Genomic DNA, 57671 nt, shown 5'->3' on the forward strand with positions numbered 1-57671 from the left:
AAAAGTTTAGGAGGCATATTATACAATTTGAATTCAATTGTTTTGATTCTGTGAAAGTTAAATTTCAGCAGCAAATCACCTCCAGATAAAATGTTGCCACTTAAATGTATGTTGTTTGGGTTAAATTTGTTACATATGGCAACCCATCACCTTATTTTACTCAAAATTTGCCACTACTTTCAGCGATAAAGAATGAAATTATTGAATTTAATCAGTTTTGGTAAGCTATCAAAAACGATCAGATAGTTAAGCTTTTAAACGATATAACTAAGTTAGTTAACTAATCGTATATATTAATAAATAAAGCCCATGTTACTAATATCATATGAGCTTATTATTTTAAGGGAACTTGTTTAAATTTTCTCGTATGGCATTCCCACATATTGGATTGCTATTACTTTTTTACCTTCTTCATAATTTAGATGAAAATCAAGGTCGGATGCCATGAATCGTTCAAGCGTTTTAGTCTCGTTTTCATTCATGTTGTCATCATCGTATTCATGCAGCATGTTTGACATCCACCATGAGAATCGCTCGGCGTGCCATACTCTTTTTAATGCTATTTCGGAGTATTTGGCTACCGCATCAGGTTCCTCACCATTGTATGTCTTATCTAGCAATTTGCTGAGGGTGGATACATCAGATGCTGCCAGATTAAGACCTTTAGCGCCTGTAGGTGGTACAATGTGAGCGGCATCGCCAACTAAAAATAAGCGTCCATCTTGCATTGGTTCACATACAAAGCTACGCAGAGGGGCAATACTTTTTTCAATGCTGGGGCCGGTAATCAGCATCTCAGCTACGTCTTCAGGTAAGCGTTTTTTAAGCTCAGTCCAAAATTCATCATCAGACCAATCTTCAATTTTATCAGTTAATGGCACCTGTAAATAATAACGTGAACGGGTTGAAGAGCGCATACTAGCTAAAGCAAAGCCTCGTTTAGTTTTACAGTAAATAAGCTCATCAGCAACGGGGGGAGTATCGCTAAGTAACCCAAGCCAGCCAAAAGGATAAATACGTTCAAATTCGTTACGTTTTTCTTTAGGGATAGATTGTCGAGAAACGCCATGAAAGCCATCGCATCCAGCAATATAATCACAGTCTAATTTATATTCAATACCATTTTGTGTAAACGTTACAAATGGGGAGTTTGAACTTTGCTCATGAATGGCAACATCACTAGACTCATAATAAGTCGTTGCCCCTATGTTTTGGCGCGCTTGCATTAAATCACGGGTAACTTCTGTTTGCCCGTAACACATAACGGTGCTGCCATTTGTAAGTGCCTTTATATCGATTCGATGACGTTGACCATAATGTGCTATTTCAAAGCCATCGTGAATGTGGCCTTCCTTTTTCATTCGCTCATCTACACCAGCTTCTGCTAGTAGACTCACTAATCCTTGTTCTAAAATACCTGCACGAATACGACCTAAAATATATTCGCCTGATGCGCGCTCTATAATTATGTTATCGATCCCCTTTTTAGCTAGAAGTTGACCGAGTAACAATCCAGAGGGCCCTGCGCCAATGATTGCTATTTTAGTTTTTAATGATTGCATTTTTATACTCGTTGAAAACATCGTGTTCTTTTATATTGCTCATTAGTTAATGTTTAAACCATTCACAATTGATGTCATCTGTTGTACTTTTGAGTCAAAGTTAATTTGAGTACACGTGCAGATGAATAAAAAAATTCCATTTTATGACCTATACGGAGAGCCGTTTATTCGCCAAGAGCCAGGTGCTGTTCATGTTGAAGATATAGCTTATCGAAGCAGTGAGCTTAAATGGGAGATATCACCACATCGTCATAATAAGTTAGTTCAAATTGTAATTGTTTTTAATAACTCTTGGGCTGCGAGGTTAGATGAAAGAGAGTATCAACTGAATGGGGATTGGGGGGTAATTATTCCGGCTGGTGTTGTACATGGCTTTCATTTTAAACCACGCACACAAGGCTTTGTAATTTCAATAGACGACAGTTTTTTAGTAAGCAATTATGGTGAGACTAGCCTGAATCAATTGTTATTAAAGCCATTAACGGTTGAGTTTGAAAATGCAGCACGTTTAGTGCATTTAAAGCACTACATAGAGCTGCTAATGTATGAAATTAATTATAATGAATTAGGTGCGCCTATTGCCGTTGAGCAATTGCTAAAATTGATATTATTAAATATTTTTAGGCAAAAAAACACTACTCTTTTGGCAAGTAACGCCCGCAGTCGAGAAACAGAAATAGTCGTTAATTTTAGAAGCTTAATTGAGCTAAATTATACCTCACATATGACTATTCCTGACTACGCTGAGAAGCTACATATATCTACTTCAAAGTTAAACCGTATTTGTAAAAGTTTATTAAATGATTCTCCCAAAGCAATTGCTCATCAACGTCTGATCACTGAGGCAAAGCGACGTTTAATCTATACTACACAAACAATCGACGAAATAGCGCTTCATTTAGGATTTAAAGATAGCGCGTATTTTTGCCGTTTTTTTAAGTTAGCCACTAATACAACCCCAACATTATTCAAGCAACAGTCGAATATTAACTAGCTCGATTAAAGCATGCGCGTATTGTTTTTAATTATTGTTAAAAAACGCGATTGCATTTGGGTAGGCTGCCAGTCTTTTCGTATCGTCAGTCCTATACTACGGTCAGTATCGGGCAGTGTCATCGGGCAGATAGCTAATATTCCTGTTTGTACTTCTATTTCAACTTGCTTGGCTGGTAACAAGGCCGCTCGAGAACTGTTTAATAAAATACCGCGCGCAGCAACTTGCGAGCTGCACTCTATTACATGGCTTGGTGGTGGTAAACCTCGGCTAACAAATATGTTACTAAAAACCTGCCACGCGGGTGTGCTTTTGTTAGGTGCTACCCAATCAAGTTGTTGGAGCTCTTTTGTTGATATTGTTTGGCGGCTTGCCAAAGGGTGTTGAGCATTTACTACAACACAAAGTTGATCTTTAAATAATGGAATTTGTTCAATATCATTATGTTGAGCAGGGATGCGTAATGCACCGACAATGATGTCAATTTCACCATGAAGTAAGTTAGCTAGCTGCTCTTGGTATGGACCATCTATAATACTTAGCTGGGCATCAGGAAATTCATTATTTAAAGCAATAATACTCAATGGCACAATAGCTGAGCGTGCCAATGGTAAGCTACCTACTTTTAGAGCACCATCCATTTGTCCATTAAACTCCCTCATTTCATAAATACCTTGGCGTAATTCAGAGAAAAACAGCTTTGCAAAACGATTTAGCAAGTTTGCCGTCCAAGTAGGTTCAATACCCACGGGTGAACGTACCGCGAGGTCCTTTTTACATAGTTGCTCTAAATCTTTGATGCTGCGGTGTAAGGTGGGTTGCGACAAATTAAGTTTATTGGCTGCAGCGGTGTAGTTTTTCATTTGTACTAAGTGTATGAGTGCTACTAATTGCTTTGAAGTGACAGAGCGATTAAAGGCATCTTGCTTATGTTTATTATTAAAAATAACCCTCGAAAATTCATCCAAATACTCAAATGCACGTTCAACCCGATTTAGAAAAAATATACCGCTTGGCGTCGGTGTCATCCCCGAGTGGGTCCGAATAAATAGGACTTGATTAAGTTCGTTTTCAAGTTTTTTAATGCCTTGGGTGAGTGCCGACTGGGTTAAGTGAACAGTATTAGCTGCCTTGCTTAACGACATTAAGTTCCTTATATACAAGGCGCTTAACAAATGTCTATTGTTAAAATTCATTTTTATTTAACTCACACATTAATATTTGATTACTACCACTATAGAAAAAACTAATGTCCTTTGACAGCTTTTTAAAGTTCTTTATATAGCTGACTTCAATATACTCATTGCATCAATAGCGTTTAATTATAAATAAGGTAAATAGTATGGCTGTGTGTATTACAGATATAGCGCGCCCTAATAAAGAGATATTAGAAAAATACCAAAATGCTGAAGTTGCAACGGTACATGAGGCACAAGGTCGCGTTGGCTTATTAGCCAGCTATATGAAGCCTATTTATCGCTCTGCTCGTATTGCTGGCAGTGCAGTAACATGTGAAGTGGCTCCTGGCGACAACTGGATGATTCATGTAGCTGTAGAGCAATGTCAGCCAGGTGATGTACTTGTTGTTACACCTACGAGCGGGTGTATTGACGGTTTTTTTGGTGACTTGTTGGCAACTTCATTACAAGCGCGAGGCGTTAAAGGTTTAATTATTGATGGTGGCGTACGCGATATCGCAACACTGACTGAAATGGGCTTCCCGGTTTGGTCTAAAGATGTTTATGCGCAAGGTACAGTTAAAGAAACCATTGCAAATGTCAATGTGCCAGTTGTGTGCGCAGGGGCTTATATAAAACCTGGAGACATCATTGTTGCTGATGATGACGGCGTTGTTGTTGTTGAACAAAGTCGTGGTGAAGAGGTTCATGAAAAAGTCCTGAAACGTGTTGCTAACGAAGAAGACAAGCGAAAGCGTTTAGCTTCGGGTGAGTTAGGTTTGGATATATATGCTATGCGCGAGCGTTTAGCAGCTAAAGGCTTAACTTATATAAAGCAAAGTGAGGATAAGTAAATGCACGCGGCTATTCCTTGCTCAATTATGCGCGGTGGTACCTCTAAAGGGCTTTATTTTTTAGCCAGTGATCTTCCGAGTGATTCCTCAAAGCGCGATGAATTACTGTTACACATAATGGGGTCGCCTGACACAAGGCAAATTGATGGTTTAGGTGGTGCGCATCCTCTCACCAGTAAAGTGGCTATTGTTGAAAAATCAATGCGAGCAAATACTGATGTGGATTACCTTTTTTTACAAGTTGTAGTTGATAAAGCGGTGGTGAGTGATACACAAAATTGTGGCAATTTACTCGCCGGTGTTGCGCCATTTGCAATTGAGCAGGGCTTAGTGAATGCAAAAGAAAAAACAACCGATGTACGAATTCATATGCTAAATACTGCAGCCTCAGCTGTGGCACGCGTTCAAACTCCTAATGGCAAAGTAAGCTATAAAGGGGAGGCCGTAATCGACGGTGTACCAGGTTCAGCAGCGCCTATCACGCTCGACTTTCTAGATATAGCGGGTGCCAATTGTGGTGCACTTTTTCCTACGGGTAATGCCATAGATGAAATTAATGGGTATTCAATAACCTGTATTGATAACGGCATGCCGGTGGTTATTTTAGATGCTAGCGAGTTTGGTTTAGTGGGTGATGAGTCGCCTAATACACTCGAAGATAATACCGATTTAAAGCAAAAGATTGAAGCTATTCGTTTAATCGCGGCTAAGATGATGAATTTAGGGGATGTAACTAATAAAACGATTCCAAAAATGTCTTTAGTAAGCCCTGCAAAAAATGGTGGGGTAATTAACACTCGAACATTTATACCCCACCGTGTTCATGAGGCTATTGGGGTGTTAGGCAGTGTGAGCGTAGCAAGTGCATGTGTTTTAAAAGGTACAGTAGCCTATAGGCATGCTAACCAAAACTTTATTGATGGGGAGTTTGATATCGTTGTTGAGCATCCAACGGGTCAGTTTACTGTTGAAATGCAGGTATCAGGTATCGCTCAACTGAGCACTTATAAAATACATCGTTCTGCGCTGTTAAGAACCGCGCGGTTATTAATGGTCGGCTCAGCAATGGCTTGATCGACTACTAAAAGATAGTTTCAATAATACTCTCAGCAGGAGACACACAATGATAATAGACTGCCACGGACATTACACAACAGCGCCAGAGTCATTACAGCTTTTTAGAGCAGCGCAAATTAAAGCATTTGAAGAGGGAAGAGCCCTTCCAGGCGTTCCCTATATTTCGGACGATGAAATTCGCGAAAGTATTGAAAAAAATCAGTTAAAATTACTTGATGAACGCGGCTTAGATATGACTATTTTTTCACCTCGTGCATCGGCTATGGCTCATCACGTAGGTAATGAGGAGGTATCAAAACAATGGACCTTAGCCTGTAACGATTTAATAGCGCGAGTTGTTGACTTATACCCTACGCGTTTTATAGGAGTGTGCCAATTACCACAATCGCCGGGAGTACCAATTGAAAATTCAGTTGCTGAGCTAGAGCGCTGTGTTAATGAATTAGGATTTGTTGGTTGTAATTTAAACCCTGACCCTTCTGGTGGTCATTGGACTTCAGCTCCGTTAACCGATCCGAGTTGGTTTCCACTTTATGAAAAAATGGTTGAGCTCGATGTTCCTGCAATGATCCATGTATCGGGCTCATGTAATCCAAATTTTCATGCGACGGGCGCGCATTATATGAATGCTGATACCACCGCATTCATGCAATTTTTACAAGGTGACTTGTTTAACGAGTTTCCTGATTTACGGTTTATTATACCCCATGGTGGTGGAGCGGTGCCTTATCATTGGGGGCGTTATCGTGGATTGGCTGATATGATGAAGCAGCCACCACTTAACGAGCATGTTATGAAAAATGTATATTTTGATACCTGCGTTTATCATCAACCAGGCATAGATTTATTAGTAGACGTTATTGATACTAAAAATATTTTATTTGGCTCTGAAATGATTGGGGCTGTGCGTGGTATTGATCCGCAAACCGGACACTATTTTGATGATACTAAACGTTACATTGACACATTAGAAATATCGGCAGCAGACAAAAAAGCTATTTTTGAAGAGAATGCGCGTCGCGTATACCCACGCTTGGACGTCAAATTAAAAGGGATGGGTTTGTGAGTAAATTTATAATGGATGCCGATTGGCTTCATTGGCATCAATCGCCATCAAAACCTGGTTTTGAGTTACCCGAAGGTGCGGTTGATGCGCATTGTCATGTATTCGGCCCCGGCAATGAGTTTGGTTTTGCGCCCGAGCGTAAATACACACCGTGCGATGCATCAAAACAGCAGCTCTGGGATTTACGCGATTACTTAGGATTTAGTCGAAATGTTATTGTGCAAGCAACCTGTCATGGAGCTGACAACAATGCGATGGTAGATGCGCTTTTAGCATCAAATGGTTTAGCACGTGGTATTGCAACTATTAAAGAAGATATTAGCGAAGCCGAGCTTGATAAATTACATGCTGCAGGTGTACGCGGTGTACGTTTTAATTTTGTAAAGCGCCTAGTTGATGCCTTGCCATTTGACTCGTTAAAACGTATAGCTGATCGTATTGTTAAACGTAATTGGCACATTGTTATCTATTTTGAAAGCCAAGATTTGCCCGAGCTTTATGATTTTTTCACTAGTTTGCCAACGACATTAGTCGTTGACCATATGGGGCGCCCAGATGTTACTAAACCTGTTGAAGGCGAAGACTTTGCGTTGTTTTTACAGTTTATGCGTGAGAATGAAAATGTGTGGTCTAAAGTAAGTTGCCCTGAACGGATCTCTGCTGATGGTCCTGATAAAGGCTACCAAGACGTTGTTCCTTTTGCGCGTAAAGTCGTGGAAAGTTTTCCTGACCGTGTTTTATGGGGCACTGATTGGCCGCACCCAAATATGAAAAGCCACATGCCCGACGATGGTAAATTAGTGGACATGATTCCACTTTTTGCACCTACTGCTGAATTACAGAAAAAGTTATTAATTGATAATCCAATGCGTTTGTATTGGTCGAAATAAGGAATACATATGGCTATTAATAAACCTTACAAAGAGGTGCCAGGTACCATTATATTTGACGCCGATATGGCGCGTTTAGGTTTTCACTTAAATCAATTTTGCATGTCGTTGATGAAAGCGCCAAATCGGAAGAAATTTAAAGCAGGTGAGAAAGTCTACCTTGATGAGTGGCCAATGAGCGAAGCACAAAAAGAAGCGGTTATAGCACGTGATTACAACAGAATGATGAGCCTAGGCGGCAATATTTATTTTCTTGCAAAAATATTTTCTAGCGACGGTATTAGTTTTCAAGCCGCAGCATCAACGATGACGGGGATGACACAAGATGAATACGCGCAAATGATGCTATCAGGGGGTCGTGCACCCGACAGCAGTAATACATTAAAGAAAGGAAGTTAATCATGGCCAAAATAAATGCAGGTGTTGCTACATCACATGTTCCGGCTATTGGGGCTGCTATTGATATTGGCATAACAGATAATGAGTATTGGAAACCATTATTTGAGGGTTATGATTACGCTAAAGAGTGGATAAAAAAGCAAAAACCAGACGTTGTATTATTAGTATATAACGATCATGCAACCGCGTTTGACTCTAATTTAGTTCCTACCTTTGCGATTGCAACGGGTGAAGAGTTTAAGCCAGCCGATGAAGGATGGGGGCCACGTCCTGTGCCAAATGTAAAAGGCTATCCTGAATTTGCTTCACATATTGCTCAATCTGTTATTCAAGACGATTTTGACTTAACTGTCGTCAATACTTTAGATGTTGATCATGGCTTAACGGTCCCGTTATCACTGATGTTTGGTCAGCCTGAAAATTGGCCGTGTAAAGTTATTCCTATTGCAGTAAATGTAGTGCTTTATCCAACCCCATCTGGGCAGCGTTGTTACAATTTAGGTAAATCGTTACGTAAAGCTGTAGAAAGTTTTGATGAAGACCTGAATGTACAAATTTGGGGGACGGGCGGCATGAGCCATCAATTACAGGGACCGCGTGCAGGTTTAATTAATAAAGAATTTGATAATGCTTTTTTAGATGACATTGTTGATGATGCTGAAAACTTAGCCCTAAAACCACATCTTGAATACATTAACCTAGCTGGCTCTGAAGGCATTGAGCTTATTATGTGGCTCGTAATGCGTGGTGCGCTCAATGATGAGGTTGAATTAAAGAAGCGTCATTATCATGTACCCGCATCTAATACTGCTGTTGGTCATCTTGTTTTAGAAAATAAATAACCTGGAGAAATTTTATGAAAGTAATTGTTGTTGGACCAGGCGCATTTGGAATTAAGCACCTTGACGGTATTAAAAATATCGACGGTGTTGAAGTGGTAGCACTTGTTGGTCGTACGCTAGAAAAAACTCAAAAAGTGGCTGATGAGTATGGCATTCCACAGGTTTTTACAAGCTTAAATGATGCGCTTAAAATTGACGCAGATGCAGTTATTTTATGTACACCTACTCAGCAACACGCTGCGCAATCTATCCAATGTATGGAAGCGGGTAAGCATGTGCAAGTTGAAATCCCATTAGCAGATAGCTGGGAGAATTCATTAAAGGTAGTTGAGGTACAAAAGCGCACGGGGCTGACTTGTATGGTTGGGCATACTCGGCGCTTTAATCCATCACATCAATGGGTTAATAATAAAATAACGGCTGATGAGTTTAGTATTCAGCAAATGGATGTACAAACGTACTTTTTCCGTCGTAAAAATATCAATGCTAAAGGCGAGGCCCGGTCGTGGACTGATCACCTTTTATGGCACCACGCTGCGCACACTGTTGATTTATTTGCTTATCAAGCAGGCGCTAAAGTGGTTAAAGCGAATGCTATTCAGGGACCAATTCACCCAGAGCTTGGTATTGCTTTAGATATGTCTATTCAATTACTAGCTGAAAATGGTGCAATTTGTACCTTATCATTATCGTTTAACAATGATGGGCCTTTAGGAACATTTTTCCGCTATATTGGTGACACAGGAACATACATAGCACGCTATGATGATTTAGTGGATGGCAAAGAAAATGCGATTGATGTCTCCGCTGTTGATGTATCAATGAATGGTATTGAGCTGCAAGATAGAGAGTTTTTTACTGCTATAAAAGAAGGTCGCGAGCCTAATTCAAGTGTGGAGCAGGTACTTGATTGTTATCGGGTGCTTCACGACTTAGAGCAGCAATTAAATAATCAATAATTAATCGCAAAGGAGGACGTATGAATAAGCGTAAAATTAATGGTCATAGCGTTAATCCAATTGGGTTGGGCTGTATGAACTTGAGCCATGCCTATGGGAGTCCTCCCTCAGATGAAGCTGCAATTAATTTATTACACGCAGCGATTGATTTAGGTGTTGAGCATTTTGATACTGCCGCTTTGTATGGATTTGGTAAAAATGAAGCCCTACTAGGTAAAGCTTTAGCTCCACACCGAGATAAAATTTTTTTGGCGAGCAAATGTGGTATGGCGGGCGTTAATGGTAAGCGTGTTATTGATGGGCGTCCACAAACGCTTCGATCAACAATAGAGGCGTCTTTAACTAGTCTAAATACAGAAGTTCTAGATTTATATTACTTACATCGTATGGATAAATCTGTGCCGATTGAGGAGAGTGTTGGCGAGCTCTCACGCTTAGTTGGTGAAGGAAAAATTAAAGCAATTGGCTTATCTGAGGTATCAGCCGACTCAATAAAGCGAGCAAATAATGTTCATTCTATTGCAGCGGTGCAATCAGAGTATTCGTTATGGACACGTAATCCTGAAATTGCAGTCCTCGAAACATGTAAGCATATAGGGGCTGCTTTTATTGCATTTTCACCATTAGCGAGAGGCTTCTTAACTGAGCAGGTTACCAGTCTAGAGGTACTAGTTGAAGGTGATATTAGACGTGGTATGCCACGCTTTAATGAACCTCATTTTAGCAAAAACAAGCAATTGTTAAGTGCATTAAAATCTATCGCACAAAGCACAAATTTAACACTGGCTCAATTGTGTTTAGCCTGGGTGCTTCATCAAGGTGAGCATGTTCATGTTATCCCTGGCACACAGAATAATACACATTTAGCCGATAATGTAAGTGCTGAAAAAATTGTACTGTCAGCAGAGCAGTTAACACAACTATCAGCTTTATTCTCACCGTTCTCAGTTAGTGGTCCGCGTTATCCTGAAGCAACTCAAGCGGAAATAGACACCGAAGAGTTTTAAATGTAGCAATTAAGGTTTTTCGTTTTGAGCTTATTACTAAATGATTTACTCACCCCGCTTTATGCGGGGATTTTAATTGCATCCGCTTTTTTTGGATCATTTATTACCGCCGCATTTGGTGCAGGAGGCGGCTTATTACTACTGCTTTCAATGGCCTCTATACTGCCTATGTCAATTGTTATTCCCGTTCATGGCCTTGTTCAGTTAGGCTCTAATGCGACTCGTGCAATAGCAACGTATAGATACATTGACCTAGATATGTTGGCTTATTTTTCAGTAGGGGGGCTGTTTGGTGCTGTGCTATCGACTACCGTATTAACACAAATAGCACTTGAGCCGATGAAAATTGTGTTGGCAATATTTATTTTTTATTTGTTGTGGGGTCCAAAGCCCAAATTTAGTGGCACATCACCAAGCGTGCGCCTTATTGCAGGGTTGAGTACTGCCTTTCTCTCTGTATTTGTTGGCGCTAGCGGCCCAATTGTAAGCAGTTATTTGTATACAAAAGAGTATGAAAAATTAAAATTTACGGCAACATTTTCAAGCTGTATGGCACTTCAGCATGTATTAAAAGCGGCGGTTTTTAGCGTTGTTGGATTTGCATTTTTTAATTGGCTGCCTTTAATTTTTTGTATGGTTATTAGTGGTGTGTTCGGAACGTTTGTAGGTTTACATGTATTAAATAAAACTCATGGAGCTAACTTTAGAAAGGTATTACGACTTATCTTGAGCTTTTTATCCCTGCATTTGATATGGCAAGGCGTCCGTTATTTTTATAATTAGTTGGGATAATATAAATAATACCCCCTCGCTGTCACTCATTTTCAGCGAAGGGGTATTAACAACCTAGTTAACCTAAAATCGGGTCAGTTATATTGCTTTAGCTAAAGCAATATGGGAGTCGCGCATAATTGCAGAGTGCTCAGCTTTGTCGCCTCCTTCTATTTCAATTTGAGCAAGTCGACCTGAGTTTTCAACAACAAGCTTACAACGCTCCCAACGGCGCTCTTTAAAAGCGGTTAGTGCGTGTTCTAACTGAGCATGCTTAGTTAGTTCATCAGCCAGTACAATAGCGTCTTCAATACCTATACATGCACCCGACGCTAAATGAGGTGTCGTTGCATGTACTGCATCGCCAATAAGTACGATTCGGTTTTTATGCCATGCTTCTTTAACTAATAGCCCTTCAAGTGGTCGGTAATCAATTTTAGAGTTTTCATTTAGGTGAGCATGTATTTCTTGTACTACCGGTGCTGGAAATTTGGCTACAAGTGCTTTTAATAAAGGTAAAAAGTCTTTTGGTTCAATATAATTATTTTCAATTTTATCCTCTGTAACAAACATATACATTTCGTTTTTCGACATAGGGTTAACCCCTACTTTAATATGTTCGCCTACCCACATTACCGTGTTATCAATGCCTTCAAGGCGAGGCAGTACGGCTCGCCATACACCTTGGCCTACAAATTTAGGCTTTTCAGCTTCAGGGAATGTGACTTGTCGTACTTTTGAGTACAAGCCATCAGCACCAATAATTAGGTCATATGTTTTTGTTGTGCCATCGGTAAAGGTTACTGTTGCCCCATTTTCGTCTTGTTCAATAGATGAAAATGTACAGCCAAGCCTAACATTGGCATTGGTTTGTTTCGTTTTATTTGCCAAAATTTGTGCAAGTGCTGGTCGCATTATAGCGCCCGCTTTTGGAATATTAGCATTAGCCATTAATGGCGTTGGTATATGGGCCAGGTGCAAACCATGTGGGGCATATATATCTAACCCTTCATGGGCACTGCCTTTTGCTAAAAACTCTTCTAAAATTCCAAGTTGTTGAAAAGCTCGAATTGTAGCTCCACCTAAACTGATCCCAGCCCCTTCTGCTCGCCAGTTAGGATCAATTTCTACCAAATCGACAGCAATATTTTTTTTCTCAAGTTCTATGGCTGCCGACATACCAGAGAAGCCACCACCAATTATTAATACATTAGAAATACACGGGTTCATTTTAGAACTCCTTTATTGTTGTTATATCCACCCAAATTTCATTGTGTTGGTGAATATCTAATTCAATGTTTGTTAAGGCCTGATTTTTACATGGCCCTTGTGTGCAAATACCAGTGCTAATTTCGAATAAAGCGCCGTGAGCAGCACAGACTATTTGATCACTTTTTGAATCTAAGTATTTATCTTTTTTCCAAGGTAATGTGGTATCACCGTAGTGAGGACAGATATCTTTATAGCCATAATACTCCCCATTTTTATGAACTATAAAGAGGCTGTCGCGCCCTTGATTAAGAGGGTCAAAGCCTTTAGCTTGACCCTCTGTAATATCGCTTTTATAGGCGATAAATACTTTACTCATGATTACTCTGGTTTACCGGGAGGTGGGCCCATTGGTGCCCACTTTTCGCGGTACTGCAGCAAGAAAGCTTGCGAATTATCAGCACCCGGCATTGCTTCTCGTGCAGTCCATTCATCATCGTGTAAATCCATATCAGCATCATATTCAATGTTGCAGCCAAACGGACTTTTGAAGTACCAAAACCAGTTTGATCCGAATATATGACGACCTGGCCCCCAAAAGCTTTGATAGCCTTTATTAACTAAGGCAGTACCTGCCTGAGAAACTTCTGTTGGTCCGCTCATATGAAAAGTGAAATGCTCAATACCTTGCATGTGTGGCGGGGTATTTATAAAAAATAATGTGTGGTGATCGTTGGTACCGGCAGGGCGCATAAAAGGACCTACATGGGTAAAACGATCCGTTGTAATAAAGCCTAAACGCTGTGCGTAAAAAGCTTCAGCTTTAACGGCATCCGGTACAAAATACACAACATGAGAAAGGCTACGAGGCTTTGCCTTGAAGTCTGTATTAATACCAATATTGTTTACAGCACGGTTGTTTTCACACCCTGGCGCGTTGACTTTTTCTGCTGGTAGATTCTCGAGCGATTGCCGTATGGTCACTTGAAAACCAATAACAAACCCTAAATCGTCAACAGATTCGATACTGCCATCGTCTAAAGTTGTTACTGTTCGGTCTTTTTCAAGCTCTGTTTTTAAAGCATCTATTGTATGCTGATCTTTTACACCGTAAATTGTTTTACGCAGCATTGAACCAGTAGCAAGAGGATTCGGTAATGAGCTGTCATCTGCTTTTTTAATTTCAATACCTGTGCCATCAAGAGCAACAAATCGTGTTTCAGTTTTTTGTGTTAAGCCATAATCTAGTGCGAACTGCTTACAACTCTCGGTGTCTTCAACACCAAAAACAAGCGTATCGGGGCCAATAATATTCATGGTGTGATCCTTATTGTTTTTTTAATTCGTTAAATGTTTCAGCTACCCAATCAGCTATGTACTGACCCGCGTTTGAACTGTTGTCGAAGCTAGAGTGCTGTACACCACCTTCTCGTTCTGTAAAGATTTTTAGCTCACGCTTAGGGCTATTGACTAGTTGCTCAAAGGTGCGCTCGGCCCATTTAAGTGGAATTTGCGAATCTTTAGCGCCGTGAGTGACTAAAAATGGCACTTTAATTTTTTCAATTTGACCATCAAGGTGGACGTTTTCAGCAATTTCCATGAAATCATCCATATTTTTTGCACCCCAAACCCATTGCACATGTGCCCAGTAATGAGGTACAGGGAAGTCACCTTCTTTTTCTAAGCGACGTTTTTGAACGTCACGCCAATCGTGGTTTGCACCCCATACACAGCCTAGGGCAAGTCTCGGTTCATTCGCTACCGCACGAGGGCAGTAATAGCCACCTAAAGAGACACCTTCCATGCCAATTAGCTTGCTATCTACTTCATCATGTTGTTCTAACCAATCAACAACAACACTTGCCCAATGCTCAGTGTCAAAACGAGCATGGAAGTCTTGTAGCTTTAACGCTTCACCTGTACCTGGTTGGTCTAAAACAAGTGATGAAACGCCACGTTCTGCTAACCATTGTGGTAAACCAACGCGATATTTCATTTCCTTTGATGAATCTAGGCCGTTTATTTGTATAAGAATAGGGGCAGGGCCTTTAACGCCTTTGGCTTTGACATAAAGAGCACTAAGGTGTTTGCCTTCATAAGGAATTTCCACGCGTTCACAGTTTTCGTGACCCAGTTCGATTGATTTTTGAAAAAGCGAAAGTGAACGTTTATACAGCTCTGTTCTTCCCGAGGCGCCATGTGCTTGAATGCGTTCACAGGTTATAAGGTAGGTTGCAGCGCGATTATATTTGTACCCTGCAGAAAGCAGTCTGCCACGTTCTAGATCTTCTTCAGCAAGACCACATAGTTTATCGGCCATTTTAGCCCACGTGTCTCTAAATGCTTGAACGCCTTCTTTATCTGGTGATTTTGCAGCCTCTTGTAAAGGGCCACACATTTCTTCGATTTCGCCAATGCGAGCGCCCATTTCGATAGCTAAATTTACTGATAAATTCCATACATAATTCGTCGGGAAATACTTAAACATAATAACCTCTTAATAAATTAATGTGTTGTGCTCAACTACTTTTCTAGAAATGCGACAGCTCTGACAAAACCTGCTGAGGCATGTTTAATTTTGTAAGGAAAACATGAAACTAAAAAACCACTACTTGGTAGTGATGCTAAGTTTGCTAGCTTTTCCATTTGCCCATAACCAATGTCGCGACCCGCTTTATGGCCTTCCCAAATGATTGATGGGTCGCCGCTTTCTTCGAAACGTTGTTTAGTGAATTTAAAAGGAGCATCCCAGCTCCAAGCGTCGGTACCCACAACTTTTATACCGCGCTCTAAAAGATACAAGGTGGCTTCGCGGCCCATACCAACACCAGCATCAAGGTAACCAGGCTTACCGTAAACAGAGCCTGCACGGGTATTGACTAAAACGATGTCTAACGGCGATAAGGTGTGATTAATTCGGGCTAGCTCTTTTTCAACGTCTAGGGCAGTAATTACATAACCATCAGGGAAATCTCTAAAATCTAATTTAACACCGCGTTGAAAACACCACTCCAAGGGCAACTCATCAATACCAAAGGCTGGTTTTCCACCATCTGTGGTAGAGGCATAGTGCCATGGTGCGTCCATGTGAGTGCCACTATGAGTGGTGATCTCTAAACGTTCAGCCGCCCACGATTCATTCCCTGGGAGTTGATCTTTTTTTAAACCAGGGAACATTGATGACATTTCTGGCCAACCTTGTTGGTGGTCGGTATACTCGATTTTTGGTAATAATGGCGGTGGATCGGTATAGGGGTTATTCTCAAGCGTTACCGATAAATCGATTAATGTGTATTGTGATGGATTAAACATGTGTATTCTCCATTATGGCTTCTTGTTTTATATCTCCAAATATTGACTTGCCCTGCGAATCTAGTACTCGCATATGAACTGTTTCGCCAGATTGTAAAAAGTCTGTTTGTGGTTTGCCTGTGGCAATCATTTCCTTAGCACGTAGCTCTGAGATACAGGCTTGTCCTTTACTAATATCTGCGTTAGAAACAGTACCTGAGCCAAACACGGTGCCCGCTTTAATAGGGCGAGTTTTAGCGACATGGGCAATTAATTCATGAAAACCAAAAAACATCTCTGTGCCATCAGGCGCACCAAACCATTTGTCGTTACGGTAAACTTCTAGTGGCAGTGAAATACGACCATTACGCCAGTTTTCACCAAGCTCATCAGGGGTAATAGCAAATGGTGCGAAGCTGGTAGGGCCTTTAGCTTGTACAAAGCCAAAACCTGTTTTCATTTCTCTTGGCCCGAGTGCGCGATAGCTGATGTCGTTAAGCATGACTATTAGACGTATTTTCTCAAGTGCAAACTCTGGACTACTCCCCATTGGAATGTCACCGACCATCACGCCAAATTCGCCCTCAAAATCAAGACCAACTTCGTTACTTGGAGCTGCAATTTTATCATTAGCGCTAAGAAAGCTATCGCCAGCACCTTGATAAACAAGTGGATAAATATCAGCATCTTCGATTGGGTCCAGATGAAATGCTTGCTGCATCAACACGCCATGATTTAAAAAAAGTGAACCGTCTAACCATTGCCAACTACGTGGTAAAGGGGCCATTAATTGAGTGTTACACACTTTATTAATGCCTGTTAGCTCAAGTGCGTTAAGTGCCTCGTAGCGAAGTAAAAGCTTATCTTGTATAGCAGGCCATAAATCTAGTGCCTCTTGGAGCGTGCCGGCTAGGTCGCTAATGTCTACGTAGTCAGTTAGATCCTTTGAGACTAATACAAGCTGACCATCTGGTTTTGAATTATTAATTGTTGCAAATTTCATTGTGTGTCCGCAGATGTTGTTAAACTTTGGTTTAAGTCATATTAATACTTCATTTGCAATTGATGAAATTGAATGTTTAGATAGGTTGTATCAATAATTTTAATACTTAAAAATAATCAAAATTTAAAAATCAGCAGTGGGCCAATGTTATGAGATTTGAGCATTTAGATTTAAATTTACTGGTTGCATTAGATGTTTTACTAGAAGAAAAAAACATAACCAAAAGCGCTAAGAGACTGCATTTATCGCAGTCTGCTATGAGCAGTATTTTGGGTAGAGCACGTGCCTTTTTCGAGGATGACTTGTTGGTGCAAGTTGGTAAAACTATGCAACCGACCCCTTTTGCGCTTGAAGTTCAAGTACCAATTACTGAAGTACTGACAACCATTAGAGGCGGGATTATTGGTAAGCGATTTAATGATCCATTAAAAAGTGAACGTCATTTCAAAATTGTTGCATCGGATTATGTTATTCAAGTTCTGTTTTCTAGTATTTTAACCGAGCTTGCTACGTTAGCTCCATTATTGACGTTTGAGTTTTTATCGCCGTTTTCGCATGAAGTTAATATACTTACCAAAGGAGGAGCCGATTTATTTATAGCACCGGAATCGGTAATGCTTGATGGTTACCCTAGTTCATTACTTATGGTTGATGAACTTGCATGTGTAGTCGATATGGATAACAAGTTAGTTGCTGGTGATGTAATTTCAGCTGAACAAGTTGGCAGTATGGGGCATGTGTCGGTAGGTTTTGCACGAACAAGTCATTTAAGTATTGAAACATGGTTAACGGAGACGATGGGAGGAAGTCGAAAAGTTGATATTATTACAAATGACTTTTCTACTATGATTTATACTTTGAAGGGGACTCAACGCGTAGCTATTTTACCCAAAAAGTTTGCCAATATACACGCACAAAAGCATGGTTTAAAGGTCGTTTCATTTCCCTTTGATACACCCCTTTTAGTTGAATCAATGATGTGGCACCCTACACTTAATAACGACCCTATACACCGGTGGTTAAGAGAAAAAGTAATTTCTACTGCACAAAACTTATAAAAAAGTCGCCTTAATAGGCGACTTATAGTTTTATATAATTAGGTCAGTGCTTTAATTCATACCGATTCAAATCTTGAGCTATTGATATCGTCCCTTTGTATTCACCTTGCACTTGCTTGGTATAAAAGTCGATTTCCTCTGAAGTATCTAACCCTGGCGCCATATGAGTAATGACGAGTTTTTTTACGTCTGCTGCTTTAGCCAGCTCACCGACCTGCTGAGGAGATAAGTGATGCTTTGAAAGGTGCCTATGAATACCTTTAAATTTTTTCTCTGGCATACGAGGATTCGTTTTCTTAATTTGATTAACGGTATGATCAATATCCATCATCTCACTAACTAATAAATCAACGCCGTTTGCGAGTTTTTCTACGGCCTTACTAGGGCCCGTGTCACCAGTGTAAACAGCAGTATAACCATCATCCAGTGTAAACTTAAACGATAAAGCTTGAAACTTGTTCCATTCGTCACTGCCTTTTGGCCAGCTATAATGAGTGTTTCTAATTACATTTAGGGTAAAGTCATCAAATTTAATATCTGAGCCATCTTGAACCTCAATTACTTTAATATTGTTATTTGCAGGAGCTGGAACTTGACCAGGAACACCATAATGACCTAATGCACCGTAAGTCATGTATTTAAAAATACCATCAACGGTTTGCTGAGTACCTGGCGGGCCATATATAACAAGCTCATTATTAGCACTTGTTTGCCACCTTAAGCTAATAATTGCAGGCAAACCACCTGTGTGATCAAAGTGAAGGTGACTTAAAAATATAGCATCCACATCCTTTATATTAAGTCCTGCTTTTGCTAATTGCCCTGCAGTTCCATCACCCGCATCTACTAAATAGGTATTACCATTAACAAGCATCGCATTAGCTGGTTGAGAGTGTTTTGCATTAGGAATAGGGCCTGCCATCGTACCTAGAGTTATCCACTCATTTTTTGTTTCGCTTGCGTTACCGTTAAACGTAAATGCTAAACAGCCTATAGATAGAAATAAATTAAATAAAATACTACTTTTTTTCATTGTGTGTGCTCTCTTAATAGAAGTCATATTTAAATGTAATGCCGTATGTTCTTGGTTTTTCATAGGTTGATACCATGGTGTTGCCACCATTTGCAAATAACTGTGATGTTGCTTTTATCTCTTCGTCAGTTATGTTTCTCACATATGCGAGAATTGACCACTTATCATTTGCTGAAAATAATTGCATAGAAGTGTCTAAGGTAATAACATCTTCAGCACGCTGTGATGGTAAGAAGTCAAAGCCAACCCAACGTTCGTCGCGGTAACGAGCATCAAAAGACACCGATGCCGAATAACCATTATTAAACTCTAAGTAATGGTTAATACTTGCAGTTAAAGAAAGTGATGGCGAGTTTCTGCCTTCCTTACCTGAACAGTTGACATTATATGTGGGCTCCCCATCAGTCATGCTTATTACCGTTGTGTCACAACCAGTCACAACATTTACAGCTTCGTCTGGCGTTTTTTGAAGGTAACTAAACTCTTCAATCTCATTTTTTAGGTATTGAATATTACCTTTGATTCGTGTTGCTTCAGTCAGTTGATAAAGAATATCAACTTCAACGCCTTTAATACTTGATTGACCTATATTTTCAGTAAAGAATGCAGAATTACCATTACCATCAATACCAAAGTGACTTGCCTGTTGATCTTCATAATCCCAAATAAATGCCTCAGCATTGATTTGTAAATAATTATCTAAAAATCTATTTTTAGAACCAAATGTCCATGCATTTATATACTCAGGTAAAAACTCTTCACGACCTGCTGTTGGACTAAACCCTCCTGAACGATAGCCTGTTTCGTAACTAGTGTAGAGTAAATTACTATCAGCAATATCGTATTCTATTGCTGCTCGATACGTTATTTCGTCATTTTCTTGAACACGGTCAATTTGTGTTTGGTTAATGAAAAGCAAGTTTGCACGCAGGTTATCTGGCGCACCAGGAAACAACGGAATTTGGCCATACGGAACAGGACCTCGATTAGCTATAGGAGCTCCCTCTGGCAAATCCGCTGGATCAATAGATGCAATTGTTTCTGCAACAGTTGCACCAACAGGAATAACTGGCGCACCGTCACAATTAGGGATTTCTGGTCCGCCAGGGTAGGCTGGTAAATCTCTAATACATAAATTTAGAAATACATCCGCTTGTCCCTTAAATTCTTTTTTATCTTTGGTCCAACGCACAGCACCAACGAGTCTAAGATCATCAGAGATGTGATATTTACCATGAACAAAAAACGCGGTTGACTTTGTACTGGAGTTTTCAATATCTTGCGTTGATTGCAAGCTGTATTGGTTAAATGAGGCTAGACCATCAACTTTTTCATCAAAGTAAAAGCCACCCATAATTAAATCAAGCGCCCCTACGGTTGTAGAGAAACGAGCTTCTAAACTAGATTGCTGGTGGTTTTCTTGATTAATAGCTGCTTGGAAAGCGGGATTATTAAATAAAACGTCAACCGTATTCTCTCTATAAGCCGGAATAATTGTTAGATCACCCAATGATGTTGCAACGTTTAACTCTGCCGACACCCCCATATACTCGTTGTCTATATAAGGGTCATATAGGGGAGTGATAGAAGTAAATGCTGGCGAGGTTATTTGGCCTGTGTAGTATTCAACTGCAGCTGGTGTACCTGGGCCTGTATGAGGAGCTGATACGTTATCTGGAGCAGGATTGAAGTTGTAACCTGGAATATTTTTTGGGTGGTTATTACTTCCTTGGAGTGGGAATCCGTAACTACCTTCAAATGAAGGTGAATTACCATTGCCTTTTGTTGTTGAGTAATCTGCAGTGACGGTAAGGTTTACATCTTCTGAAAACTCACCAAATAAACGTGCGCGGAATGCGGTATCATCTGTTGCCGCTGTACCATCATCGTTGTAGCCGTCATTTTTAGTTTTGCCAATCGCAAAACGAGCTGCCCAGTCATCGCTTATTGGTAAATTGACAGCACCAGAAGCTGTTATTGTTCCATAGTTAGCAGCACCAATAGAAATATTGCCAAATGTCTCACCAAGTTCAGGTTTTGTTGAAATAACATTGATCGCACCCGCTGTTGCATTTCGGCCATAAAGAGTGCCCTGAGGTCCCTTTAAAACCTCTATACGTTCTACATCTAAAAATGATGCCGTTGTGGCTGTTGGGCGCCCTAAAAATACACCGTCTACGTTAAATGCTAAAGCAGCATCTGTGTATGCATTTACAGCAAAGTTACCAACGCCTCTGACAAAAAATACAGTATTAGAGCCGCCACCAGATACAACATTGAGTGCAGGTGATATTTTATTAAGCCCTGTTGCATCGGTAACACCGATGCGTGATAGTTCTTTACCTGTTGCGGCATCAATAGGTACAGCCACATCTTGTAAACTTTCTGTTTTTCTAAGTGCTGTAACCGTTATTAACTCAATACCACTATCTGCTTTAGGTTCTGTAGTTTTTTCGGCAGTTTGAGCCGAAATAGCTAAAGGTGCTAAACATGCAGTCAGAATACATGAACGTAAATACGATTTGTTCATAGTTCTATCCTTATAATTGTGTGTGTAAAAGCGTTTTACTAATAACTTGTTAATACAAGTGACGAGATTGCGATGTGTGTGCAACGCAAAAGTAAAGATAAAGTAAAAACTGCATATCAAGTTAATTGATTTTTATGATTGAAGTTACCTATTTCATAGATACATGAGAGAACTAGGCACTCTAGCGAGGAAAGGTGATAAAAAAGGTAATTGCAATTAACTATTTATTTACGTGATACATTCTATCTAAATATTAAATTCTACAATTGGAAACTTTCAACACATAGTGGAGCCTTCGGGTTTGTATTTAATGACCCGACAACACACTAAGCAAAACACACAATAATTAAAGGAAGTTTTTATGAATACTATCTCGCCCACTGTGGCTTCTACTAAACACGGTATTATTTTAATTTTAGCGGCTATTATGCCTGTTATGGCAGTCATCTCCCTTGTTCCTGTGCTGCCTATGTTACTTGAAGAGTTTAAGCATATTAGTGGTTATGAGGTTTTAGTGCCTATTGCTATGACTATTCCTGCACTCTGTGTTGCTGTATTCTCTCCAATTGCGGGTTCTCTTTCTGATAAGTTTGGCAGGAAGTCGCTCCTTATTTTTGCTCTGTTAATATACAGCGCTGTTGGGGTATTACCTTATTTCTTGGAAAGTTTATCTCATATAATAGTATCTCGTATTTTTTTAGGTATTACAGAAGCGGTTATTATGACAATTGCTACCGCATTAATTGCTGACTACTTCATAGGAAAAGAAAGACAAAAATGGATTTCTATACAAATAGCGTCAGTGAGCTTAAGTGCTATTTTTCTCATTGCACTTGGCGGTATGTTGGGTGAAGTATTGGGTTCAAGAGGCCCATTTGTTTTATACTTACTTGCCTTGCCTGTTGCTTTGCTGGTTGCTTTAAACTTATTTGAACCTAAAGTAAGAGCAAATGAGGACAAACAACTCACGGGATTCCCTGTAAAAAAAGTACTGCCTCTATTATTTATAACACTATTTGTTGGTATTATTTTTTATTCTATGATTGTAAAACTAGGTGAAGTACTGTCGATTAGTCAGGCAGTGACGCCCGCTATTATTGGCGGAATAGGAGCTTTAGCAAATATAGGTGTTGCATTAGGTGCATTTTGTTACGGAAAAATTAAGCATATCTCAGGGCCACTTTTATTATGTGTTGGTTTTGGTTTAAGTGCCTTTGGTTACTTTGCAACAGCAGTGTCTTCTTCAATTGTAATTTCATCAATAGCTATTTTTATTGGTTGCTTGGGTTTTGGCTCTTTATTACCAACGACTTTAACATGGGTATTAAAGCTACTCCCTGAAAATGTACGTGGTAAAGGAACTGGGATGTGGACGGGTATGTTCTTTTTAGGTCAGTTTACAGCACCTATTGTTGTAACTTTACTTCAAAAAACATTGGACTCTTTGAGTGCTGTGCTTGTGCTAATTGCTATTTGTTGTGCAATTGCATCGCTGGTCGCTGCACTAAAAAGTAAAGGTGCAAGAGATTTAAAGTGTGATGATACAAATAAGGCACCTGTTTGAACATTCAATGGGCCTAAATTCAATCTCTTAACTCCAATGAATAGAGCTTAATTGTTTCAAGCATTGATTTAGCCGCGATAGATAAAGACGTGATAGGTTTAGAAATAACGCCTACACGTCTTGCAATAATAGGGGAATTTATTTCTCTGCATATTACGCCTGCTTCTAATGCTTGCTCTTTGCAAAGTGCAGGTACAACAGCCACTCCTAAATCATTACTCACCATCCTTATAACAGTCGCTAACTGGTGCGCATCAAATGCAGGGTTGAGTGCAATGTTATGCTGCGAGAGAGTGTCTTCAATTAGCTCTCTGACAGAAGAGGGACTTTGCAGAGTAATTAACTCAAACTTTAGTAGCTCCGACCAACTAATACTATGGCACTTAGCAAGCGGATGAAATTGAGGTAAAACCACAATAAATTGATCGTTATACAGCGGATGAAATACTAAGTCACCATTATGTTTAGGCTCAAATGAAATACCGAGTTCCACCAAGTCAGCATTTACCAAGTCAATAACCGTATCAGATAAGACATCGTCCACTGAGAGTTTTATGTTTGGGTACTTTGTATGAAAACGCTTAATTATTTTTGGCAAAATTGAACTGGCAAAAGAGGGCATGGCTGCGATAGATGTATGCCCAAGATCCAGTGCAAATCGCTTTTTCATCTCTCGTTCTGCAGCGTCTATTTGGTTTAATAAGTTTTTAGCGACAGGTAAAAATGCTTTACCTTCTTGGGTGAGTACTAATGTACGTGTTGTGCGAGTTAATAATTTACCGCCCAAGCTCTCTTCTAAATTTTTGATACTTAAACTAAGCGCGGGTTGCGATAAGTGTAATTTAGCTGCGGCTTCTACAAAACTTAGGCTGGAAGCCACCTGCGTAAATGCCTTCAATTGTTTTATATTCATTTATAAGAAAAACTAATTAATAAAACATAATTATAAAATTAACTATATCTTGCTTTGTTGTCAAACTAATAAACACATTCTTAATTTGGACTTAAACAATGGCTGGATTTAATAAAGTAGTAATTACGTATTCTCAAGCGCTTGAAGGACTTGAAGACGGTATGACCGTTTTAGCTGGTGGCTTTGGCTTATGCGGTATACCAGAGAATTTAATTAAGGAAATACAAAAAAAAGGTACTAAGGGGTTAACGCTTGTGTCGAATAACTGTGGTGTTGATGACTTTGGTTTAGGGTTGCTGCTAGCAAAACGACAAATCAAAAAGATCATTGCGTCTTATGTTGGTGAAAATGCAGAGTTTGAGCGACAAATGATGTCTGGTGAACTGGATGTTGAATTGACACCTCAAGGTACATTAGCCGAAAAAATGCGTGCCGGTGGTGCCGGTATTCCTGCCTTTTTCACCGCAACGGGTTATGGAACTCCAGTTGCACAAGGAAAAGAAGAACGTAACTTTAATGGTAAAACTTACATCTTAGAAGAGTCGATTAAAGGTGATTTTGCCATTGTTAAAGCTTGGAAAGCTGATACATATGGTAATTTAGTTTATCGAAAAACAGCACGTAATTTTAATCCTTTAGTTGCAACAGCTGGCACAGTTACGGTTGTTGAAGTTGAAGAAATTGTTGAAGCAGGGCAATTAGATCCCGATGAAATTCATACCCCTGGGATATATGTGGATCGGGTTATTAAAGGTTCATTTGAAAAACGTATAGAACAACGCACAACTCGTGCTTCACAAGTTTTAGGAGTGTAAAAATGGCTTTATCCCGAGAGCAATTAGCAATGCGTGTTGCGCAAGAACTACAAGATGGATATTACGTTAACTTAGGCATTGGTATTCCGACGCTTGTTGCTAACTATGTCCCTGAAGGTATTGAAGTAATGCTTCAATCTGAAAATGGCTTATTAGGCATGGGTCAATTTCCAACAGAGCAAGAAATTGATGCTGATTTAATTAATGCCGGCAAACAAACGGTGACTATGGCAACCGGCGCCTCTGTTTTTGATAGTGCAGAGTCGTTTGCCATGATCCGTGGCGGGCATGTTGATTTAACCGTATTAGGTGCCTTTGAAGTAGATGTGAATGGTAATATTGCGTCTTACATGATCCCCGGGAAGTTAATTAAAGGAATGGGAGGTGCTATGGACTTAGTGGCGGGTGCCGATAACATTATTGTCACTATGACCCATGCATCAAAGCATGGTGAATCAAAGTTATTAGCAAATTGTACACTGCCACTAACTGGTAAGGGCTGTATTAAAAAAGTGCTAACTGATCTCGCTTTTATGGAAATTAAAGACGGTAAATTTCATTTGTTAGAAAGGGCGCCGAATGTCTCGGTAGAAGATATTCAACGGTTAACAGCAGGTGAGCTTGTTATTCCTGAGCATGTACCCGAAATGGACTTGCCCGAGGTGGTAGCATGAAGGCTGTTATTGTTGCTGCAAAAAGAACCGCAATTGGTGGTTTTGGACAAAGTTTATCAAGCCTATCAGCTATTGAAATAGGTAGTCAGTTACTTAAAACCGTTCTTGATGAAACACCGCAAGTAAAGCCACACATTGAGGAGGTGATTTTAGGGCAGGTGCTAACAGCTGGTTGTGGCCAAAATCCAGCAAGGCAGACAGCACTTAATGCCGGACTACCTATTAATGTGTCTGCTTTTACTATTAATCACGTATGTGGCTCAGGACTAAAAGCGGTGCAATTGGCTGCGCAATCAGTTCTTTGCGGTGATGCTAAAATGGTGGTTGCTGGTGGGCAAGAAAGTATGTCTCAGGCGGCGCACGTATTACCCAATAATAGAGTACCTAAAAAATTAGGTGACTTATCTTTGGTTGATAGCCTGATAAAAGATGGTTTGTGGGATAGTCGCGAAAATATACATATGGGAATTACAGCTGAAAATATAGCTGAAAAATTTGCTGTTTCTAGAGCGGAACAAGATGAATTTGCAGTTCATTCACAGCAAAAAGCAGCAAATGCTATTAGCAGTGGTTTATTCAAAGATGAAATTGCCCCTATTTATATTGCAAAACGTGGAGGCGATATCAAGAGTTTTGATGTTGATGAATCAGTAAAAGCTGATACACAAATTATAAACCTTAGTAAGCTTAGGCCTGCGTTCAAAAAAGACGGTTCAGTTACTGCTGGAAATAGTTCGACTATTAACGACGGCGCAGCGATGGTGGTGGTTACTACAGACGAGTATGCAAAAAAGTTAAACTTACCTATTTTAGCTGTAATTGAAGCTACCGCTTGCGAAGGTGTTGAGCCGCTTTACATGGGCACTGGCCCAATAGCGGCCACGCAGGCTGTGTGTAAAAAAGCGGGCTGGCAAGTGCATGAGATTGATTTAATTGAAGCTAATGAGGCATTTTCGGCTCAAGCTTTGTATGTAAATACTGCGCTGGGGCTAGATAGCAATAAAGTAAATGTTAACGGAGGGGCGGTTGCACTTGGTCATCCAATTGGAGCTTCAGGTTGTCGTATTTTAGTCTCGCTGATATATCAAATGCAGCGAGCTAATAAAACAAAAGGGTTAGCAACACTTTGTATTGGTGGTGGTATGGGCATTGCTATGTTGGTCTCGCGTGAGCGCACAAAGGCTTAATAAGTTTTAATATTTAAAGGCCTCCTTCATTAGCAAGCTTTATATCTTATAGAATATGGCTCCCTCAATATGTAAGAGTGAGTAACACTTCTGTGCATGTTATTTATTTGCGTGCGAAATAACTGTGAGTTTGTTTTTAAGCTCTGTTCGGTGATAGTTTCGATCGTAACCGAGTGTTGCTTGTGCATGCTCACGCATAATTCCTTCAGCACGAGCACCTTGGCGAGAAAGCATTGCATGAAATACGTGGTGATGTTGCTGATGTGCAAATGCAAAGCGTTTAAACTCTTTTTGCATATTATTTTTGTCGATGGCAAGCGCGCTTACCGAGGCAAATGGTAGGTGCTCATTTTTAGATAGTGCAGCCTGGATAGCCAAGTTACCCGACGCTTCAATAATTAGTAGATGAAAACGGCGGTTCATATCATGGTAGGTTGCTAAGTCATCTTCAGTTAGTTCGGCCCCTTCAAATAATAAATCACCACAAGCAAGAAGGGATTGTATTTCATGTTTTTGTTCTTCGTTAAGGCCGTTTTCAGCAGCTTGTCGAGCAGCTAGGCCCTCTAATACTCCTCTTACTTCAATAGCGCCTTCAATTTCAATTGGTGAAACTGAGCGGACTTCGTAGCCACGCCTAGGAAGTTTGGTCAACAAACCTTCTTGTTCAAGTGTTCTAAATGCAATTCTTACAGGCGTTCTTGAAACACCTAGACGTTCAGAAGTAGCAATTTCAACGAGCCTTTCTCCGGTTTTTAGTGCTCCAGTTAAAATCATTTGTCGCAATGTGGTTACTGCATTTTGGCCTGACTTAGTCATAAAAAATTACCTCAATTACTTTTTAAACTGGATCCAATTAGGAATCTACACTGCATATAGTCATTGAAATAGTGTGAATTTACAACTAAAGCGTGACTAAAAGTGCAAAAAAGAAAATTATATGGATCCAATTTACGCATGTTTGTTTTATTTATCTGGATTATTAGTTTATATTGGATCCAATGACAACAAAAACACAACAGGAGATCAAGGTATGGCTAAGCAGACCTTTATTAAAAATACATGGTATGTGGCGGCAATGAGTGATGAAATCAATCACAATAAACCACTCGGCCGAAAAGTGTGTGATCAAAGTATTGCTTTTTATCGTCAGGCGGATGGAAAAGTAGCTGCGGTGCTAGATTTTTGTCCACACCGTGGCGCAGCTTTATCTTTAGGATATGTTGAGGACGGCTTGCTTGTATGCGGCTATCATGGTCTAAAAATGGGTGAGGACGGTAAAACAAAAGAAATGCCGCTGCAACGTGTGCAGAGATTTCCGTGTATGAAGTCATTTGCAGTTGAGGAGCGCTTTGGCTTTATCTGGGTTTGGCCTGGTGATAAAGAGGCTGCAAATACAGATCTTATCCCACACTTACCTTGGGCTGAAGATGATACTTGGGCCTATGGGGGGGGGTTGTATCATATAAAATGCGACTATCGTTTAATGATCGATAATCTAATGGACTTAACACATGAAACCTACGTTCATGCTAGTAGTATAGGCCAAAAAGAAATTGATGAGTCTCCGGTGCAAACTGAAGTAGAAGGCGATAAAGTTTTTTGTCGCCGTTATATGGAAAATATTATGGCACCGCCATTTTGGCGAACTGCTCTGGAGGGTAATGGGCTTGCATCGGATACACCAGTAGACCGTTGGCAAATTTGTCGCTTTATGCCGCCATCACATGTAATGATTGATGTGGGTGTAGCACATGCTGGTTATGGTGGTTTTGATGCACCAAAGAATAAAAAAGCGAGCAGTACAGTGGTTGATTTTATTACTCCTGAGACTGAAAATACGATGTGGTACTTTTGGGGGATGGCACGTAACTTTAATGCTCAAGACGTTACATTAACTGATAAAATTAGAGAAGGGCAAGGCAGTATTTTCCAAGAAGATTTAGAGGTATTAGAACGTCAGCAGCAAAATCTGAAGAGTTTCCCGCAATTTGATCTTTTAAAGCTTGATATAGATGCCGGTGGTGTTCAGTCGCGACGTATCATTGAGCGTTTAATCGATAAAGAAATAAATGCGAAAAATATATCTACAGACGAGCTACCGCTCCAATCAGTAACATTTTAACAAAGGGAATTAGGATGATTTCAGTTATTGTTAAAAATGTGGTCGTTGAAGCAAAGGCGGTTGTTAGGCTCGTACTTGGATGCGCTGACAATGAGGATTTGCCCCCATTTGAGGCAGGTGCACATATTGATATAAAGCTACCAAATGGTTTGCTTCGTCAATATTCTCTATGTCGGTTACAGTGCGACCCACGTTACTACGAAATTGCAGTATTAAAAGATCCTCAATCTCGTGGTGGATCAGCAGAGGTACATAGCCTACAAATAGGCGATAGAGTCGAAGTAAGTGAACCTAAAAATCACTTTTCATTGCTGAATCCAAAGAAAAATACATTACTGATTGCAGGTGGAATAGGGGTTACGCCATTATTAACGATGGCTCAAACATTACATAGTTTAGGGACACCTTTCGCATTTCACTATTGCGCTAAATCTTCTGAAACTGCAGCATTTGTTGAAGCATTAAAATTAGGGTCGTTTAGCGATAAAATAGCGTTTCACTTTAGCCAAGAATTGCAATCGGGTCGTATGGATGTAGAACAGGTGCTAAGTGAGCATATTCATGATACTGACTTGTATATATGTGGCCCTGCTGAGTTTTTAACATATGTATTAAATCATGCTCGTTTGCTGGGTTGGTCTGAGGAGAGATTGCATCGAGAGTACTTCGCCGCACCAGTGGTTGCTGAAAATATTTCAGAAGACACGTCATTCACTATAAAAATTGCTAGCTCAGGTAAACAGTTTACTGTAGGCGAAGGGCAGTCTATCTCTCAAGTGCTAGAGGTTAATGGGATATTTATACCAGTTGCGTGTGAATCAGGAGTTTGTGGCACTTGCCAAACTGGTGTAGTGGAAGGCAATCCGGAACATCGCGATGTTTTTTTAACAGACAAAGAAAAAGCACAAGGCAAGTTGATTATGCCGTGTTGTTCAAGAGCAAAAACAGGGTCCATAACACTCGATTTATAAATACACTTACACGTATAAAACGATTTATAATTACTTTTATACGTGTAACCCGTATCAGCAACGCATAATTTAGGCTTTCCCACGAAATGCCGAGATACAGCTTGCTAGAATTACAAAGCCTAAAGACACGTTAAACGCGAGTGAAATTGTACTCATTAAAGCATGACTATGTTGCGCTGAAAACGTGCTGTCCCCTAAGTAATAATGCACAATTAAATTTACCAAGCTCATTCCAAATAAATTACCAATTGTTCGTGATAAATTCATGGAAGAAGAGGCTACGCCTAACTCATTCTTATCTACAGCACCCATAATTGCATTATTGTTAGGCGTTGAGAATAAGCCAAAGCCAATACCTAACAATAACAGTGAGCCACTAATGTATGTGATACTTGAGTCCATAGATAACAGTGATAGTAAAAAAAAGCTGACCATAACAATTATACAGCCAAATGTAGCTATTATGCGTGGCTGTAATTTATCTGAAAGTTTACCGGACAATGGTGCCATAATGGCCATAGAAACCGCTTGCAGTAACACGATTTGGCCAGCATGAGAAGGACTTAACCCTTTAATATACTGCAGATATAAGCTTAACAAAAAAGCCAATGAAAAATTACTGGCGTACATTAAAAACGATGTAGACAGCGATAAGCTAAATACTCTGCTTTCTAAGAACATTTGTACTCTGATTAGTGGTCGCCTGCTTTTACTTTGGTGAATAATAAATAATCCTAAGCTTATTACCGAAAGTAATGTTAAACCCCATCCAGTCATAGTGGGTAAATCACTGAGTCCTAATACTAAACATATTGCAAAGAGTGAGAAAAGCGCAGTACCCCACCAGTCAAACGAGGATTTTTTATCGTTTTTCCACTCACCATGTAAAAAAAGTTTAATAGCAAGTAGTAGCAGAAGGACAAGCGGAATTTGAGAGTAAAATACAGCCCGCCATCCCCATATTTCGGTGAGCCAACCGCCTATTGCAGGGGCTGCACTTAAGCCTATATACACACACGCTGCAGAGGTGCCCAGTGCCATGCCTCTTTTATTATTTGGCGTAATAGAAGTAATAATTGCAACACCAATACCAAAAATCATGGCACCTGCAGCGCCTTGTACAAAACGCCAAAAAAGTACCCATTCAATTGATGACGCAATAGCACACATCAGTGATGCTAGTGCATTTAGGCCTAAACCAAATGCATATACTCGTTTTCGACCATAGTTATCGGCTATTTTCCCGCAAGGCAGCATAAATATCACGCTACTAAGTAAGTAAAGGGTCGGCATCCAACCAATCATTTTAGCGCTTGCTTGTAAATCCTCGGCAAGATTTGGAATAGCTATGTTGACGCCGGCCATGCCGAGAGGTCCGATAATAGATCCGCTGCATACAATTATAAGCGCGATGTTAGTAATAGGGAGTTTAAACAAATATGATCCTTAAACGCATAGACTATAAAAATAATAAAAGGTGGTGTTTGAGAACATGGGTTTTTTAATGCGTTTATTATTGCTAATAGCAACAGAGGTAGCAAGCTGGTCTACTAAGTATCTACGTAATTTTTAATTAGCGTATTTTTGGTCCAATATGATGAGGTATTACTTTGTAGGCCATTGAAAAAGTAATACCTCAGTTTGAGTTAATATAATTAAAACAAGCCTTTAAGCTTCACATAAGCGCTTAATTATTCGCCTAGCGTGATTTGCACCGGTATCAACATGGATATCAATCATAGGTTGCCCTTTAAAGTGCTTCATTGATTTGTGTTGCGCTTCAATAACCACTTTGTCTTCATTGAACGTGTAACGAGTTTGTTCTACTACTTTTTGTTTTACGTTTTCAATATCAGTTGTTGGGTTTGTTGATATAGTCCAAAAATAATGACATGTTTCTTCTGTCTCTGGAGTTATGCAATGTAAGCCACGCATATGAAAGCCGCCACGGTTAGGGTTAGTTACCGATTCACTGTTTGCGTCAATACCGCCAGTCCATATCCTTAAATGTGATGGATAGAATTCAATTTCTTGCCAGCGATCTATTTTATCTTTAAATGGATAAGCAGCTGTATATGTTGGTGGCGGGGTTGAATTTGGCATGTAACGTTTTACGGTCACTTTATCACCTATAGCTTCTACATCCATTTGTGCATGCATATGCGTTTTAGCGTCACCACCAATCGTTTTAAGGTGTACGTAACCTAAGTGGCTAAGATCAAGTAAATTGTCATGTATGAGTTGAAATGGTGCTTGGTAGTGATATACATCACCATCGTAAACATATTTTTCGTCAGAATGATAAAGATAGCGAGGTGGGTCTTGATCAGGGGTTGAGCCTTGCTCTGAACCAAACCAAATCCAAATTAAATCATCTTGCTCTTTAAGTGTAAAAGGCGTTACTTTTGCTTTTCTTGGAACTTTTTTTTGCCCTGGTACTTCAAGACATTGGCCTTGGCCATTAAATAATAGACCATGATAACCGCATCTTAATCCTTCTTTTTCAAGTGTTCCCATCGATAAAGGCAGTTGGCGATGGCAACAACGATCTTCAAGTGCGCTAGCATGGCCTTGTGCATCTCTAAATAAAACTATAGGGGTGTTTAATAAAGTGCGAGCTAGTGGCTTGTCGGTTAACTCTTTGCTTAGTGCTGCTAAGTACCACATGTTAAGAGGAAAGGGGGTTTTAGTGTCCGAATTAGTTTGTGTATGTGTGGTCATAAGTGTCTCGCGTAAAGTCTAGTGTTAAAATTTTCTCTATAAATCTAGCGTTAGAGAGTCGCTTAACGCTCTTGAACAACAGGGTGTGAACCTATCGTTTTTTGCCTTTTCATCAGCAGTAAAGAATTCATCTCTGTGGTCGGGTATACCGCATGTCACATAGGTAACGCATGTCCCGCAAATTCCCATTTCGCATGATACGTCTAACTCAATACCCGCATCTTCCATTGCTTCTAGTGCGGTTTGCTCTGCAGAAACATCAATTTCTAAGCCTGAACGGCTCAAAATGAGCTTAAACGGAATATCTTCAGTACCTTCTGCTTTAGGTTCAGCTTTAAAATTTTCTTTGTGTAAGTACTCGTCTTTCCAGTTATTTGATTTTGCACTGTCAAAAATATATTCCATATAAGCTGCTGGGCCACAAGTGTATAAATGCGTATTCGTTTTAAATTCACCAATAAGTTCTTTGGCATCTTTTTTTGGCTGGGTTGAAAAGTGAAAAAATACCTTTTCAGAAAATGAACACTCTAGCAATTCTTGATAAAAAGCAGCCTCTACGGGGGATTTAGCATGATAATGAAGCTCAAAATCAACGCCGTTAATATCAAGCTCTCTTGCCATTGAGATTATCGGAGTAATGCCTATACCGCCTGCGAATAATAGTGCTTTATTATGAGTTGAATTGAGTGCAAAGAGGTTGCGAGGATCAGAAATTGATAATGTATCACCGACTTGCACATCAGAGTGAAGTGCAATTGAGCCTCCTCGTGAATTGGCATCTTTTAATACAGCTATTTTATAAAACTCATCGGATTGAGGATGGCTGATAAGTGAGTACTGACGAGTTATTTTATCATTAAGCACCACATCAATGTGGCTACCCACATCAAATTTAGGTAAAGCTTGCCCATTTATAGGTATTAGCTCAAAACTGACAATATTAGGTGTTTCAACCTTTTTACTGCGTACGTTTACTGAAAACATAAAGTTCCTAATGTTTGTTACTTTATGTTTATAATGTTGAATTATAGTTGAGGTGTCAACTATAATTTGGGTGTAGAGATTAACTTAGTGTTAACGTTATGAATGTAAAACTCTTTGCTCGTAATAAGCAATGATCATAAATAGTTTTAATCTCAAGATTTACCTAGTAAAATTTATTTATACCTAAAAATTGGAAAAACCAATGCCTTCTAAACCCAAAGAACCTAGTGCTAAGCAGCTAGATCTTGAACGATATATACCTGCGCTTGTAAATTTTCTTTCTAATAAACTCTCAAGTGGTGCATCTGTATGCTATCGAAAAAACTTTAATGTAGGCGTTATTGAGTGGCGTGTATTAGCGATGCTGAAAGTAGAAACTAACATTTCTGCAAATCGTATTTGTCAGGTGATTGGCCTAGATAAAGCAGCTGTTAGTCGAGCTTTAAAACAATTACAAACGTTAGGCCATATTAGCTTTATAAAAAATGCTAAAGATGGTCGTTCATCATTAGCAAAGCTGACGGAAAAAGGTGAAAAGTTACATGATAAAATTCTCTATGTAGCTTTAGAGCGAGAAAGATTGTTATTACAAGGGGTTTCACAAAAAGAGCTTGATACACTTATTGAGGTATTGTTAAAACTAAATAAAAACATTAAGCAAGTAAATGAGTTTAAGGTAAGTAATACCACATAGGGATTCTTCCTCAAACTGTTGAAAGGTAATTGTTTAAATTTTTTGTTGCTCAATCTAAACTACTGTAAAGTTATACACTTGCTAAGAAGTGGTCTATTTTAACTGAAAATAGCTTTAGGCGTTCAGATATTGTTTTAGGAACAACTCGATGAAAAGCATAATATTTAGGACGGTTTTTTGGATTTGGTTCTAGTCAGTTCTAAATTTTGAATACAAAATAATAAAAACTTAGAATTTAAATTCAGCGTAAAAATTATATAGATAGATTATTTAGGTTTTTAACCGTTTGAAATGTATAGTTTAATTGGTACGACTGAGTGGATTCGAGTTACTGCCCCTTGGACCGGTGGTCAAGATTAGGTAGTGCTTATTCTTCGGTATTTTTAGTTTTTTTTTATTACTTTGAAGTGGTACGACTGAGTGGATTCGAACCACCGACCCCTACCATGTCAAGGTAGTGCTCTAACCAACTGAGCTACAGTCGTACAATTTTTGAGGTTTTACTTAAATGTTGGTACGACTGAGTGGATTAGAACTACTGACCTTTGGACCGGGTGATCAAGAGTAGGTAGTGCTTTTTCCTTCAATTATACTTTTTTAAATGTTGGTACGACTGAGTGGATTCGAACTACTGACCTTTGGACCGGGTGATCAAGAGTAGGTAGTGCTTTTTCCTTCAATTATACTTTTTTAAACGTTGGTACGACTGAGTGGATTCGAACCACCGACCCCTACCATGTCAAGGTAGTGCTCTAACCAACTGAGCTACAGTCGTATTACTTTATTTAAGTAAGTGTTAATTGCTTAACAACGGCGGCTAATATATAGCGTGGCGGTTGGTGAATCAAGCAAGTTTGTTGTTTTTGAGTTTATTTGCCGTTTTTTTATTCATATTGGGCTTATTTCACACGTTTTATAAAAACCTTGCCACCAAACCACATGTTTTTTAGCTGAGCTTTTAAGTAAGTTCAATAAGTTACTTGTTGAGCCAGTTTTTACTAAGTTATTAATTTGAGGGCTTGAGATACTTTCGTTAAACCAAAGCTCTTTATAAAGCGGTTGTAGTACCTCTAGATAACCAGTTAATTGCGCTTGATAGGGCTGAATTTCTTTTAGGTAAAACTTTTGAAATATGTTGCTTATGATTTTTGCGTTTTTATTATTTTTATCCTCTGGGCACAGCGTATTAAAGTTTAGTGTTTGTACAAACTGTGTAGCGTTGTTATTTAACACGACCTGCCTACGGGCTGATTGAATGAGTGCTTGGTTAAATTGAAATTTATTAAGCTGCTCGAGTGCGCTAAAAATAGAGTCGCTATTAATTGTACTAAATTCTTTAGCCTTAATTTGCTGCTTAATGAGTGCAAGTTGCTTTAGCGCAAATATGGTATCGCGAAAACCAGCGGGTTCAGTAGTTAGCTCGTTTGAGGTGAGTTGCCAGGTACGATTTAACTCAGGTTCTTTAAATAACATGGTATTAAAAAAGTACATTAGGTGTGTTTCTTTATAGTTTTTGGCTGCGAGTATTTTTGTGTAACTAGGGCTATTTTTATCAAGCGTATTTAAGCAAACCTGCGCACTTTTAATAAAGTTTATTTGATATTTTAATTGCCCGGCAGCGCTGGCTATTTTTCCTAATTGGTTATTGTGCTCACTTATAAGCACGTTAAGCTTACATTGGCTAATGCCTGCAAGCTCCACAATACTCAGTGTTAAGTCACTTTGTGCTATTGGGGGAGGCTGCAGTAAAGGGAGTTGCTTGAGCGGCTTAGGCTGTGTTGGGCTTGCATTAACTGTGCTACTTAAGCGTTCAATATAAGTAGCGTTTACAGTACTTTGTGGTTTGTTGCAGCCTGTAAGCATTAAAAAACACATTACCAGCAAAGCAGCTGGTAATGTTTTAAGGCTGAGTTTATTAGTTTTGATTGAGTGAATCACTGTTAACAAATTCATATTTTAGACGCTTTCTTACTGTTAGCATTAATAAAATAGCAGCGACACTAAGGCCTACTATTATTCCAACCCAAAAGCCATGCGGCCCCATAGCTGGCACAATTATGTCTGTTCTTGCCAATACGTAACCTAAACAAAAGCCGATTAACCAATACGATATAAACGTAATATACGATATAGGCGTGGTGTATTTTAACCCACGAAGCATGCCATTTGCAGCAACCTGTAATGCATCGGGTAACTGGTAGACACACGCTAGTATCATAATTGATGAAGCCAGAGCCATTACTGCGGGACTGTCGGTATAAAGTTGGCTAATTAAATCACGACCTGTAAAAGTCATAAGTGCCAAAAATAGTGCAATTACAATAGCTAATATGTAACTAGTCGATACGGCAACTTTTAACTGCTGTAAATTATTTTGACCATATAGATTACCAATACGAATACTTATAGCGATAGAGAGGCTCAGTGGCATCATAAACAGCAATGTAGTTACACTCGCTGCTATTTGGTGCCCCGATACAGCCACTGCTCCTAAATGCGCAATAAATAGCGGTATACACGCAAATAAAGTGACTTCAAAAAAGGTTGCAAGTGAAATTGGTATACCTAGCTTAGTAATAATACCAATGGTAGTGAAATTAGGTTTTTCGAATGATGAAAGAAGGCCTCTAGCATCTACCTTTTTACTCATTTGGCAGTAAGTGACTTGTGCTATTGCCATAACAGTTAAAACAATTGCTGTGGCAATGCCACAGCCTGCGCCGCCATAAGCAGGAAAACCAAATAAGCCATTTATGAAAATATAATTTACTGGAATATTAACGGCTAAACCTAATAGGCTTATATAAAAGGCGGGTTTGGTCATCCCCATGCCCTCGGTAACGTTTCTGTATACTGTAAAAATTAAAAATCCAAACACACCCCATTTCACAAAATGGATGTAGTCAATGGCAAGGTTTGCAATAGCAGGCGTTGTATCGAGCTTTAAAATAATGGCATCTGCTAAATGGGCAATACCAAAACCTGTAAAGCTTAAAATAGCGGTTAAATAAAGCGCTTGTTGAAAATAGTGGCTAATGCCTTTGCGGTCATCGCTGCCCGAAAACTGCGCAATAATACCAGTAAGCGCTAATAAAATACCTTGCAGAGCAAGTAATAATGGGTTCCATATTCCTGTTGCAATAGAAAGTGCAGCTAAGTCAGTAGGGCTAACTTGGCCGGCCATAATTGTGTCGACTACCGACATTAAAATAAGTGTAACTTGTGCTAAAAAAACGGGTAAGGCTAGGGAAAGTAAACGCTTGGCTTCCCAATTGCAAAAGGTCATAAAAAAAGCTATTAAATAAAACAGGCGGCAATTGTAATCTATTGCGTTTCAAATAAAAATCACAGTAGTGAATGATTTTATGAGTTGATACGTTAAACTAGCACTTTGTAATAATTTTAAGTGATTTTATGTTTACAGGAATAGTGCAAACACAAGCAACAGTGGTCTCTAAAACGCAAGCTGATGGTGTGTTACGCTTAGTTGTATCGGTGAGCGATGAGTACGTTAAGCATTTAGATTTAGGCGCAAGTATTGCTATTAATGGCTGTTGTTTAACGGTTGTGCAAGTTGAGCTAAGTAATCATGATGTGGTGGCGCAAGTGCATTTTGATGTGATTGACGAAACCCTAAAGTTAACTAATTTAGGCCTGCTTGAGCTAGGTAGTTTAGTAAATTACGAACGCTCTGTTACGTTTGGTACTGAGCTAGGTGGGCATATAGTGTCTGGGCATATTCATTGTACGTCACAAATCTCTCAAATAGTGAAGCTTGAGAATAACTGCAAAATACAATTAAGCTTGCCAAAAGAGTGGCAAAAGTACGTGTTATATAAAGGCTTTGTTGCTATAAATGGCGCAAGCTTAACCGTAGGCGAAGTTGATGAACAAGGTTTTTGGATACACCTAATTCCGGAAACGCTCGCCATTACAAACATTGGTGCAGCGCAAGTGGGTGACAAGTTTAATATTGAAGTTGATCAGCAAACTTACACTATTGTAAATACGGTAGAGAACTACTTACGCCATCAGGCTTAAGTTAAAATATTTGTTCGTCGTCACTGTCTACGTGTAGCTCCAATTTATTGTTAGCATGGTCTATATGCATATTTAAATGAATAGGGTTACAACAGGCAGTGCAATCTTCTATATAGTCTTGATCGCCGCTGCTAGCGTCTAAGTCTAGATGTATGTGGTGTCCGCAGTGTGGGCACGTTATTCGTTGTGATAAAAAATCTTTCATAATCACTCCAGTTATAAATAATTAAGTTAGGTTCAACTTAATCGCTTACAGATGAACGTCTACTTACTCATTAAATATAGTGCTCAAATGCAGCTTATGACACTTATTTTATACCTTCAAATACCAGCTTTTCTATATGTTGTTTAGCTTCAGTAAGATAGTGACCGGCAAAGATGTTGGCGTGATTTAAAATGGGGTATAGCTGGTATATTAACTTACGCTTCTCGTAATTTTGAGAAAGCGGGTAGTGCGCGTTATAGGCGCTATAAAAGTCTTTAGGCAGGGGGGCAAATAGTTCGCTCATTGCAATATCCACTTCCCGATCACCATAATAACAAGCCGGGTTAAATATTGTTGGTTCTGCTTTTAAAAATCCCATATTGCCACGCCAAAAATCGCCATGCAGTAATGAAGGTTGTACTTGATGGCTATGTAGTTGCTCTTTTACGGTATTAATTAAGCGTTCGGGTTCAATAAAGTTAATGCCTTTTTCAGCGAGTAGTTGTAATTGCCACCCTATACGCTCTTCGGCGTAAAATACATCCCACTTTTTGTGCCAGCGGTTTGGCTGTATGGTCGTGGCTAGGTAATTATCTACATCAAAGCCAAACATAGCTTGGTCATGTTTTTGATGCATTTTAGCGAGGTTGCGACCCATATTAGTCCACGTGTCGTGGGGTTGTTTATCTAAAACAAGCCATTGTAAAACAATAAACGAAAACTCTATATTTGCACCAGTTGTAATACATTCAGGTACTTTAAAATTACTATTTTGCGCAATAAGCTTTAAGCCAACAAATTCACTTTCTAAACGCTCGAGCTCGCTTTTTAGTGCTATTTTAACGAAGTAGTTATGCGTACCATTGGTAATATGAAATAGTTTGTCGGTGTTTGTACTTTGTAATTGGCGTTTGTAGGTGTGCTTAAAGTCAAAATTAATGGCTTGGCTGATGTGCTCATTTACTGTTTTCCACATAACAATTGCTCGCCTTTTAAACAGATACTTAAACTATGGCAAAAAGGTATTAATTTAACAATCTAAACGTTGTAAAATTAACGGCTATATTGAATAAAATTACACTTACTGTAGTGGAGTTAAAATGAACAAAAGTTTAATAACCAATTTGCTAGCGGGTTTATGTGTTGTTGTAGGTTTTATGTTTAACCAAGCAATTGTGTTGTCTGTTGGTTTATTTGCACTTTCTGGCGCGGTAACTAATTTATTAGCTATTCATATGTTATTCGAAAAAGTCCCGTTTTTATATGGTTCTGGTGTTATAGCGCTTAAGTTTGAAAGCTTTAAAGTAGCTATACGAAACCTGATATTAACGGAGTTTTTTTCAGAGCAAAAAATTAATAATTTACTCAATAAAGCGCAGCCCAATATCGACTTTGAGCCAATAATTAGCAATGTTGATCTAAACCCTGCATTCGACAATTTGTTAGAGGTAATAGAGCAGTCTCAGTTTGGTAGTATGCTAGGAATGTTTGGCGGTACAGCGGCAATAGAGCCGATGCGTGAAAAGTTTATTGAAAAAATGCAATTGTCGCTTAGTGAGATTTCTCAAACTGACGACTTTAAAGCATTAGTAAGCCAAACACTTTCACAAGGTAATAGCGCAGAAAGCCTACATAAAACGGTGCTTAAACTAGTTGATGAGCGCTTAGATGAGCTTACTCCTAAAATGGTTAAAGAGATTATTCAGACCATGATCCGCGAGCACCTAGGCTGGCTTGTAGTATGGGGCGGTGTGTTTGGTGGTTTATTTGGTTTAATAGCGGCCGTTATTTAAATCTAGCGACTAATAAAAAACATAATCATTCTATTGCATTAAATAGTGTACTTACTGCGTTAAAAATTATTTGTATAGAATAACTACACGTTGTTATTTGTGCCTGTTATTGCACTACTTTTTAGCGAAATAACAGAGCACTAATTTAATGCAATTGGTATAACTTATTTTTTCAGGCTGTTATTATCGCCTCCATAATTTAGTCGTGTTTTTTTAGGAGCAACGGTGAGCAAAACGTTAGCCAGTTATTATCAGCAAGCATATGCGTGCGATCAGCAGCATTTTAATCAGTGTTTTTATTGTGGCTGTGAAGCGACAGAGCGCGATCATTGTCCGCCACTGCATATGCTACAAAGTATCGTTGATTTAGGTGAAGAGGCTGACTTTATCTCAATCCCTGCGTGTTATGAGTGCCACGCACTTTTACATAACGAAAGACTGATGACGATTGATGAGCGCTTTACCAAACTTAAAAAAAAGCTCTCAAATAAATATGCTAAACCACTGCGCGTTTATAACATGTGGGAAGAAAGCGAACTTGGCGACATGAGCGACGAGTTTGCCCATAGTATTCAAGCGGGTATGAAATTAGGCAAAGAAGCCGCTGAGCGTTTAGCCTTTACGGGTTTTAGCTATGCCACAGAAGATGCCAAAGTAGCAGTGCGCGAAAAAACAAAAGAGTTTGATGTAGAAGGCATGATATTTACCGACTTTAAAGAGGCGTTAAATTACTGCATTAACGATTTAAATGTTCAAAAAAGCGACTTTTATAAAATTTTGGTTGAAGACTACCAAGGCGATTTTAATAAAGCATTGAGCCAGTATCGTCATCGTCATGACAAAGTAACTGCGGCTAAAGATGGTAATACACTTATTAAAGATTTTTCTAAGCTACATAAGCAAAACTCTGATTTTGTAACGCGTACGGTTAAGCACTTTATTAGTAAAGATCCTTCGCTTACCACCGAAGGTGCGCTTGAAAAGCTATATAACAATTATATAAAGAAATAATTACAGAAATTCATCTTAATTAACTGCGTTTTCACCTGTTTTTTTGGCTTTATTCCTTAGCTTTCGCTAAAGTAGCAAAAAAACAGGAGATCCAAACAACATGCAAAAATTTGCACCTTCTTTATTAGCGGTTGGCTTAGCTGCTGCACTTGTAGGCTGCCAAGAAAACGGCCCACAAGACGATAAAATAACAATTAACAAAAATCCTTACCCAAGTACTTATCAGCCAATTTCTACATCAAGCACTCTTATTACAAATGCAACAGTACTTACCGGTACTGGTGAGCGTTTAGATGAGGCTGATGTATTACTTGTTGATGGTAAAGTACAACAAGTAGGTAAAGACTTAACTGCCACTGCTGATATAACAATTGATGCACAAGGAAAATGGGTAACACCGGGTATTATTGACGTACATTCACATTTAGGCGCATACCCAAGTCCTTCGGTCGAGTCGCATCAAGATGGTAACGAAATGACCAGCCCTAACACTGCAGAAGTGTGGGTTGAGCATTCTGTTTGGCCACAAGATCCAGGCTTTAATCGTGCACGCGAAGGCGGCATTACTTCTCTACAAATTTTACCAGGCTCAGCTAACTTATTTGGTGGACGCGGCGTTACGCTTAAAAACGTACCAGCGCACACTATGCAAGGGATGAAATTTCCAGAGGCGCCGTATGGTTTAAAAATGGCGTGTGGTGAAAACCCTAAACGTGTTTATGGTCGTCAAGGTGTATTGCCTTCAACCCGTATGGGTAATATGGCTGGTTACCGTATGGCATGGGCTGAAGCCGCTGAGTACAAACGTGCATGGGATAAATACGATGCCGATTATGAAGCCGGTTTAAACCCAGAAGCGCCAGTACGTGATATTAAACACGATACGCTTCGCGGTGTGCTTGAAGGCGAAGTACGTATTCATAATCATTGTTATAAAGCTGAAGAAATGGCAATGATGATTGACCTGTCAAAAGAATTTGGTTACCACGCAGGTACTTTTCATCACGGTGTAGAAGCATATAAAATTGCTGACTTACTTGCGCAAAATGGTTCGTGTGCTGCACTTTGGCCAGACTGGTGGGGCTTTAAAATGGAAGCCTACGACATGGTTCAAGAAAACGTAGCTATTGTTGATGCGGTTAAAAACTCGTGTGCAGTTGTTCACTCAGATTCAGATACTACTATTCAGCGTTTAAACCAAGAAGCGGGCAAGGTGATGTACCGAGCTAACGAAAATGGTTTTGATATTTCTGAGCAACACGCTATTAAATGGATCACGTCTAACGCTGCTAAATCGCTAGGTATTGATGACAAAACAGGTTCACTAGAAGCGGGTAAGCAGGGCGATGTTGTTATTTGGAATCAAAGCCCATTTAGTGTCTATGCTAAAGCTGAACAAGTGTTTGTTGATGGTGCAAAGGTTTACGATAGAAACGACAGCGCGTACCAAGCAACAAGTGATTTTATGTTAGGTCAACAATAAGGAGCACCCAGAATGAAAAATTTATCACGTTCGTTTTCGCTTTCTCTGGTTGCTGCAGGATTATTAGCATCTGGTGCTGTAAGCGCACAATCGCTAGCAATTATTAATGCAACATTGCATACGTCTTCTGATCAAGGTGTATTAGAAGCGGCAAGCATTGTAATGACAGATGGTAAAATCACAGCGATTAATCCAACTGAAATTAAAGTAGATCAAATTATTGATGCAAAGGGGCAAATTGTAACCCCTGGCTTTATAGCAAGTATTAATCAACTTGGTTTAGTTGAAGTAAGTGCAGTTGCAGGCTCTCGCGATGCAGGTGAGGAAAAAGCTGGTATTGATTTTGATGTAAGCCTTGCTTACAACGCACATTCAAGCTTAATTCCTTACGCTCGTAAAGGCGGCGTAACACGCGATGTAATTACTCCTCATGGCGGCGATAGCATTTTTTCAGGCCTTGCGAGTGTTGTTGATTTAAGTGGTAGTTTTGACAGTGACATGCAAAAACAAGCGGCTTTAATTGTTTACTTAGGTGAGCGTAGTAAAGGCTCACGTGCTTTTACTTTGCAAACACTTATTAATAAGCTTGATGAGCACAAAAATAAAGCTGGTAAAAAAGCGAAAAAAGATGACGACAAGCCAAGTACTGAAGATAAAGTAATGGCTAAAGTACTCAGTGGTGAAATGCCATTAGTGGTTGGCGTTTCGCGTGCGGCGGATATTATTGAGCTAATTAAAGTAAAAGAGCAATTTGGTATTAACCTAGTACTTAACGGTGCGCAAGATGCTGTTGTAGTAAAAGAGCGCGTTGCTAAAGCAAATATTCCAGTGATTATTAGTGCAATGGATAGCTTACCAGGAAGCTTTGATTCGCTTCATGCGAGTTTAGATAATGCTAGTGTGCTTGAAAAAGCAGGCGTTAAAGTATTATTAACGGTAGGTGGCGATGCAAGTCACAATATTTATCAGCTGCGTTTTGATGCTGGTAATGCCGTGTCGTATGGTATGAGCCAAGAAGGTGCGTTAAAAGCGCTTACATCAAACGTTGCTGATGTATTTGGCATTAATGCAGGTAGCCTTGAAGTAGGCAAAGCTGCTGATGTGGTAATATGGAGTAATGACCCGTTTGAGCTAAGCAGCCATGTGAGCAAAATGTTTATTAATGGCGTTGAGGTTTCTACACAATCTCGTCAAGATAAATTGCGTGACCGCTATACGACAGATTCAAAAATGCCACGTGCTTATACCAACCCGCAATAATACTTAATCAATTTGAGGGATTAAATCTGACGGTAACTGCGTTAAAAATTTCTGATATAGAGCAACTAAATAACGAAATTTTTGCCTTGTTATCGACAAGATTTTCTTGCCTCAAAGTTGATCACTTAATTAAGCGAATTGGTATGATACTAAATAATTAAATAAATAAATTTGATTATTTTAAAGGCCGCGATTTTATAAATAGCGGCCTTTTTTACAAGATACAGACATAAAAAAGCCGCTTACTTTTGCAAGTAAGCGGCTTTTTTATTTAAACCGGTATTTATACTAATTTAGCAAGAATATCATTAAATGTAGTGCTTGGACGCATCGCTTTAAAGGCTGCATCATCGTTAGGCTGGAAGTAACCGCCTAAATCAACTGCAGGGCCTTGCGCATCGTTAAGCTCACTTACGATTTGCTCTTTATTAGACTCAAGGTCGCTAGCGATTTGAGTAAACTGTGCTTTAAGTTCACTGTCATCATCTTGCTTAGCAAGTTCTTGTGCCCAGAATAAAGATAGGAAGAAATGAGAACCACGGTTATCAATTTCTTTCACTTTACGTGAAGGCGATTTGTTTTCAGCAAGGAACGTGCCTGTTGCTTTATCTAGGGTATCAGCAAGTACTTGTGCCTTGTTGTTACCAGCAGTTACGCTTAAGTGCTCAAGTGATGCAGCAAGTGCTAAAAATTCACCTAAAGAATCCCAACGTAAGTGGTTTTCTTTTTCGAATTGTTGAACATGCTTAGGTGCAGAACCACCCGCGCCAGTTTCAAATAAGCCACCACCGTTCATAAGTGGAACAATTGAAAGCATTTTAGCACTTGTACCCAATTCTAAAATTGGGAATAAATCTGTAAGGTAATCACGTAGTACGTTACCTGTTACAGAAATCGTGTCTTTACCTTCTTTAATGCGCGCTAATGAGAACAATGTTGCTTCAAGCGGTGCTAAAATTTGAATATCTAGGCCAGCTGTATCGTGATCTGGTAGGTATTTATTTACTTTTTTGATTAGCTGCGCATCATGTGCACGGTTTTCGTCTAACCAGAAAATAGCTGGAACGCCTGTTGCGCGTGCACGATTTACTGCAAGCTTAACCCAATCTTGAATTGGTGCGTCTTTAACCTGACACATACGCCAGATATCGCCTTGCTCAACACTGTGCTCAAGTAATGTATTACCATTTGCATCAACAACACGGATAGAACCGTCCGCTTTTGCTTCAAATGTTTTGTCGTGTGAACCGTATTCTTCAGCTTTTTGAGCCATAAGGCCAACGTTTGGAACGCTACCCATTGTTGTTGGATCAAATGCACCATTTTCTTTACAAAAATCGATAGTTGCTTGGTAAACACTTGAGTAACAGCGATCAGGAATTACAAAGCTAGTGTCTTGTAATTTACCATCGTTATTCCACATTTGACCGCTTGAACGGATTGCTGCAGGCATAGATGCATCGATGATCACGTCACTTGGTACGTGTAAGTTTGTAATACCACGGTCAGAATCAACCATAGCAATAGCAGGGCGGTTAGCGTAAACAGCTTGAATATCTGCTTCAATTTCTTCGCGCTTAGCATCGTCTAATGTTTGGATTTTAGAATATACGTCGCCTAAACCATTATTTACATCAACACCTAGCTCTTCAAAAAGCTCACCGTGTTTAGCAAATACATCTTTGTAGAATACTTTAACAGCGTGACCGAAGATGATTGGATCAGATACTTTCATCATTGTCGCTTTCATGTGAAGCGAGAACAAAACACCTTTCTCTTTAGCAGCGTCAATTTCTGCAGCTAAGAAAGCTTGAAGCTTAGAAGCGCTAATGCTTGATGCATCAATAACTTCGCCAGCTAAAAGAGGTGTGCTTTGTTTAAGAACAGTAACGTCACCGTTAGTTGCAACATGTTCAATACGCACATCAGTGGCTGTATCAACAGTTACTGATTTTTCTGAACCGAAGAAATCGCCTTCGCTCATACTTGCAACGTAAGACTGAGAATCTTTGCTCCACGCACCCATTGAATGTGGGTTGTTACGTGCATATTCTTTTACAGAGCCTGGCGCGCGACGATCTGAGTTACCTTCACGTAGTACAGGGTTTACTGCACTGCCTTTAATTTTGTCGTAAGCCGCTTGAATTGCTTTTTCTTCATCATTTTTAGGTTCCACAGGGTATTCTGGAAGAGCGTAACCTTTTGCTTGAAGCTCTTTAATTACAGCGCGAAGCTGTGGTACAGATGCACTGATGTTTGGTAATTTGATGATGTTTGCTTCTGGTGTTTTAGCAAGCTCGCCAAGTTCAGCAAGTGCATCACCAATGCGTTGTTCTTCTGTTAAATAATCAGGGAAGCTAGCAATTACACGACCTGCTAATGATATGTCGCGAGTTTCAACTTCAACACCGGCCGCATTTGTATATGCTTGGATGATCGGTAGCAACGAATAAGTTGCTAGTGCCGGAGCTTCGTCCGTTTTTGTATAGATAATTTTTGATGTCATCATCATTCCTAGATAGTCGACCGATAAGGTCTTATTCAACAATGCAAAGAAAATCATTACTTATGAGTGAGTACATATTATTAAACAAGTTAATAAACACGTACGCTCGTAATGAGTAGTTTGTTAGGTGTTGGTACTCAGCGTTGCTCTTTTATAAAAGCAGAATAGTCACACCTGACGAACTGGAATCGTATTTATAGCTAAAAAATTAACAAAAATAAATCAGCCTTTAGCCTAGTACATATAAAAGAGGCGATAAGGTGTTATGCGCAATTTTTAGCACCAAGAGTGTAACAAGCTTAAATAAAAAGGGCTAGAGTTTGAGCATGCCCAATAAGCAGTTAAACAATCAACTCTTAGAACATTGGGGTATATAAAATAAATTCAAGGAAAAGGGTTGAATTTGAATGAAAAGAGGCAATAAATAAGAGAAGAAGAGATAAGTTAGTATGCTTAAGGAATTAAGCGAGGATCTTAAAAGGTCGCTCGCTTTAGTCGAACAAAACAATCGTCACTCAATAATGTCACCATCTGGGGCAATATTTTTAGCGTGTAGGCCTTTAGGCCCTTGTTCTAATTCGAATGTTACATCTTGACCAGCTTTAAGCGTTTTATAGCCGTCCATTACAATTGTTGAGTAATGAGCGAAGATATCATTCTCGCAGCCGTCTTCTACGATGAAACCAAAACCTTTGGCGTTGTTGAACCATTTAACTTTACCACAAGCCATACTTCTACATCCTTCAATAAGTTGACTAATTTAGTTATTCTAAACCGTATAATTTGCTAGACTGACTAAGGTTTAATCAATCTATGTTTGACTGTAGTTTATTTAGCCAACCAGTCAAGTGTTTTGAGTTATTTTTTAACATTTTATTTATTTTTTATTCAAGTTTGCTTGAGTTACAAAGACAAGACTATATTTAATTATGAGTGGTATGAAAGATTCAGGTGTTATCGACACAGTTCGCGACAGTGAAAAGCAAAAGCTACAGCCGCCGCGAAAATATAAAGTTGTTTTAAATAACGACGACTACACGCCGATGGACTTCGTAATTGAAGTTTTAACGACGTTTTTTAATATGGATAGCGATAGAGCAACCGATGTGATGCTTCAGGTTCATGAAAAAGGTAAGGGTATTTGCGGTGTATACAGCGCCGATGTTGCCCACACCAAAGTTGAACAAGTTAACCGTTACTCACGGGATAACGAGCATCCACTGCTTTGTAGTTGTGAGCAGGAATAATACCAATTTAATACAATTGGTATAAATACCAATTAGGGTGATCAAACATCCGATTGTTGTGGTATAAATTATTATCTCAGTAAGGGGTTGCCAATGCTAAACAAAGACTTAGAACTCACTTTAAATGCCGCGTTTCGTGAAGCGCGCACTCGCCGTCATGAGTTTATGACCGTAGAGCACCTTTTACTTGCGCTATTAGATAATCCTTCTGCAGGAGAAGCCTTAAACGCGTGTGGTGTTAAACTTTCAGGCTTAAAAACCGAATTATTAGAATTTATTGACGAAACAACACCTGTCATCCCAGATTTAGAAGAAGAGCGTGAAACTCAGCCAACGCTTGGTTTTCAGCGTGTATTACAACGTGCTGTGTTTCATGTGCAATCGTCAGGAAAAAACGAAGTGACGGGTGTCAATGTACTGGTTGCTATTTTTTCAGAGCAAGAGAGCCAAGCTGTTTATTTACTTAAAAAGCATGATGTATCGCGCTTAGATATTGTTAACTTTATTTCGCACGGCATTTCAAAAGCTGATGATGAACTAGGCGACGACAGCGATGATATACATGAAGAAGTGCAAGAAGTTCAAAACGAAGAAGCAAGTAAGCTAGACAGCTTTACAACTAACTTAAACGCTCAGGCTCGTGAAGGTAATATTGACCCATTGATTGGGCGCGACAGCGAAGTAGAGCGCACGGTACAAGTATTGTGTCGTCGTAAAAAGAATAACCCATTACTTGTTGGTGAAGCGGGCGTTGGTAAAACAGCCATTGCTGAAGGTTTAGCATACCGTATTGTGAACGAGCAAGTACCAGAAGTAATTGCAGATGCAGTTGTGTACTCACTAGATATGGGGGCATTGCTTGCAGGTACTAAATACCGTGGCGATTTTGAAAAACGCTTTAAAAGCTTATTAAAAGAGCTTCAGGCACAACCTGGGTCTATTTTATTTATTGATGAAATACATACCATAATAGGTGCTGGCGCAGCGTCTGGTGGCGTTATGGATGCTTCAAACTTACTTAAACCACTTCTTTCAAGTGGTAAGTTACGCTGTATGGGTTCAACCACTTACAATGAGTATAAAAATATTTTTGAGAAAGACCGTGCATTAGTACGCCGTTTTCAAAAAATTGATGTACTTGAACCAAGTGTTGCTGATACCACTAAAATTTTAAATGGATTAAAAGAGCGTTACGAAGAGCACCATGGTATTCGCTACACTCAAAAAGCATTAAAAGCAGCTGCTGAACTTAGTGCTAAATACATTAATGAGCGCCACTTGCCAGATAAAGCAATTGATGTAATTGATGAAGCGGGCGCTAACCAACGTTTACAACCTAGTTCTAAACGTAAAAAAACCATTGGTGTGGCTGATATAGAGCTAATAATATCGAAGATGGCACGTATTCCACCACAAAATGTGTCTTCAACAGATAAAGAGACGCTTAAAAATCTAGACCGTAATCTAAAAATGCTTGTGTTTGGACAAGATCAATCTATTGATGCACTTACATCGGCTATTCGTTTATCTCGCTCAGGTTTATCAAGCGAAGAAAAACCAGTGGGTTCGTTCTTGTTTGCAGGCCCAACAGGTGTTGGTAAAACAGAAGTAACCAAGCAACTTGCTAAATGTATGGGTGTTGAGTTTATTCGTTTTGATATGTCTGAGTATGTAGAGCGCCACGCAATCAGCCGACTAATTGGTGCTCCACCAGGATATGTTGGTTTTGAGCAAGGCGGGTTATTAACCGAGGCGGTTATTAAAAACCCACATGCGGTTGTACTTTTAGATGAGATTGAAAAAGCGCATCCAGATATTTACAATATTTTACTACAAGTTATGGATCACGGTACGTTAACCGATAATAACGGTCGTAAAGCTGATTTTAGAAATGTAGTGGTTGTAATGACTACCAATGCGGGCGTACAAGAAACTACGCGTAAGTCGATTGGTTTTACAGAGCAAGATCACACGCACGATGCAATGGGCGAAATTAATAAAGTATTTTCGCCAGAATTTAGAAACCGTTTAGATAACATTATTTGGTTTAATCACCTTGAACGTGAAGTTATTTTACTGGTGGTTGATAAATTTATTGTGGAACTGCAAGCTCAGCTTGATAAAAAATCGGTTAATCTTGAGCTTACGCCTAAAGCGCGTGAATGGCTCGCAGATAAAGGTTATGACAAGGCTATGGGTGCACGACCAATGGCACGTGTTATTCAAGAAGAGCTTAAAAAGCAATTAGCTAATGAAATACTGTTTGGTGAACTTGTTGATGGCGGTACAGTTAAAGTATCGGTTAAAGACAAGAAGATTCGCTTTGATTACGAGAGCAATTTAACGCCAGCGTAAAACGTTAAATGCACAACTAAGTTAAATAAAAATGGCCCGCTAAATAATAGCGGGCCATTTTTTTGCCATTTTTATAGGCAACAAAAAACCCAGTAAAAACTGGGTTTTTTGTTTATTAAATGTAATTGCTAGTCAATGTCTATCAATTACATTTAATAAACGCTTAAAGCTAGTAAAACACTAGCCAAAAACTAAATCTCGTTTACGCACTTACTTAGCGAGCACGGAATACGATACGACCCTTTGATAAATCGTAAGGAGTCATTTCTACCGTTACTTTATCGCCGGTTAAAATACGGATATAGTTTTTGCGCATTTTGCCTGAAATGTGAGCCACAACTACGTGACCATTTTCTAGCTCAACTCGGAACATTGTATTTGGTAAAGTATCAAGGACTGTCCCTTGCATTTCGATTACGTCTTCTTTCGCCATGTTTAGCGTAACACCTCTTTAATAGTTAAACGCTGCAGATTTTGCCCAAAATACTCCAATAAGTAAAGGCGCAGGGGCTATATTTGCAAATTAAATAGCCACCCACTCATCATTGAGCTGTTTTTGAGCTGGTAAAAACTGAGTTTTGTACTTCATTTTATCGCATTCGTCAATTTGATAGCCTAAGTACACGTATTGCTTATTTTGCTCTTTTGCAAATTTAAGCTGCTCTAATATCATCACAGAGCCTAAACTATAGTGTTCAAAGTCGGGGTCAAAAAAAGTATAAATTGCAGAAATAGAGCTGTTCATACAATCAGTTACGGCAACTGCGGCTAAAGTATCTTGGTGCCATAGCTCAATAAATGTGATTTTGAGCCAACTGCAAAGTAAAAAGCTTTGAAACTGTTCTTTTTCAGGGGGATACATACTTCCATCCTGATGGCGCATCGTTATGTATTTACTATAGAGCGGATAATACTCAGGGCGTTCTTGCGTCGAGTATTTCACTTCAAACTGGTTTTTTGCTTTGTTTAGTTTACGTTTTTGCGATTTTGAAGGGATAAAGTCTTGTGCTAATACACGTACAGAATTACATGCACTGCATATTGGGCAGTGTGGACGATATATTTGGTTACCACTGCGACGAAACCCTAAGCCTAATAATGACTCAAATTTGTCTGTGCTGTAGCAACTAGGATCAAGAATAACTAATAGTTGCTCTTGTCTGTTGGGTAAATAACTACAGTCAAACTCTTGGGTTAAACCAACACGTGCAGGAAGTTGCTCATTCATAGATTGCGTCAAGTTCTTGTGGCTCCCACATAATAGGATTAATAATATAGTTATGTGCAGCTTTTAGTTTAGTCAAAAATGTTGAGCGGGGGATTACTTGTGCACCTAAGGTCATTAAATAAGGGTTTTCTAACTGGCAATCAATAAAATGCGCATTATGACGTTTAAGCCAATTTACCAGTGCCCACATAGCAAGCTTTGAGCAATTGGTTTGATGATGAAACATTGATTCACCACAAAAAACACCATTTTGCATAATACCGTATAAGCCACCTGCAAGCTCTCCGTTGCTCCACACTTCTAAGCTATGGGCAATGCCAGCATTGTGTGCATGAACATAAGCGTTGAGCATGTCAGAGGTGATCCAAGTGCCATCGGTATCAAGGCGTTGATCGCGACAAGCTTCTATTACCTCCTCAAAGGCATTATTAATGGTTACTTTTACAGGGTGCTTTTTTAAATGTTTACGCAGGCTCTTACTTATATGAAAATCATCCAGTTCAAAAATCCCGCGTTCGCTCGGCGACCACCACATAATAGGCTCATCTTCGCTAAACCAAGGGAATATTCCGCTTTTGTAGGCATTACTTAGGCGAGGTAAACTTAAATCTCCGCCAATTGCTAACAAGCCATCAGGGGATTCTAATGCGTATTCCGGATTGGGGAATGCTATATCGGTTTCACTTAATTGGTATAGCTGATTTCTCATACAGTACTTATTTTATAATTGATCGTAAAAGTGTAACTATATTTTAGACATAAAAAAAGGGCTGAATAATCAGCCCTATTATAATTTATTTAATTGCTTATAAATTATCTAAGAAACGTTCTGCATCAAGGGCAGCCATACAGCCTGTACCCGCTGATGTGATTGCTTGACGGTAAATGTGGTCAGACACATCACCTGCAGCAAAAACGCCCTCTACACTTGTTTGAGTTGCGTTACCATTCAATCCAGACTCTACAACTAAGTAGCCATCTTTCATTTCTAGTTGACCAACAAACATATCTGTATTTGGCTTATGACCAATAGCGATAAATACGCCTGCTAAATCTAGCTCTTCTGTTGCATCAGAGTGTGCATCTTTAATACGAATGCCAGTTACGCCCATTTGGTCGCCTAATACTTCGTCAAGCGTACGGTTGTAATGTAAAACAACGTTACCGTTAGCTGCTTTTTCAGCAAGGCGGTCTGCAAGTATTTTTTCACTACGGAAACTATCACGGCGGTGAATAACATGTACTTCGTCAGCAATGTTAGATAAGTATAGCGCTTCTTCAACCGCTGTATTACCACCACCAACAACCGCTACTTTCTGACCTTTATAGAAAAAGCCATCACATGTAGCACAGGCTGAAACGCCACGGCCTTGGAAATTAGTTTCAGACTCTAAGCCTAAGTATTTAGCAGAAGCACCTGTTGCAATGATTAACGCATCACATGTGTAAGTACCTTGGTCGCCAGTTAGTGTGAAAGGGCGCTTAGATACATCTACTTTATTGATGTGATCGAATATGATTTCAGTTTCAAAGCGCTCAGCGTGCTCTTTCATACGATCCATTAATGCAGGGCCCGTTAAGCCGTGTGCATCACCAGGCCAGTTTTCAACTTCAGTCGTGGTTGTTAATTGGCCACCTTGTTGAATGCCTGTAATTAAAACAGGGTTTAAATTTGCACGTGCTGCATATACTGCGGCAGTATAACCAGCTGGGCCAGAGCCTAAAATTAGTAGCTTACAATGTTTTGCTTCAGTCATTATTTTTTCCTAAACGTTTAATACGGTCTTTAATGCGCTCGATTCTAAGAAAATCAAGGCGGATGTAAACAAAATCCGCGATTATTTTTTTTCGCAAATCGAAAAGCTGTGCAGTATTGTGTACTAGAGCTCAGTACTTTTACAGTTAAAACACCTAAGTAGCTCAATAAATAGACTAACAGGCAACAAAACAGCGTTAATTCATGACCCCTTTGATTTTTTTTGTTATGTTTTACCTAATTTTATTTGTCACTGATAGATTATGTGACCTAAGCGAATAGGCAACTATGTTATTTTGGCAGGAAAAACCCGCATTCGGGTTGACTTCAAAAGACGTTAACGTCTTAACCAATGCGCAAGATTACCGAACGCAATTGCTACGTTTGATAGCTAATGCAAAAAAACGAATTTATATCACAGCGCTTTATTTACAGGATGACGAAGCAGGCCGCGAGATTTTAGAAGCCCTGCATCGAGTATCATTAGAGAACCCTGCGCTTGATGTAAAAGTGCTGGTGGATTTTCATCGTGCGCAACGTGGTTTAATTGGTGCAGAGAAGTCTGATGGTAACGCAAGTTTATACTGTGACGATTTAGAAAAGTTTAAATCGAACGTACAAGTTTATGGCGTACCTGTAAAAGCTAAAGAATTATTTGGCGTATTACATTTAAAGGGTTTTGTCATTGACGATACCTTACTTTACAGTGGCGCAAGCTTAAACAATGTGTATTTGCAGTATAACGAGCGTTACAGACTCGATCGTTACTTTTTAATAACGCAGAGCGAGCTGTGTGACTCAGTGGTTGATTTTATTGAGACAAAGCTAATTAGCTCCGATGCTGTGCCACGCATAGACACACGACCGCTTAAGCGTTTACACGACTTCAAACTTGATCAAAAGCAATTAATGCGTGATTTAAAAGTCGCAAGTTACAACGCAGCAGAGCAACTGAATACGCAAGCATTAGGTATTCGTTTGTTTTTAGGGCTTGGTCGTCGTAATAACGAATTAAATCGTTTAATAAAAGCGTTATTTGATACCACAGAGCAAGAGCTTGTGTTGTATACGCCATACTTTAATTTTCCGGCGCCACTTATGCGATCACTGCGCCGATTATTAAAGCAAGGCAAGCAAGTTACGATTGTGGTAGGGGATAAAACAGCTAATGACTTTTATTTACCGCCAAGCGAGCCGTTTAGTAAAATAGGGGCGTTGCCTTATTTATACGAAACTATTTTGCATAAGTTTGTAAAAACGCAAAAACGCCACATCGATAACGGTAATTTAAATGTGTATCTGTGGAAAGATGAAAGTAATTCGTTTCATTTAAAAGGTATTTGCTCAGATAGAACAAAACATTTACTGAGTGGGCATAACTTAAATCCGCGTGCATGGGGTCTTGATATCGAAAACGGTATTTTAATAGAAGATCCAGAGCAAACAATTATGGATGCTATTGATAACGAAAAGCAGGAAATTTTACAACACTGCCGCCGTTTAACAGGCCCAGATGATTTAGAAACAATGGATGATTACCCGCAGCCAGTTAAAAAACTACTAGGCCAAGCTAAGCGCGTAAAAGTAGATTTTATAATTAAGCGTTTTATCTAAATAAGTTTATATAAATCTGAAATTTAAATATAAAAAAAAGCAGCTAATTAGCTGCTTTTTTTTATGGGTTGTAGTTAGGTTACTATATTATTTAATACCAACCTAACTACGAAACGCTAAATTATGCGTTTTCTACTGCTGTGCGTGGGTCAACATATTCCATGTTGAACGCTTCAGCTACTTCTTTGTAAGTTACTTGGCCTTTAATTACGTTTAAGCCTTTTAAGAAGTGAGCGTCATCTAGTAGCGCCTTTTTATAACCTTTGTTTGCAAGGTTAATGATGAAAGGCAATGTTGCATTGTTAAGTGCAAACGTAGATGTGCGTGGAACAGCACCTGGCATGTTAGCAACACAGTAGTGAACAACTTCATCAACGATGAAAGTTGGATCAGCATGCGTCGTTGCTTTAGAAGTAGCAATACAGCCACCTTGGTCGATTGCAACGTCAACAATTGCAGAACCAGGTTTCATTGCTTTAATGTGCTCAGCAGTTACTAGTTTAGGTGCAGCTGCACCAGGGATCAGTACACCACCGATTACTAAATCAGCTTCTAGTACGTGTTTTTCTAGTGCATCAGCAGTTGAGTAAATAGCTTTAACTTTATTACCAAATTGCGCGTCTAGTGCACGTAATACGTCGATGTTACGATCAAGAACGACAACTTCAGCACCAAGGCCAACAGCCATTTGAGCTGCGCTACGACCAACCATGCCGCCGCCAATTACAACAACTTTAGCAGCTTCAACGCCTGGTACGCCACCTAGTAGCATGCCACGACCGTGGTTAGATTTTTCTAGCGCTTGTGCACCAGCTTGAATAGACATACGACCAGCAACTTCGCTCATAGGAGCAAGAAGCGGTAAACCACCGCGTGAGTCAGTTACAGTTTCGTATGCAATACAAATAGCTTTGCTTTTTACAAGGTCTTCAGTTTGTGGAAGATCAGGTGCAAGGTGTAAGTAAGTGAAAAGAATTTGGTCTTCACGTAGCATTGCACGTTCAACAGCTTGCGGCTCTTTTACTTTTACAATCATGTCTGCTTTAGCAAAAACATCAGCAGCAGTTGCTAAAATTTCAGCACCCGCTTGTGTGTAATCTTCGTTAGTAAAACCAATGCCCATGCCTGCATCAGTTTCTACAATCACTTGGTGACCGTGGTTTACTAATTCACGAACACTTGCAGGAACCATACCTACACGGTATTCATGGTTTTTAATTTCTTTTGGAACACCAATAATCATATCATTTGCCTTATTAAGAACGGATTAACATTTTCCACTATTATATTCATCATAAGCCCGTGTGTCTCACCTTTTTTAAACTCAAATCTAGTGTTATCATCTAGATAATAAAAATAAACAGCATAAAAAACTAGTTGGTACTATGCATCAATTATTAGATAGAATTGACCGTAAAATTTTAATGGAATTACAACACGATGGACGTTTGTCGAACGTAGAACTGGCCAGACGAGTTGGCCTAAGCGCCACACCCTGCTTGGAGCGAGTAAAAAAGCTAGAACGGGAAGGTTATATACTTGGCTATAAAGCGGTGGTCGATCCCGCTAAGCTTGGGCAAGGTTTATCGGTGTATGTAGAAGTAACGATTACTAAAACATCTCCCGACGTATTTGATGAGTTTAGTGCTGCGGTTAAAAAGCACGAAGAAATTATCGAATGTCATTTAGTATCGGGTAATTTCGATTTTTTACTTAAAACGCGCGTAAATGATATGTCAGAATACCGTGGCGTATTAGGCGACATACTATTGAAACTGCCAAACGTAAGTGAAAGCCGAACTTATGTAGTAATGGAAGAAGTAAAAGGTGAAGAAGGCGTAATTATTCGTCCTTATATTACTTGAGGTTATTTATATTAACTGCGTCATTTGCTTATATAAGCTCAAATTATAAAAACTTGTTCATAATCAGGCCATCAAGGTTAAGATAAAGTGCAACAAATTGCATTTCCTGCTAAGGTATTTCACTGCTAAGTAAGTGTGAATAAAAATAGAATAATAAAGAGGAATAGGGAACTATGCGCCTAAACGGTGTGCAAAGACTATTAGAAACAGGGCTGATTATCAGTACCTTTACGGCAATATTTATTTTATGTGCCTTGATCAGCTTTGATCCAGCAGATGCTGCATGGTCGCAAACTAGTTTTAGCGAAGTAAGCAACATCACAGGAGCAGCCGGTGCATGGATAGCCGACATTTTATTACTCACCTTTGGTTGGTTGGCTTACTTAGTGCCAGCGGCCATTCAGCTATTTGGCTACTTGCTATTTAAACAACCTCACCGCATTTTACAGCTTGATTACACTACCTTAGCGCTGCGAGTTATTGGTTTTGCTTTATTTATTACCTCAGCTACCGCTATTAGTAGTATTAATTTCGACGATATTTATAACTTTTCATCGGGTGGGGTAGTGGGCGATGTTATTGCATCAGCCATGATGCCTGCGTTTAACTTTACCGGTACATCTATATTATTGCTGTGTTTCTTTTTTGCAGGGCTTACCTTATTGACGGGAGTATCGTGGGTTGATTTTGTAGATTACCTTGGCGATTTAATGGTTAGGCTTTATCGCTATGTTGTATCGTATGCAAAAGGCTGGATGCACCGAGAACACACTGCAGGTAAAGTAAATAATAACGATGAAGCAGACGCCCATTTTGAAGACGATATAAAAGAGCAAATAGAGCTGCCTACATCAGCTAAAAAAGCAGATAAACAAAAAGCAATAGATAAGCCTCAAACACCATTTAGTGAACCACAAATTAGTGATGACTTTATGCCGT

The 57671-nt window shown here is 39.4% G+C and carries 54 protein-coding genes and 2 tRNA genes (1 of these 56 only partly in view); 28 read left to right on the forward strand and 28 right to left on the reverse strand.

All coding sequences use genetic code 11. The annotated features are described in order from the left end of the window. Nucleotides 1-353: 353 nt before the first annotated feature. A complete protein-coding gene (gene pobA / locus H5116_RS13395) occupies nt 354-1562 on the reverse strand; it encodes a 4-hydroxybenzoate 3-monooxygenase (protein WP_182711651.1) in 1209 nt (402 codons plus the stop codon). 121 nt (nt 1563-1683) lie between these two features. Between pobA and H5116_RS13400 the strand changes: the two genes are divergently transcribed. Further along, complete coding sequence (locus tag H5116_RS13400; protein ID WP_182711652.1) at nt 1684-2556, forward strand: helix-turn-helix domain-containing protein; 873 nt, start codon at nt 1684-1686, stop codon at nt 2554-2556. A 5-nt stretch (nt 2557-2561) separates the two neighbouring features. On the opposite strand, the gene H5116_RS13405 is transcribed toward H5116_RS13400, so the two are convergent. Next, nucleotides 2562-3701 (reverse strand): LysR family transcriptional regulator, encoded by a 1140-nt coding sequence (locus H5116_RS13405; RefSeq protein ID WP_259395096.1) that lies wholly within the window; start codon nt 3699-3701, stop codon nt 2562-2564. 197 nt (nt 3702-3898) lie between these two features. Here H5116_RS13405 and H5116_RS13410 point away from each other — a divergent pair, with 197 nt between their 5' ends. Genes H5116_RS13410 through H5116_RS13450 form a run of 9 tightly spaced genes read left to right on the forward strand, consistent with a single transcriptional unit; the run spans nt 3899 to nt 11611 of the window. Further along, a complete protein-coding gene (locus tag H5116_RS13410) occupies nt 3899-4588 on the forward strand; it encodes a 4-carboxy-4-hydroxy-2-oxoadipate aldolase/oxaloacetate decarboxylase (protein ID WP_154903784.1) in 690 nt (229 codons plus the stop codon). Then, a complete protein-coding gene (locus H5116_RS13415; RefSeq protein WP_182716387.1) occupies nt 4589-5662 on the forward strand; it encodes a 4-oxalomesaconate tautomerase in 1074 nt (357 codons plus the stop codon). 49 nt (nt 5663-5711) lie between these two features. Continuing rightward, complete coding sequence (locus H5116_RS13420; protein ID WP_182716388.1) at nt 5712-6731, forward strand: amidohydrolase family protein; 1020 nt, start codon at nt 5712-5714, stop codon at nt 6729-6731. Then, the gene (locus tag H5116_RS13425) at nt 6728-7621 is read left to right on the forward strand and encodes an amidohydrolase family protein (RefSeq protein ID WP_310735995.1); all 894 of its coding nucleotides are present in this window, start codon (nt 6728-6730) and stop codon (nt 7619-7621) included. The genes H5116_RS13420 and H5116_RS13425 overlap by 4 nt, the downstream gene beginning before the upstream one ends. A 9-nt stretch (nt 7622-7630) precedes the next feature. Next, complete coding sequence (gene ligA, locus H5116_RS13430) at nt 7631-8020, forward strand: protocatechuate 4,5-dioxygenase subunit alpha (RefSeq protein WP_154903787.1); 390 nt, start codon at nt 7631-7633, stop codon at nt 8018-8020. Nucleotides 8021-8022: 2 nt separating this feature from the next. Further along, nucleotides 8023-8862 (forward strand): class III extradiol dioxygenase subunit beta, encoded by an 840-nt coding sequence (locus H5116_RS13435; protein WP_182716389.1) that lies wholly within the window; start codon nt 8023-8025, stop codon nt 8860-8862. Between the two features lie 14 nt (nt 8863-8876). Continuing rightward, nucleotides 8877-9821, forward strand: a complete 945-nt coding sequence (locus H5116_RS13440) for a Gfo/Idh/MocA family oxidoreductase (protein WP_182681164.1) — start codon at nt 8877-8879, stop codon at nt 9819-9821. A gap of 20 nt (nt 9822-9841) precedes the next feature. Continuing rightward, on the forward strand, nt 9842-10828 hold the full coding sequence (locus H5116_RS13445; protein WP_182716390.1) for an aldo/keto reductase: 987 nt from the start codon (nt 9842-9844) through the stop codon (nt 10826-10828). Between the two features lie 24 nt (nt 10829-10852). Continuing rightward, complete coding sequence (locus H5116_RS13450; protein WP_182716391.1) at nt 10853-11611, forward strand: sulfite exporter TauE/SafE family protein; 759 nt, start codon at nt 10853-10855, stop codon at nt 11609-11611. A gap of 87 nt (nt 11612-11698) precedes the next feature. Here the strand turns inward: H5116_RS13450 and H5116_RS13455 are convergent, their stop codons facing one another. Genes H5116_RS13455 through H5116_RS13480 form a run of 6 tightly spaced genes read right to left on the reverse strand, consistent with a single transcriptional unit; the run spans nt 11699 to nt 17102 of the window. Beyond that, nucleotides 11699-12829, reverse strand: a complete 1131-nt coding sequence (locus H5116_RS13455; protein ID WP_182681167.1) for an FAD-dependent oxidoreductase — start codon at nt 12827-12829, stop codon at nt 11699-11701. Between the two features lies 1 nt (nt 12830). Beyond that, the gene (locus tag H5116_RS13460) at nt 12831-13187 is read right to left on the reverse strand and encodes a Rieske (2Fe-2S) protein (RefSeq protein ID WP_182695759.1); all 357 of its coding nucleotides are present in this window, start codon (nt 13185-13187) and stop codon (nt 12831-12833) included. 2 nt (nt 13188-13189) lie between these two features. Next, nucleotides 13190-14125: a VOC family protein gene (locus H5116_RS13465; RefSeq protein WP_154902988.1), complete on the reverse strand. Its 936-nt coding sequence runs from the start codon at nt 14123-14125 to the stop codon at nt 13190-13192. Nucleotides 14126-14135: 10 nt separating this feature from the next. Then, the gene (locus tag H5116_RS13470; protein ID WP_154902989.1) at nt 14136-15296 is read right to left on the reverse strand and encodes a S9 family peptidase; all 1161 of its coding nucleotides are present in this window, start codon (nt 15294-15296) and stop codon (nt 14136-14138) included. Nucleotides 15297-15331: 35 nt separating this feature from the next. Next, on the reverse strand, nt 15332-16120 hold the full coding sequence (locus H5116_RS13475; protein ID WP_154902990.1) for a cyclase family protein: 789 nt from the start codon (nt 16118-16120) through the stop codon (nt 15332-15334). Continuing rightward, nucleotides 16113-17102 carry a fumarylacetoacetate hydrolase family protein gene (locus H5116_RS13480; RefSeq protein WP_182716392.1) on the reverse strand — a complete coding sequence of 330 codons (990 nt, stop codon included), beginning with the start codon at nt 17100-17102 and terminating at the stop codon, nt 16113-16115. Before H5116_RS13480 ends, H5116_RS13475 begins: the two co-directional genes overlap by 8 nt. 149 nt (nt 17103-17251) lie before the next feature. On the opposite strand from H5116_RS13480, the gene H5116_RS13485 reads away from it, so the two are divergent. Continuing rightward, a complete protein-coding gene (locus tag H5116_RS13485) occupies nt 17252-18160 on the forward strand; it encodes a LysR family transcriptional regulator (RefSeq protein ID WP_154902992.1) in 909 nt (302 codons plus the stop codon). Nucleotides 18161-18203: 43 nt separating this feature from the next. On the opposite strand, the gene H5116_RS13490 is transcribed toward H5116_RS13485, so the two are convergent. Together H5116_RS13490 and H5116_RS13495 are read right to left on the reverse strand one after the other, a co-directional pair. Then, complete coding sequence (locus tag H5116_RS13490; RefSeq protein ID WP_182695754.1) at nt 18204-19193, reverse strand: MBL fold metallo-hydrolase; 990 nt, start codon at nt 19191-19193, stop codon at nt 18204-18206. Between the two features lie 13 nt (nt 19194-19206). Next, nucleotides 19207-21723, reverse strand: a complete 2517-nt coding sequence (locus tag H5116_RS13495) for a TonB-dependent receptor (protein WP_154902994.1) — start codon at nt 21721-21723, stop codon at nt 19207-19209. 361 nt (nt 21724-22084) lie between these two features. Between H5116_RS13495 and H5116_RS13500 the strand changes: the two genes are divergently transcribed. Further along, nucleotides 22085-23287 (forward strand): MFS transporter, encoded by a 1203-nt coding sequence (locus H5116_RS13500; protein ID WP_154902995.1) that lies wholly within the window; start codon nt 22085-22087, stop codon nt 23285-23287. A gap of 19 nt (nt 23288-23306) precedes the next feature. Here the strand turns inward: H5116_RS13500 and H5116_RS13505 are convergent, their stop codons facing one another. After that, nucleotides 23307-24200, reverse strand: a complete 894-nt coding sequence (locus tag H5116_RS13505; protein WP_182716393.1) for a LysR family transcriptional regulator — start codon at nt 24198-24200, stop codon at nt 23307-23309. Nucleotides 24201-24298: 98 nt separating this feature from the next. Here H5116_RS13505 and H5116_RS13510 point away from each other — a divergent pair, with 98 nt between their 5' ends. Genes H5116_RS13510 through H5116_RS13520 form a run of 3 tightly spaced genes read left to right on the forward strand, consistent with a single transcriptional unit; the run spans nt 24299 to nt 26876 of the window. Further along, nucleotides 24299-25015, forward strand: a complete 717-nt coding sequence (locus H5116_RS13510) for a CoA transferase subunit A (protein WP_182695752.1) — start codon at nt 24299-24301, stop codon at nt 25013-25015. A 2-nt stretch (nt 25016-25017) separates the two neighbouring features. Then, the gene (locus tag H5116_RS13515) at nt 25018-25689 is read left to right on the forward strand and encodes a 3-oxoacid CoA-transferase subunit B (protein ID WP_182716394.1); all 672 of its coding nucleotides are present in this window, start codon (nt 25018-25020) and stop codon (nt 25687-25689) included. Next, nucleotides 25686-26876 carry an acetyl-CoA C-acetyltransferase gene (locus H5116_RS13520; RefSeq protein WP_182716395.1) on the forward strand — a complete coding sequence of 397 codons (1191 nt, stop codon included), beginning with the start codon at nt 25686-25688 and terminating at the stop codon, nt 26874-26876. Before H5116_RS13515 ends, H5116_RS13520 begins: the two co-directional genes overlap by 4 nt. Nucleotides 26877-26975: 99 nt before the next feature. Here the strand turns inward: H5116_RS13520 and H5116_RS13525 are convergent, their stop codons facing one another. Next, nucleotides 26976-27692: a GntR family transcriptional regulator gene (locus H5116_RS13525; protein WP_182695750.1), complete on the reverse strand. Its 717-nt coding sequence runs from the start codon at nt 27690-27692 to the stop codon at nt 26976-26978. Nucleotides 27693-27906: 214 nt separating this feature from the next. Here H5116_RS13525 and H5116_RS13530 point away from each other — a divergent pair, with 214 nt between their 5' ends. Further along, complete coding sequence (locus tag H5116_RS13530) at nt 27907-28998, forward strand: aromatic ring-hydroxylating dioxygenase subunit alpha (protein ID WP_058429818.1); 1092 nt, start codon at nt 27907-27909, stop codon at nt 28996-28998. Between the two features lie 14 nt (nt 28999-29012). Then, nucleotides 29013-29969 (forward strand): PDR/VanB family oxidoreductase, encoded by a 957-nt coding sequence (locus H5116_RS13535; protein WP_182716396.1) that lies wholly within the window; start codon nt 29013-29015, stop codon nt 29967-29969. Between the two features lie 69 nt (nt 29970-30038). On the opposite strand, the gene H5116_RS13540 is transcribed toward H5116_RS13535, so the two are convergent. The 3 genes from H5116_RS13540 to H5116_RS13550 form a co-directional block, all read right to left on the reverse strand. Next, the gene (locus H5116_RS13540; protein ID WP_404936168.1) at nt 30039-31391 is read right to left on the reverse strand and encodes an MFS transporter; all 1353 of its coding nucleotides are present in this window, start codon (nt 31389-31391) and stop codon (nt 30039-30041) included. A 246-nt stretch (nt 31392-31637) separates the two neighbouring features. Continuing rightward, nucleotides 31638-32690 (reverse strand): aromatic ring-hydroxylating dioxygenase subunit alpha, encoded by a 1053-nt coding sequence (locus H5116_RS13545; RefSeq protein ID WP_058429815.1) that lies wholly within the window; start codon nt 32688-32690, stop codon nt 31638-31640. A gap of 36 nt (nt 32691-32726) precedes the next feature. Continuing rightward, nucleotides 32727-33674 (reverse strand): PDR/VanB family oxidoreductase, encoded by a 948-nt coding sequence (locus H5116_RS13550; protein ID WP_182716398.1) that lies wholly within the window; start codon nt 33672-33674, stop codon nt 32727-32729. A gap of 202 nt (nt 33675-33876) precedes the next feature. Here H5116_RS13550 and H5116_RS13555 point away from each other — a divergent pair, with 202 nt between their 5' ends. Beyond that, nucleotides 33877-34368, forward strand: coding sequence for a MarR family winged helix-turn-helix transcriptional regulator (locus H5116_RS13555; protein WP_182681183.1), 492 nt, complete (start codon nt 33877-33879; stop codon nt 34366-34368). 408 nt (nt 34369-34776) lie between these two features. Here H5116_RS13555 and H5116_RS13560 read toward each other — a convergent pair. From H5116_RS13560 to H5116_RS13575, 4 genes are all read right to left on the reverse strand, one after another. Next, nucleotides 34777-34853 (reverse strand) — tRNA-Val (locus tag H5116_RS13560). A gap of 213 nt (nt 34854-35066) precedes the next feature. After that, nucleotides 35067-35143 (reverse strand) — tRNA-Val (locus tag H5116_RS13565). Between the two features lie 113 nt (nt 35144-35256). Further along, nucleotides 35257-36321, reverse strand: coding sequence for a DUF3080 family protein (locus H5116_RS13570; protein WP_182716399.1), 1065 nt, complete (start codon nt 36319-36321; stop codon nt 35257-35259). Continuing rightward, nucleotides 36284-37654 (reverse strand): MATE family efflux transporter, encoded by a 1371-nt coding sequence (locus H5116_RS13575; protein ID WP_182711673.1) that lies wholly within the window; start codon nt 37652-37654, stop codon nt 36284-36286. The genes H5116_RS13570 and H5116_RS13575 overlap by 38 nt, the downstream gene beginning before the upstream one ends. A gap of 128 nt (nt 37655-37782) precedes the next feature. Here H5116_RS13575 and H5116_RS13580 point away from each other — a divergent pair, with 128 nt between their 5' ends. Next, on the forward strand, nt 37783-38409 hold the full coding sequence (locus H5116_RS13580; RefSeq protein ID WP_024603969.1) for a riboflavin synthase: 627 nt from the start codon (nt 37783-37785) through the stop codon (nt 38407-38409). Between the two features lies 1 nt (nt 38410). Here H5116_RS13580 and H5116_RS13585 read toward each other — a convergent pair whose 3' ends face one another. After that, nucleotides 38411-38614, reverse strand: coding sequence for a CPXCG motif-containing cysteine-rich protein (locus H5116_RS13585; protein ID WP_002962509.1), 204 nt, complete (start codon nt 38612-38614; stop codon nt 38411-38413). Nucleotides 38615-38717: 103 nt separating this feature from the next. Next, nucleotides 38718-39590, reverse strand: a complete 873-nt coding sequence (locus H5116_RS13590) for a fructosamine kinase family protein (protein ID WP_182716400.1) — start codon at nt 39588-39590, stop codon at nt 38718-38720. Between the two features lie 124 nt (nt 39591-39714). Here H5116_RS13590 and H5116_RS13595 point away from each other — a divergent pair, with 124 nt between their 5' ends. From H5116_RS13595 to H5116_RS13610, 4 genes are all read left to right on the forward strand, one after another. After that, complete coding sequence (locus H5116_RS13595) at nt 39715-40407, forward strand: hypothetical protein (protein WP_024603971.1); 693 nt, start codon at nt 39715-39717, stop codon at nt 40405-40407. Between the two features lie 225 nt (nt 40408-40632). Beyond that, the gene (locus H5116_RS13600; RefSeq protein WP_002962505.1) at nt 40633-41418 is read left to right on the forward strand and encodes a hypothetical protein; all 786 of its coding nucleotides are present in this window, start codon (nt 40633-40635) and stop codon (nt 41416-41418) included. 100 nt (nt 41419-41518) lie between these two features. Next, nucleotides 41519-42901, forward strand: a complete 1383-nt coding sequence (locus H5116_RS13605) for an amidohydrolase (RefSeq protein ID WP_182672155.1) — start codon at nt 41519-41521, stop codon at nt 42899-42901. 12 nt (nt 42902-42913) lie between these two features. Beyond that, nucleotides 42914-44161 (forward strand): amidohydrolase family protein, encoded by a 1248-nt coding sequence (locus tag H5116_RS13610; RefSeq protein WP_182694075.1) that lies wholly within the window; start codon nt 42914-42916, stop codon nt 44159-44161. A gap of 283 nt (nt 44162-44444) precedes the next feature. On the opposite strand, the gene H5116_RS13615 is transcribed toward H5116_RS13610, so the two are convergent. After that, the gene (locus tag H5116_RS13615) at nt 44445-46667 is read right to left on the reverse strand and encodes an NADP-dependent isocitrate dehydrogenase (protein WP_182711173.1); all 2223 of its coding nucleotides are present in this window, start codon (nt 46665-46667) and stop codon (nt 44445-44447) included. Between the two features lie 511 nt (nt 46668-47178). Further along, complete coding sequence (gene cspD / locus H5116_RS13620) at nt 47179-47397, reverse strand: cold shock domain-containing protein CspD (protein ID WP_002962500.1); 219 nt, start codon at nt 47395-47397, stop codon at nt 47179-47181. A gap of 208 nt (nt 47398-47605) precedes the next feature. On the opposite strand from cspD, the gene clpS reads away from it, so the two are divergent. Further along, nucleotides 47606-47914: an ATP-dependent Clp protease adapter ClpS gene (clpS, locus tag H5116_RS13625; protein WP_002962498.1), complete on the forward strand. Its 309-nt coding sequence runs from the start codon at nt 47606-47608 to the stop codon at nt 47912-47914. Between the two features lie 93 nt (nt 47915-48007). After that, on the forward strand, nt 48008-50269 hold the full coding sequence (gene clpA, locus H5116_RS13630; protein WP_182716401.1) for an ATP-dependent Clp protease ATP-binding subunit ClpA: 2262 nt from the start codon (nt 48008-48010) through the stop codon (nt 50267-50269). A 214-nt stretch (nt 50270-50483) separates the two neighbouring features. Here clpA and infA read toward each other — a convergent pair whose 3' ends face one another. From infA to trxB, 4 genes are all read right to left on the reverse strand, one after another. Further along, complete coding sequence (infA, locus tag H5116_RS13635) at nt 50484-50702, reverse strand: translation initiation factor IF-1 (RefSeq protein ID WP_002962494.1); 219 nt, start codon at nt 50700-50702, stop codon at nt 50484-50486. A 90-nt stretch (nt 50703-50792) separates the two neighbouring features. Then, on the reverse strand, nt 50793-51497 hold the full coding sequence (locus H5116_RS13640; RefSeq protein ID WP_024606094.1) for an arginyltransferase: 705 nt from the start codon (nt 51495-51497) through the stop codon (nt 50793-50795). After that, nucleotides 51490-52206 (reverse strand): leucyl/phenylalanyl-tRNA--protein transferase, encoded by a 717-nt coding sequence (gene aat / locus H5116_RS13645; protein ID WP_182716402.1) that lies wholly within the window; start codon nt 52204-52206, stop codon nt 51490-51492. The genes H5116_RS13640 and aat overlap by 8 nt, the downstream gene beginning before the upstream one ends. A 97-nt stretch (nt 52207-52303) precedes the next feature. Continuing rightward, nucleotides 52304-53254, reverse strand: coding sequence for a thioredoxin-disulfide reductase (gene trxB, locus H5116_RS13650; protein ID WP_165723628.1), 951 nt, complete (start codon nt 53252-53254; stop codon nt 52304-52306). Nucleotides 53255-53541: 287 nt separating this feature from the next. Between trxB and pssA the strand changes: the two genes are divergently transcribed. Beyond that, on the forward strand, nt 53542-54867 hold the full coding sequence (gene pssA, locus H5116_RS13655; protein ID WP_182716403.1) for a CDP-diacylglycerol--serine O-phosphatidyltransferase: 1326 nt from the start codon (nt 53542-53544) through the stop codon (nt 54865-54867). A 121-nt stretch (nt 54868-54988) separates the two neighbouring features. On the opposite strand, the gene ald is transcribed toward pssA, so the two are convergent. Further along, the gene (gene ald / locus H5116_RS13660) at nt 54989-56110 is read right to left on the reverse strand and encodes an alanine dehydrogenase (protein WP_002962982.1); all 1122 of its coding nucleotides are present in this window, start codon (nt 56108-56110) and stop codon (nt 54989-54991) included. 142 nt (nt 56111-56252) lie between these two features. Between ald and lrp the strand changes: the two genes are divergently transcribed. After that, nucleotides 56253-56732, forward strand: coding sequence for a leucine-responsive transcriptional regulator Lrp (gene lrp, locus H5116_RS13665; protein ID WP_007582985.1), 480 nt, complete (start codon nt 56253-56255; stop codon nt 56730-56732). Nucleotides 56733-56905: 173 nt separating this feature from the next. Then, nucleotides 56906-57671, forward strand: partial view of a DNA translocase FtsK gene (locus H5116_RS13670; protein WP_182716404.1) — the 5' portion only. It continues 1733 nt past the right edge of the window; only the first 766 of its 2499 coding nucleotides appear in the window; it begins with the start codon at nt 56906-56908; the stop codon falls past the right edge of the window.

Source organism: Pseudoalteromonas sp. SG45-2 (genome assembly GCF_014164115.1).
Classification (GTDB): domain Bacteria; phylum Pseudomonadota; class Gammaproteobacteria; order Enterobacterales; family Alteromonadaceae; genus Pseudoalteromonas; species Pseudoalteromonas distincta.

Excerpts from the sequence above, each read along its gene's own strand:
- H5116_RS13435 (WP_182716389.1), top strand. The coding sequence starts at position 8,023 with ATGGCCAAAATAAATGCAGGTGTTGCTACATCACATGTTCCGGCTATT.
- H5116_RS13470 (WP_154902989.1), bottom strand. The coding sequence starts at position 15,296 with ATGTTTAAGTATTTCCCGACGAATTATGTATGGAATTTATCAGTAAAT.
- H5116_RS13500 (WP_154902995.1), top strand. The coding sequence starts at position 22,085 with ATGAATACTATCTCGCCCACTGTGGCTTCTACTAAACACGGTATTATT.
- H5116_RS13590 (WP_182716400.1), bottom strand. The coding sequence starts at position 39,590 with ATGTGGAAAACAGTAAATGAGCACATCAGCCAAGCCATTAATTTTGAC.
- H5116_RS13515 (WP_182716394.1), top strand. The coding sequence starts at position 25,018 with ATGGCTTTATCCCGAGAGCAATTAGCAATGCGTGTTGCGCAAGAACTA.
- H5116_RS13405 (WP_259395096.1), bottom strand. The coding sequence starts at position 3,701 with ATGTCGTTAAGCAAGGCAGCTAATACTGTTCACTTAACCCAGTCGGCA.
- lrp (WP_007582985.1), top strand. The coding sequence starts at position 56,253 with ATGCATCAATTATTAGATAGAATTGACCGTAAAATTTTAATGGAATTA.
- H5116_RS13545 (WP_058429815.1), bottom strand. The coding sequence starts at position 32,690 with ATGACCACACATACACAAACTAATTCGGACACTAAAACCCCCTTTCCT.
- H5116_RS13485 (WP_154902992.1), top strand. The coding sequence starts at position 17,252 with ATGAGATTTGAGCATTTAGATTTAAATTTACTGGTTGCATTAGATGTT.
- H5116_RS13455 (WP_182681167.1), bottom strand. The coding sequence starts at position 12,829 with ATGAACCCGTGTATTTCTAATGTATTAATAATTGGTGGTGGCTTCTCT.
- H5116_RS13585 (WP_002962509.1), bottom strand. The coding sequence starts at position 38,614 with ATGAAAGATTTTTTATCACAACGAATAACGTGCCCACACTGCGGACAC.
- H5116_RS13505 (WP_182716393.1), bottom strand. The coding sequence starts at position 24,200 with ATGAATATAAAACAATTGAAGGCATTTACGCAGGTGGCTTCCAGCCTA.
- pssA (WP_182716403.1), top strand. The coding sequence starts at position 53,542 with ATGTTATTTTGGCAGGAAAAACCCGCATTCGGGTTGACTTCAAAAGAC.
- clpS (WP_002962498.1), top strand. The coding sequence starts at position 47,606 with ATGAAAGATTCAGGTGTTATCGACACAGTTCGCGACAGTGAAAAGCAA.
- H5116_RS13445 (WP_182716390.1), top strand. The coding sequence starts at position 9,842 with ATGAATAAGCGTAAAATTAATGGTCATAGCGTTAATCCAATTGGGTTG.
- H5116_RS13605 (WP_182672155.1), top strand. The coding sequence starts at position 41,519 with ATGCAAAAATTTGCACCTTCTTTATTAGCGGTTGGCTTAGCTGCTGCA.
- H5116_RS13510 (WP_182695752.1), top strand. The coding sequence starts at position 24,299 with ATGGCTGGATTTAATAAAGTAGTAATTACGTATTCTCAAGCGCTTGAA.
- trxB (WP_165723628.1), bottom strand. The coding sequence starts at position 53,254 with ATGACTGAAGCAAAACATTGTAAGCTACTAATTTTAGGCTCTGGCCCA.
- cspD (WP_002962500.1), bottom strand. The coding sequence starts at position 47,397 with ATGGCTTGTGGTAAAGTTAAATGGTTCAACAACGCCAAAGGTTTTGGT.
- H5116_RS13490 (WP_182695754.1), bottom strand. The coding sequence starts at position 19,193 with ATGAAAAAAAGTAGTATTTTATTTAATTTATTTCTATCTATAGGCTGT.
- H5116_RS13440 (WP_182681164.1), top strand. The coding sequence starts at position 8,877 with ATGAAAGTAATTGTTGTTGGACCAGGCGCATTTGGAATTAAGCACCTT.
- clpA (WP_182716401.1), top strand. The coding sequence starts at position 48,008 with ATGCTAAACAAAGACTTAGAACTCACTTTAAATGCCGCGTTTCGTGAA.
- H5116_RS13530 (WP_058429818.1), top strand. The coding sequence starts at position 27,907 with ATGGCTAAGCAGACCTTTATTAAAAATACATGGTATGTGGCGGCAATG.
- H5116_RS13575 (WP_182711673.1), bottom strand. The coding sequence starts at position 37,654 with ATGACCTTTTGCAATTGGGAAGCCAAGCGTTTACTTTCCCTAGCCTTA.
- H5116_RS13475 (WP_154902990.1), bottom strand. The coding sequence starts at position 16,120 with ATGTTTAATCCATCACAATACACATTAATCGATTTATCGGTAACGCTT.
- pobA (WP_182711651.1), bottom strand. The coding sequence starts at position 1,562 with ATGCAATCATTAAAAACTAAAATAGCAATCATTGGCGCAGGGCCCTCT.
- H5116_RS13570 (WP_182716399.1), bottom strand. The coding sequence starts at position 36,321 with ATGAATTTGTTAACAGTGATTCACTCAATCAAAACTAATAAACTCAGC.
- H5116_RS13580 (WP_024603969.1), top strand. The coding sequence starts at position 37,783 with ATGTTTACAGGAATAGTGCAAACACAAGCAACAGTGGTCTCTAAAACG.
- H5116_RS13525 (WP_182695750.1), bottom strand. The coding sequence starts at position 27,692 with ATGACTAAGTCAGGCCAAAATGCAGTAACCACATTGCGACAAATGATT.
- H5116_RS13495 (WP_154902994.1), bottom strand. The coding sequence starts at position 21,723 with ATGAACAAATCGTATTTACGTTCATGTATTCTGACTGCATGTTTAGCA.
- H5116_RS13420 (WP_182716388.1), top strand. The coding sequence starts at position 5,712 with ATGATAATAGACTGCCACGGACATTACACAACAGCGCCAGAGTCATTA.
- H5116_RS13535 (WP_182716396.1), top strand. The coding sequence starts at position 29,013 with ATGATTTCAGTTATTGTTAAAAATGTGGTCGTTGAAGCAAAGGCGGTT.
- H5116_RS13610 (WP_182694075.1), top strand. The coding sequence starts at position 42,914 with ATGAAAAATTTATCACGTTCGTTTTCGCTTTCTCTGGTTGCTGCAGGA.
- H5116_RS13640 (WP_024606094.1), bottom strand. The coding sequence starts at position 51,497 with ATGAATGAGCAACTTCCTGCACGTGTTGGTTTAACCCAAGAGTTTGAC.
- H5116_RS13615 (WP_182711173.1), bottom strand. The coding sequence starts at position 46,667 with ATGACATCAAAAATTATCTATACAAAAACGGACGAAGCTCCGGCACTA.
- ligA (WP_154903787.1), top strand. The coding sequence starts at position 7,631 with ATGGCTATTAATAAACCTTACAAAGAGGTGCCAGGTACCATTATATTT.
- H5116_RS13400 (WP_182711652.1), top strand. The coding sequence starts at position 1,684 with ATGAATAAAAAAATTCCATTTTATGACCTATACGGAGAGCCGTTTATT.
- H5116_RS13550 (WP_182716398.1), bottom strand. The coding sequence starts at position 33,674 with ATGTTTTCAGTAAACGTACGCAGTAAAAAGGTTGAAACACCTAATATT.
- H5116_RS13410 (WP_154903784.1), top strand. The coding sequence starts at position 3,899 with ATGGCTGTGTGTATTACAGATATAGCGCGCCCTAATAAAGAGATATTA.
- H5116_RS13555 (WP_182681183.1), top strand. The coding sequence starts at position 33,877 with ATGCCTTCTAAACCCAAAGAACCTAGTGCTAAGCAGCTAGATCTTGAA.
- infA (WP_002962494.1), bottom strand. The coding sequence starts at position 50,702 with ATGGCGAAAGAAGACGTAATCGAAATGCAAGGGACAGTCCTTGATACT.
- H5116_RS13480 (WP_182716392.1), bottom strand. The coding sequence starts at position 17,102 with ATGAAATTTGCAACAATTAATAATTCAAAACCAGATGGTCAGCTTGTA.
- H5116_RS13465 (WP_154902988.1), bottom strand. The coding sequence starts at position 14,125 with ATGAATATTATTGGCCCCGATACGCTTGTTTTTGGTGTTGAAGACACC.
- H5116_RS13460 (WP_182695759.1), bottom strand. The coding sequence starts at position 13,187 with ATGAGTAAAGTATTTATCGCCTATAAAAGCGATATTACAGAGGGTCAA.
- H5116_RS13520 (WP_182716395.1), top strand. The coding sequence starts at position 25,686 with ATGAAGGCTGTTATTGTTGCTGCAAAAAGAACCGCAATTGGTGGTTTT.
- aat (WP_182716402.1), bottom strand. The coding sequence starts at position 52,206 with ATGAGAAATCAGCTATACCAATTAAGTGAAACCGATATAGCATTCCCC.
- ald (WP_002962982.1), bottom strand. The coding sequence starts at position 56,110 with ATGATTATTGGTGTTCCAAAAGAAATTAAAAACCATGAATACCGTGTA.
- H5116_RS13595 (WP_024603971.1), top strand. The coding sequence starts at position 39,715 with ATGAACAAAAGTTTAATAACCAATTTGCTAGCGGGTTTATGTGTTGTT.
- H5116_RS13415 (WP_182716387.1), top strand. The coding sequence starts at position 4,589 with ATGCACGCGGCTATTCCTTGCTCAATTATGCGCGGTGGTACCTCTAAA.